At 35.4% G+C, this 50,265-nt stretch carries 60 protein-coding genes; 27 read left to right on the top strand and 33 right to left on the bottom strand.

The genetic code is table 11. The features are described from left to right. The 18 genes from A5882_RS19930 to A5882_RS18435 form a co-directional block, all read left to right on the top strand. On the top strand, positions 1 to 859 hold an 859-nt coding region (locus A5882_RS19930; protein ID WP_176462060.1), incomplete at its 5' end, for a hypothetical protein. Positions 860 to 947: 88 nt separating this feature from the next. After that, positions 948 to 6,287 carry a hypothetical protein gene (locus tag A5882_RS18515; RefSeq protein ID WP_086373414.1) on the top strand — a complete coding sequence of 1,780 codons (5,340 nt, stop codon included), beginning with the start codon at positions 948 to 950 and terminating at the stop codon, positions 6,285 to 6,287. An 18-nt stretch (positions 6,288 to 6,305) separates the two neighbouring features. After that, complete coding sequence (locus A5882_RS18510; protein WP_086373413.1) at positions 6,306 to 8,561, top strand: DUF859 family phage minor structural protein; 2,256 nt, start codon at positions 6,306 to 6,308, stop codon at positions 8,559 to 8,561. 3 nt (positions 8,562 to 8,564) lie between these two features. Then, positions 8,565 to 8,969, top strand: a complete 405-nt coding sequence (locus A5882_RS18505; protein WP_086373412.1) for a hypothetical protein — start codon at positions 8,565 to 8,567, stop codon at positions 8,967 to 8,969. A gap of 2 nt (positions 8,970 to 8,971) precedes the next feature. Then, entirely contained in the window at positions 8,972 to 9,238 is a 267-nt protein-coding gene (locus tag A5882_RS18500; protein ID WP_086373411.1) for a hypothetical protein, read from the top strand. Next, on the top strand, positions 9,210 to 9,446 hold the full coding sequence (locus A5882_RS18495; protein WP_086373410.1) for a hypothetical protein: 237 nt from the start codon (positions 9,210 to 9,212) through the stop codon (positions 9,444 to 9,446). The genes A5882_RS18500 and A5882_RS18495 overlap by 29 nt, the downstream gene beginning before the upstream one ends. 46 nt (positions 9,447 to 9,492) lie before the next feature. Next, positions 9,493 to 9,744: a hypothetical protein gene (locus tag A5882_RS18490; RefSeq protein WP_086373409.1), complete on the top strand. Its 252-nt coding sequence runs from the start codon at positions 9,493 to 9,495 to the stop codon at positions 9,742 to 9,744. Between the two features lie 425 nt (positions 9,745 to 10,169). Continuing rightward, complete coding sequence (locus A5882_RS18485; RefSeq protein ID WP_086373408.1) at positions 10,170 to 10,943, top strand: hypothetical protein; 774 nt, start codon at positions 10,170 to 10,172, stop codon at positions 10,941 to 10,943. Next, positions 10,943 to 11,914, top strand: a complete 972-nt coding sequence (locus A5882_RS18480) for a hypothetical protein (protein ID WP_086373407.1) — start codon at positions 10,943 to 10,945, stop codon at positions 11,912 to 11,914. Before A5882_RS18485 ends, A5882_RS18480 begins: the two co-directional genes overlap by 1 nt. Continuing rightward, the gene (locus A5882_RS18475) at positions 11,914 to 13,200 is read left to right on the top strand and encodes a hypothetical protein (protein ID WP_086373406.1); all 1,287 of its coding nucleotides are present in this window, start codon (positions 11,914 to 11,916) and stop codon (positions 13,198 to 13,200) included. Before A5882_RS18480 ends, A5882_RS18475 begins: the two co-directional genes overlap by 1 nt. Positions 13,201 to 13,210: 10 nt before the next feature. Beyond that, entirely contained in the window at positions 13,211 to 15,007 is a 1,797-nt protein-coding gene (locus A5882_RS18470; RefSeq protein ID WP_086373405.1) for a hypothetical protein, read from the top strand. After that, positions 15,004 to 17,103, top strand: a complete 2,100-nt coding sequence (locus A5882_RS18465; protein ID WP_086373404.1) for a hypothetical protein — start codon at positions 15,004 to 15,006, stop codon at positions 17,101 to 17,103. The genes A5882_RS18470 and A5882_RS18465 overlap by 4 nt, the downstream gene beginning before the upstream one ends. After that, the gene (locus tag A5882_RS18460) at positions 17,103 to 17,912 is read left to right on the top strand and encodes a hypothetical protein (protein WP_086373403.1); all 810 of its coding nucleotides are present in this window, start codon (positions 17,103 to 17,105) and stop codon (positions 17,910 to 17,912) included. Before A5882_RS18465 ends, A5882_RS18460 begins: the two co-directional genes overlap by 1 nt. A gap of 3 nt (positions 17,913 to 17,915) precedes the next feature. After that, entirely contained in the window at positions 17,916 to 19,166 is a 1,251-nt protein-coding gene (locus A5882_RS18455) for a hypothetical protein (protein WP_086373402.1), read from the top strand. A 17-nt stretch (positions 19,167 to 19,183) separates the two neighbouring features. Continuing rightward, positions 19,184 to 19,657: a hypothetical protein gene (locus A5882_RS18450; protein WP_086373401.1), complete on the top strand. Its 474-nt coding sequence runs from the start codon at positions 19,184 to 19,186 to the stop codon at positions 19,655 to 19,657. Next, complete coding sequence (locus A5882_RS18445) at positions 19,641 to 20,168, top strand: hypothetical protein (RefSeq protein WP_086373400.1); 528 nt, start codon at positions 19,641 to 19,643, stop codon at positions 20,166 to 20,168. Before A5882_RS18450 ends, A5882_RS18445 begins: the two co-directional genes overlap by 17 nt. A gap of 28 nt (positions 20,169 to 20,196) precedes the next feature. Then, entirely contained in the window at positions 20,197 to 21,249 is a 1,053-nt protein-coding gene (locus tag A5882_RS18440) for an N-acetylmuramoyl-L-alanine amidase (protein WP_086373399.1), read from the top strand. A gap of 20 nt (positions 21,250 to 21,269) precedes the next feature. Then, positions 21,270 to 21,614: a hypothetical protein gene (locus tag A5882_RS18435; protein WP_086373398.1), complete on the top strand. Its 345-nt coding sequence runs from the start codon at positions 21,270 to 21,272 to the stop codon at positions 21,612 to 21,614. Positions 21,615 to 21,655: 41 nt separating this feature from the next. Here A5882_RS18435 and A5882_RS18430 read toward each other — a convergent pair whose 3' ends face one another. The 12 genes from A5882_RS18430 to A5882_RS18375 all read right to left on the bottom strand — a co-directional run bounded on the left by A5882_RS18430 (position 21,656) and on the right by A5882_RS18375 (position 29,878). Continuing rightward, positions 21,656 to 22,030, bottom strand: coding sequence for a hypothetical protein (locus A5882_RS18430; protein WP_086373397.1), 375 nt, complete (start codon positions 22,028 to 22,030; stop codon positions 21,656 to 21,658). A 10-nt stretch (positions 22,031 to 22,040) separates the two neighbouring features. Further along, complete coding sequence (locus A5882_RS18425; RefSeq protein ID WP_086373396.1) at positions 22,041 to 22,847, bottom strand: hypothetical protein; 807 nt, start codon at positions 22,845 to 22,847, stop codon at positions 22,041 to 22,043. 44 nt (positions 22,848 to 22,891) lie between these two features. Further along, positions 22,892 to 23,542, bottom strand: coding sequence for a hypothetical protein (locus A5882_RS18420; RefSeq protein ID WP_086373395.1), 651 nt, complete (start codon positions 23,540 to 23,542; stop codon positions 22,892 to 22,894). 52 nt (positions 23,543 to 23,594) lie between these two features. Then, positions 23,595 to 24,365 (bottom strand): N-6 DNA methylase, encoded by a 771-nt coding sequence (locus A5882_RS18415; RefSeq protein ID WP_176462059.1) that lies wholly within the window; start codon positions 24,363 to 24,365, stop codon positions 23,595 to 23,597. A 44-nt stretch (positions 24,366 to 24,409) separates the two neighbouring features. Next, the gene (locus A5882_RS18410) at positions 24,410 to 24,679 is read right to left on the bottom strand and encodes a hypothetical protein (RefSeq protein WP_086373393.1); all 270 of its coding nucleotides are present in this window, start codon (positions 24,677 to 24,679) and stop codon (positions 24,410 to 24,412) included. Beyond that, positions 24,676 to 24,945: a hypothetical protein gene (locus A5882_RS18405; RefSeq protein ID WP_086373392.1), complete on the bottom strand. Its 270-nt coding sequence runs from the start codon at positions 24,943 to 24,945 to the stop codon at positions 24,676 to 24,678. The genes A5882_RS18410 and A5882_RS18405 overlap by 4 nt, the downstream gene beginning before the upstream one ends. 69 nt (positions 24,946 to 25,014) lie before the next feature. Next, positions 25,015 to 25,215 carry a hypothetical protein gene (locus tag A5882_RS18400; protein ID WP_086373391.1) on the bottom strand — a complete coding sequence of 67 codons (201 nt, stop codon included), beginning with the start codon at positions 25,213 to 25,215 and terminating at the stop codon, positions 25,015 to 25,017. 4 nt (positions 25,216 to 25,219) lie between these two features. Next, positions 25,220 to 25,663 (bottom strand): hypothetical protein, encoded by a 444-nt coding sequence (locus tag A5882_RS18395; RefSeq protein WP_086373390.1) that lies wholly within the window; start codon positions 25,661 to 25,663, stop codon positions 25,220 to 25,222. A gap of 58 nt (positions 25,664 to 25,721) precedes the next feature. Further along, positions 25,722 to 26,903, bottom strand: a complete 1,182-nt coding sequence (locus A5882_RS18390; RefSeq protein ID WP_086373389.1) for a DnaB-like helicase C-terminal domain-containing protein — start codon at positions 26,901 to 26,903, stop codon at positions 25,722 to 25,724. A 72-nt stretch (positions 26,904 to 26,975) separates the two neighbouring features. Next, positions 26,976 to 28,073 carry a primase C-terminal domain-containing protein gene (locus A5882_RS18385; RefSeq protein WP_086373388.1) on the bottom strand — a complete coding sequence of 366 codons (1,098 nt, stop codon included), beginning with the start codon at positions 28,071 to 28,073 and terminating at the stop codon, positions 26,976 to 26,978. Then, entirely contained in the window at positions 28,036 to 28,782 is a 747-nt protein-coding gene (locus A5882_RS18380; RefSeq protein ID WP_086373387.1) for a hypothetical protein, read from the bottom strand. Before A5882_RS18380 ends, A5882_RS18385 begins: the two co-directional genes overlap by 38 nt. Positions 28,783 to 28,801: 19 nt before the next feature. Further along, entirely contained in the window at positions 28,802 to 29,878 is a 1,077-nt protein-coding gene (locus A5882_RS18375) for a Rad52/Rad22 family DNA repair protein (protein ID WP_086373386.1), read from the bottom strand. Between the two features lie 451 nt (positions 29,879 to 30,329). Between A5882_RS18375 and A5882_RS18370 the strand changes: the two genes are divergently transcribed. The 7 genes from A5882_RS18370 (at position 30,330) to A5882_RS18345 (ending at position 34,485) form a co-directional block, all read left to right on the top strand. Then, on the top strand, positions 30,330 to 31,151 hold the full coding sequence (locus A5882_RS18370; protein WP_086373385.1) for a PD-(D/E)XK nuclease family protein: 822 nt from the start codon (positions 30,330 to 30,332) through the stop codon (positions 31,149 to 31,151). Between the two features lie 13 nt (positions 31,152 to 31,164). Continuing rightward, positions 31,165 to 31,362, top strand: coding sequence for a hypothetical protein (locus A5882_RS18365; protein ID WP_086373384.1), 198 nt, complete (start codon positions 31,165 to 31,167; stop codon positions 31,360 to 31,362). Between the two features lie 102 nt (positions 31,363 to 31,464). Then, on the top strand, positions 31,465 to 31,623 hold the full coding sequence (locus tag A5882_RS19925) for a hypothetical protein (protein ID WP_176462058.1): 159 nt from the start codon (positions 31,465 to 31,467) through the stop codon (positions 31,621 to 31,623). A 12-nt stretch (positions 31,624 to 31,635) separates the two neighbouring features. Then, positions 31,636 to 32,205, top strand: a complete 570-nt coding sequence (locus A5882_RS18360; RefSeq protein WP_086373383.1) for a hypothetical protein — start codon at positions 31,636 to 31,638, stop codon at positions 32,203 to 32,205. Then, entirely contained in the window at positions 32,205 to 32,945 is a 741-nt protein-coding gene (locus tag A5882_RS18355; RefSeq protein WP_086373382.1) for a hypothetical protein, read from the top strand. The genes A5882_RS18360 and A5882_RS18355 overlap by 1 nt, the downstream gene beginning before the upstream one ends. A gap of 110 nt (positions 32,946 to 33,055) precedes the next feature. Beyond that, a complete protein-coding gene (locus tag A5882_RS18350) occupies positions 33,056 to 33,661 on the top strand; it encodes a crossover junction endodeoxyribonuclease RuvC (RefSeq protein WP_176462057.1) in 606 nt (201 codons plus the stop codon). Between the two features lie 20 nt (positions 33,662 to 33,681). Then, positions 33,682 to 34,485, top strand: a complete 804-nt coding sequence (locus A5882_RS18345; protein ID WP_086373380.1) for a sigma-70 family RNA polymerase sigma factor — start codon at positions 33,682 to 33,684, stop codon at positions 34,483 to 34,485. Between the two features lie 46 nt (positions 34,486 to 34,531). On the opposite strand, the gene A5882_RS18340 is transcribed toward A5882_RS18345, so the two are convergent. Further along, positions 34,532 to 35,566 carry a Dna2/Cas4 domain-containing protein gene (locus A5882_RS18340; RefSeq protein WP_086373379.1) on the bottom strand — a complete coding sequence of 345 codons (1,035 nt, stop codon included), beginning with the start codon at positions 35,564 to 35,566 and terminating at the stop codon, positions 34,532 to 34,534. A gap of 36 nt (positions 35,567 to 35,602) precedes the next feature. Between A5882_RS18340 and A5882_RS18335 the strand changes: the two genes are divergently transcribed. Then, positions 35,603 to 36,004, top strand: a complete 402-nt coding sequence (locus A5882_RS18335) for a hypothetical protein (protein ID WP_086373378.1) — start codon at positions 35,603 to 35,605, stop codon at positions 36,002 to 36,004. A gap of 267 nt (positions 36,005 to 36,271) precedes the next feature. Here the strand turns inward: A5882_RS18335 and A5882_RS20030 are convergent, their stop codons facing one another. The 8 genes from A5882_RS20030 to A5882_RS18300 all read right to left on the bottom strand — a co-directional run bounded on the left by A5882_RS20030 (position 36,272) and on the right by A5882_RS18300 (position 42,360). Continuing rightward, a complete protein-coding gene (locus tag A5882_RS20030; protein WP_217808285.1) occupies positions 36,272 to 36,415 on the bottom strand; it encodes a hypothetical protein in 144 nt (47 codons plus the stop codon). Next, positions 36,415 to 38,178, bottom strand: a complete 1,764-nt coding sequence (locus A5882_RS18330) for a DEAD/DEAH box helicase (protein WP_086373377.1) — start codon at positions 38,176 to 38,178, stop codon at positions 36,415 to 36,417. The genes A5882_RS20030 and A5882_RS18330 overlap by 1 nt, the downstream gene beginning before the upstream one ends. A gap of 20 nt (positions 38,179 to 38,198) precedes the next feature. Continuing rightward, complete coding sequence (locus A5882_RS18325; RefSeq protein WP_086373376.1) at positions 38,199 to 38,585, bottom strand: hypothetical protein; 387 nt, start codon at positions 38,583 to 38,585, stop codon at positions 38,199 to 38,201. A 117-nt stretch (positions 38,586 to 38,702) separates the two neighbouring features. After that, a complete protein-coding gene (locus A5882_RS18320) occupies positions 38,703 to 39,254 on the bottom strand; it encodes a hypothetical protein (protein WP_086373375.1) in 552 nt (183 codons plus the stop codon). A gap of 74 nt (positions 39,255 to 39,328) precedes the next feature. Further along, positions 39,329 to 39,580, bottom strand: a complete 252-nt coding sequence (locus tag A5882_RS18315; RefSeq protein ID WP_086373374.1) for a hypothetical protein — start codon at positions 39,578 to 39,580, stop codon at positions 39,329 to 39,331. 54 nt (positions 39,581 to 39,634) lie between these two features. Further along, positions 39,635 to 41,137, bottom strand: coding sequence for a hypothetical protein (locus A5882_RS18310; RefSeq protein ID WP_086373373.1), 1,503 nt, complete (start codon positions 41,135 to 41,137; stop codon positions 39,635 to 39,637). A 63-nt stretch (positions 41,138 to 41,200) separates the two neighbouring features. Further along, positions 41,201 to 41,500 (bottom strand): hypothetical protein, encoded by a 300-nt coding sequence (locus A5882_RS18305; RefSeq protein WP_086373372.1) that lies wholly within the window; start codon positions 41,498 to 41,500, stop codon positions 41,201 to 41,203. A 473-nt stretch (positions 41,501 to 41,973) separates the two neighbouring features. Continuing rightward, positions 41,974 to 42,360: a hypothetical protein gene (locus A5882_RS18300; protein ID WP_086373371.1), complete on the bottom strand. Its 387-nt coding sequence runs from the start codon at positions 42,358 to 42,360 to the stop codon at positions 41,974 to 41,976. Positions 42,361 to 42,611: 251 nt separating this feature from the next. Between A5882_RS18300 and A5882_RS18295 the strand changes: the two genes are divergently transcribed. Beyond that, positions 42,612 to 42,857 (top strand): hypothetical protein, encoded by a 246-nt coding sequence (locus A5882_RS18295; protein WP_086373370.1) that lies wholly within the window; start codon positions 42,612 to 42,614, stop codon positions 42,855 to 42,857. On the opposite strand, the gene A5882_RS18290 is transcribed toward A5882_RS18295, so the two are convergent. The 12 genes from A5882_RS18290 to A5882_RS18220 form a co-directional block, all read right to left on the bottom strand. Beyond that, complete coding sequence (locus A5882_RS18290; RefSeq protein ID WP_139843260.1) at positions 42,848 to 43,261, bottom strand: hypothetical protein; 414 nt, start codon at positions 43,259 to 43,261, stop codon at positions 42,848 to 42,850. The two genes, A5882_RS18295 and A5882_RS18290, sit on opposite strands and share 10 nt — an antisense overlap. Positions 43,262 to 43,300: 39 nt before the next feature. Next, positions 43,301 to 43,495, bottom strand: a complete 195-nt coding sequence (locus A5882_RS18285; protein WP_086373368.1) for a hypothetical protein — start codon at positions 43,493 to 43,495, stop codon at positions 43,301 to 43,303. 31 nt (positions 43,496 to 43,526) lie between these two features. Beyond that, complete coding sequence (locus A5882_RS19920) at positions 43,527 to 43,703, bottom strand: hypothetical protein (protein ID WP_176462056.1); 177 nt, start codon at positions 43,701 to 43,703, stop codon at positions 43,527 to 43,529. A 57-nt stretch (positions 43,704 to 43,760) separates the two neighbouring features. Next, complete coding sequence (locus A5882_RS18275) at positions 43,761 to 44,552, bottom strand: hypothetical protein (RefSeq protein ID WP_086373366.1); 792 nt, start codon at positions 44,550 to 44,552, stop codon at positions 43,761 to 43,763. 189 nt (positions 44,553 to 44,741) lie between these two features. Then, complete coding sequence (locus tag A5882_RS18270; RefSeq protein WP_086373365.1) at positions 44,742 to 45,236, bottom strand: hypothetical protein; 495 nt, start codon at positions 45,234 to 45,236, stop codon at positions 44,742 to 44,744. A gap of 20 nt (positions 45,237 to 45,256) precedes the next feature. Beyond that, positions 45,257 to 45,652 carry a hypothetical protein gene (locus A5882_RS18265; RefSeq protein WP_086373364.1) on the bottom strand — a complete coding sequence of 132 codons (396 nt, stop codon included), beginning with the start codon at positions 45,650 to 45,652 and terminating at the stop codon, positions 45,257 to 45,259. After that, complete coding sequence (locus tag A5882_RS18260) at positions 45,652 to 46,311, bottom strand: deoxynucleoside kinase (protein WP_086373363.1); 660 nt, start codon at positions 46,309 to 46,311, stop codon at positions 45,652 to 45,654. The genes A5882_RS18265 and A5882_RS18260 overlap by 1 nt, the downstream gene beginning before the upstream one ends. Next, entirely contained in the window at positions 46,308 to 46,508 is a 201-nt protein-coding gene (locus A5882_RS18255) for a hypothetical protein (RefSeq protein WP_086373362.1), read from the bottom strand. The genes A5882_RS18260 and A5882_RS18255 overlap by 4 nt, the downstream gene beginning before the upstream one ends. Then, on the bottom strand, positions 46,498 to 47,067 hold the full coding sequence (locus A5882_RS18250; RefSeq protein ID WP_369596973.1) for a dUTP diphosphatase: 570 nt from the start codon (positions 47,065 to 47,067) through the stop codon (positions 46,498 to 46,500). The genes A5882_RS18255 and A5882_RS18250 overlap by 11 nt, the downstream gene beginning before the upstream one ends. 61 nt (positions 47,068 to 47,128) lie before the next feature. Further along, positions 47,129 to 47,638 (bottom strand): hypothetical protein, encoded by a 510-nt coding sequence (locus A5882_RS18245; RefSeq protein WP_086373361.1) that lies wholly within the window; start codon positions 47,636 to 47,638, stop codon positions 47,129 to 47,131. Between the two features lie 1,517 nt (positions 47,639 to 49,155). Next, on the bottom strand, positions 49,156 to 49,719 hold the full coding sequence (locus tag A5882_RS18225) for a hypothetical protein (protein ID WP_086373357.1): 564 nt from the start codon (positions 49,717 to 49,719) through the stop codon (positions 49,156 to 49,158). A gap of 55 nt (positions 49,720 to 49,774) precedes the next feature. Continuing rightward, positions 49,775 to 49,993, bottom strand: a complete 219-nt coding sequence (locus A5882_RS18220; protein WP_086373356.1) for a hypothetical protein — start codon at positions 49,991 to 49,993, stop codon at positions 49,775 to 49,777. Positions 49,994 to 50,265: the final 272 nt, after the last annotated feature.

The following is a 50,265-nucleotide window of genomic DNA, read 5'->3' as shown; positions in this document are numbered from 1 at the left end:
CAATGAAACTACAATGATTAACGGTAGTAATGTTACTACAGGCCGAATTGATGCAAAGTATATCAAGATAGGTTCCGGAACCAAGTTTGGCGAAGGAGAAATTATAACTTTGTCTGATGAAGGTATATTAGTTGCTGCTAAAACTGGCGAAGTAACAATTGATGGAGATGGTATCTCTATCAAAGGTGGAGCCTTTAATTTACTTAATGAGGGGAAAGTCAAAATTACAGGTACTGATGGTTTATCTGTATGGTCCCCTAGAAATACAATTATGGTCAATCCTACTCTAGGTATTTTAATCAGAAGAAATATTGATAATGAAACAATCTTTAATACGGATTTAGAGGGGAACGTCTTTGTAAAAGGTCGTATTGAAGTTACTGAATCTAATTCTATTTATAATAAGACTGAAACAGATAGTAAAATTGACGAAGTTAATAAGTCTCTTGAGGAAGCGCAAAGAAGTTTGACTACTCTCGCTGAAAAAACGAGTGTAAGTATTGGTATGAAAATGGGGTATTCAACCTTCAACACCGTAAACTCTAACTGTATATATTTCTGTGGGCTTCAAATTAACGGAGAAACTTATATAGAAGAACTTCATGATATAAACGGAAGGTTAAGAAGTTGGGACTCAAGTGTTAGTATTGAGGTGCCTAAACAAAAACTTGATTTAACAAATTCTCCTAAAGTAAAAGGATACATAGTATACGATAATACAAAAGAGAAAATTTATTTTATCTATTTAAATGATTCAGAAAAATGGATTGCTCACAATTTAGGACAACCGAATGACAAGCTAGAGTTTATCTTTAATGAGTCCACGTTTGTTATAGGAGATTTAGATTTAAGGACATAGTAATCTGTGTCCTTTTTTCGTTTTTCTAATTGACTAACACTATCAGAATGCTTAAGTTTCTGGCAGAAAGTTAGAAAGCGGGTGTGCCATGAAAGCCAAAATATATGGCATTTCAAAAACTGTTGTAGATATTCTTAACGAAGAAAGAATCGATATCGTCCTATCAACTGAAAATGGTCGCACTGTTATTGATGGCGGAAGAATTCTGACAAATAGTGTGACAGCCGGGGCGATTGCAGCAAATTCAATTCTCGCCAGACACATTGTTTCGGATTCTATAACAGGAGACAAGATTCTAGCAGGAGAAATTACTGTAGACCACCTAAAAGCTGGAACAATATTGCTTCCCGATACAGAATATGGCGGAGTCATAATTTCAACGAGAGGTTTAACATTAGATTCCCTGACAAACACGATAGTAATAAATTCTCATGAGGGAATGCGGATTACCAACAAAAAGTCTGCAATAGACATCCTTAGTATTAACCCTGAGACAGGAGATATCAGCCTAAATGTATCTTCATTAAATATTCAGACAGTTCCAGTAGCAACTACTTCTGATGTTACTAACCTAGAAATTAAAGTAGAATCCAAAGTTAATGCAGATGAAATTATAGCATCATTCAACTTATCTAAGGAAACAGCAAAATTATCTGCAGCTAGAATAGATTTGAACGGACATGTTACTTTTTCTTCTTTTGATGATGCCACGGTTAACAGTTTGAATGAAACAGCAGAGAAAGCTTCCAGTGCAAACTCAACAGTGTCTGAATGGAAGACTACAGGAAAAACAACAATCGATGGTGGGAAAATAGAAGCAGACTCTATAACTGGGAATAAAATTAAGGCAAGGTCCATCACAGCTGAACACTTAATAGCTACAGCTATTCTTTTACCAGATACCAGTTATGGAGGAGTCAAGATTACTACAACTGGTTTAGTTGCAGAATCGACTGTATCTAAGATTTATTTAGACTCTACAAACGGGTTTAAAATTACGAATAAGAAAAATAATACAGACGTGTTCTCTGTTAACCCTTCGACTGGTGATATTTCAATGAATGTTTCAAGTATGACTATTGGAGCATCGAAAACACAAGTAGCGACTAGAGATGATGTCAATAATGCGATTACGACAAACACATCTTATACCGATTCAAAATTTAAAATAGCTAATGACAGTATTAGTCTACAAGTAAAAGAAAGTGTAGATTCATCTTTAGGGAAAATAGCTATAAGTGGTCGAAATATTTGGGCTACCTCAAAAACAGTAAGTGGGTATGTTGAGACAACAACTGGAGCGGTAGTATCTAGTACCGCTCAACATAGAATTATTCCAGAACTTTTTGAAATCAAAGCAGATACCAAACTAATTTATCAGGTTTGGAATGCAAATAGAATCGTAAACTCAGTGAATTCCAATAGAGTGGCGTTTTTTAATTCAAATCAGCAATTTATTTCTAATGTTGTACTTCCATTTTTGGATGGTTCAAATTACCAAGTTAAAATAATTGATATTCCAGCAACGGCGGCCTATGTCCGACTAGGTGCCATTGTAGCTGCTACCCCAACCCAAGACCCTGGAATAAAGATTAAGTATGAATTTGCAACCATGCCTACCGATTGGTCGCAAGCACCAGAAGATGTAGACAAAGCTATTGAAAATTCAACTATTACGGCAAAATCTTATACCGATTCACAATTAACAATTAAAGCAGATGAAATTACAGCAGGAGTGTCTAGTCTAAGAGAAACTTCAACAGCATTAGGGATTAACTACTTCTTAAATTCTGACATTGAAAGAACTTCAAAAAGCGAGTTTTTAAATAACCCTTCTTGGGATATGGCTCCATTGATAGATAAGCATGGAATGGACAAGTACTATACAGTATCTTTTGAATTAAAATCTCAGATTGCTGGACCAATTAATGTCTATTCTCAAAACGGGAGTGCAACAAAGTACCAAATTGGTTCAAAGACTATTAGTGCTACGACCGAATATGTAAGATATTCTTATAGTTTCAGACCAATGCCAGGCTCAACTACAGACCCGAAAGCTCTGTTAGCATTTTATGGGACATATGACTCAGGCCGAATTCCTTCTGTAAAAAATATAAAGTTTGAATTAGGTAATGCAGCAACTATCTACACAAAAGCACCAGAGGATAATGATGCAAAAATAAGCGATGCCATTCTAACTGCAAAATCGTATTCTGATTCACAGTTAAGGTTGAAAGCAGATGAAATAAATTTAGGAGTCAGGGGACTAACTACTTCGGTAGCGAATGTCCAAACAGATATAGCTAGAATAGTTAACATGTTTCAAGACCCTACCTTCTCAAAACAGTCACCAAAACCTGTTGCGGAAGCCGGGATAACAGTAACATACGATTCAGGTGGAATGGTCCTAAACAATACTGGAACTGTAAAATCAAGAGCCTATTGGATTCTCTCTCCATACTCTTTAGCTGCTAATAAAACATATACTGTTAAAGCTAATGTAAACAGTGGCGGTAGCGGAACGATTGAGATGGGAACGCAAGGTGGCGAAAACATCTCAAGTGAAACAGTTAATCAGAATCCATTCTGGATGGATGGAACCATTCGTGTAAAAACTAATACAGCTTTTTGTATTTATGTTGAACCTGGAAAAGCGGTAAGACTAAGAGAGTTATATATCTATGAAGGTACAGGCGTAGCTAATAGTGACATAGCTAATGCGATTACAACAGCGAATACATATTCCGATGCCCAGCTAAAAATAAAATCCGATGAGATTAATCTTAATGTTTCTAGAAAAGTAGAGCAGTCTGCAATTGACGCTTCAATTTTATTGGACAAGACAATAAAAGATACAAGAAGTGTAAATCAAAGCCCTCAGTGGTACCAAACTACTTATCCAAAACAAAAAGTCGAGGAATTTAAGACATTAGCTATTCTAGGATTGAATACTTTGACAACTGGAAGTTATTGTAAACTTGAAACTGATGTTCCATGGAACGATGCTTCTGGAGGAAAGATAAATCAGACAGCTTTTTGTGACATAGCTAATTACCAACGATTTTCTACGAGTACTACAACATGGAGTGCATGGGTAAAAATTGCAGACCAAGCAGATATCACGACAGCTTTAAGCACTGCTAAGTCTTATACAGATGCTCAATTAAGTATAAAAGCAGATGAAATAAGTCTTGGAGTCGTATCTTCCATCAACAATTTATCAACGAGTAATCGAAATCTGCTCGGTAATACTGGTGATTTTTCTGCAGGACTTCAAGCTGCAGGGATATTGACGGATGAAGTCTTTTTAAATGGTAATGCTGTATTCAAAAATGCGGCGCATAATTCGGCTTACAAAGACCCTTATGCGAGAAGACTAACAGTGATTACGGACAAACCAAAGTATGTTTTAAGTTTCTACGCAAAATCATCAGTTAATGGACAGGCGATGGCTTGTTACTTTTATAGTCCAAATACTACAAGCTTTGCAGAAACCTCACAAGGTAAAACATCTACGAATGCTGATGGAACAATACAATTTAACCTAACTACAACATGGCAAAGATATTGGGTGAGGTGGACTCAATCTCAACCAGCTACTCCTAAAACAGTAATTATAGGAAGAACATTTGCATCTGCATCTACAGCTTCGGGAGATGTGTTTATCAGCTCGCCTATGTTAGTCGAAGGAACGATACCAACCGAATGGGCGGCGGCTCCAGAAGATAGTAAATTGAATGTTGCTTATTCCAATAGTTCGGATGGAAGTGTTGATTTTACAAGAACTATTCCAAACGATAACTTATTGACCGGTACCGCATTTACTTCAGCAAAAGATTGGATAGCGATGTGGAATGCTGGTGGGGGAACATTTACATCTACAGCTGACGGAAAGAAAATTGCAGCGATTGGAGCACCACAAACCGGTATCGGTCAAAAATTAGGATTCGAACCTTCTGCAGGAGAAGTATATACAATCAGCTTCCAATTTCGTGGTACTGGTTCAGCCACACCATATTTTATTATGAGTGGTGGAGCCAACCTCACATTCGGAACAGTGAATGCAACTTCAACTACAACTTGGCAAACCTATACTCAAAGACTGACATTCCCGTCTCGAAGCGAAACAGTTAATTATTTTGGGATATTAACAAATAATACCCAATGGATTGAGGTTAAAAAACGGTCAATTAAGCTAGAACGTTCTACTACTCCTTCGATTTATACCCCATCACCTTCTGAAGACCAACCAACTGGAAAAATGAAATATATCGGGTACTCACCAATTAATAGTAACAATTATGCTGACTACAATTGGAATCCAAATCCCTCAGGTATCGTACAAAAAGCGTACTCAGATAGTGAAGACGGCACCCTCCATTTCACTAAAGTCTATCCAAATGAAAATATCCTTACAGGTACGAGTGAAATTTATCAATCATATAGTCTAACTAACTGGGGAGATTATGTTGACCCTAAAACAAATGGGCGAGCTTTATCTGTTACTCCTGGAGATACATATACTGGTACTGTTTACCTCAAAGCATCTGATGCGGATGTCAGGATTTTGTGTAGAACATTTGTAAATGCAGACGGGACAGGCACGTATACCGACCACTTCGGGAATACTATTCCTGCTAATACAGAGGGTTATTCTACAGTATCATTTACGGTTCCAGCGAGCCGTCAATCTCTAAATGTCATTGCAGTTCGAAGCAATTCAGCTACGACTCCAACTAATACAGTTCAATACAAAGAATTGAAGTTGGAAGAAGGTTTATCTAGAACAATTTATACCCCTTCTCCTGTAGATGACCCAGTCCAAGCAGAAATGCAATTTGTAGGAACTTCGTTAGTAGGTGGAAATAATCCAACTGATTACAACTGGGTTCCAAATGCAGCACCTCTGGCTCAATTTAACGAGACACTAATGAAATTAACTCCAGAAGGAATTTTTGCTTCTGTTTCTCAGTCCACACAGTTCTCAGATTGGAAAGAAACCATAGAATCTAAACCCGATAAAGAATCAGTAGATGCATTGACTGACAAAATTAGTGGTTTAGAAGAAGCTTCAGACATTATCAATACCAAAATTTCAGAAGTTACTCTTGATGCCGGCAATTTCCAGATTGATATTACTGATAAACTTTCTGATGCGACTGGAGTAATCGCTGATGTAACTAAGTATATGACGTTTGATAATAACTTTTTGACCATTGGCGAAAAACAAAATAAATTCAAAATCAATATTACCAATACAGATATGAAATTCTTACAAGATAACGTCGCAATAGCAACTATTACCGGGAATTTACTACAAATTGATACAGCGGAAATTTCTTCTTCTATCAAAGTAGGAAATCATAAAATCGAGAAATTCAAAGGTGAAGAGTTAATCACGGTAGTAAGATATGACGGCAATGCTTAAAGGAAGGAATTAATATTAATGGCACTTTCAGGAAGTAGTTCAACAACCTTCACGAATAATAGTGCTTTTACAATTGAGTTATCGTGGACAGCCACACAAAATGTAGCGAACAATACATCGAGTGTGACTGCCACCCTCAAATTGAAAGCCAATAAATATTATAGTGAAGCAAGCGGGTGGTATAACAAAACCGCCGTTATCAATATAAATGGAACAAGTGAATCAAAATCAGTTAATGTCAATATCTCTCCGGGAGATGCACCTAAAACATTATTCACCAAAACTGTAACGGTGGGGCACAATGCTGATGGTACTAAATCATTCAATATAACTGCATCGGTTGACTATACAGGTATTCAGTGGCATGGAGGAAAGCTAGGAAAGGTAACAACAAGTGGGTCTTATTCGTTAAACACTATTCCTAGAGCGACGACCCCAGCCGTCTCTCCCTCAACTTGTAATATGGATAGTGCATTTACTATCAGTTTACCTAGAGCTTCAAGTGCCTTTACTCATACCGTCACAATGCTTTTTGGTAACAAAAATGTGACCATATCTACAGCTGCTACAACCTCAGTTACCTATACCCCTAAATCATCAGACTTTGCTTCGCAAATCCCTAAAGCAATGACCGGAAGAGGAACAATAACAGTAGTAACAAAGAATGGTAGTACAACAATAGGTACCAAACAAATTCCGATTAGTTTAATGATTCCCTCATCTATAAAGCCATCTATAGGTAGTATTTCTGTAGCTGACCTTAACGCTACTGTAAATACAGTATTAGGAGCTTCAGTGTATCTCCAATACTTGAGCCAAATAAAGTTCACTGTAAATTCACCAACAGCCAGTTTAGGTAGTACGGTATCTCAAACATCTTTAAACTTTAATGGACAATCTTGGAATACATCTACAGCCACGGCATCAAATATTAGCAAAACCGGGTCCTTGACGTGTACTGCTACTGTAATAGACGGGAGGGGATTAATTGCTACGAAATCTGTCGCTGTGACAATTACAGCCTATAGTTCACCAGATATAACTACAGCAACAATTTTACGAGATGAAGATGGGTTCGGGTCCCAGTTGATAGTAAGTAGAGCAGGTAAATTTTCTTCATTTTCTGGAAAAAACACATTATCAATCGAGTTCCAGTATAAGACTTCAAAGAGTGATACAGCCTGGACCACTTATGCAGGACTGACCAAGACGGCTTATAGTAACACAGCTGGCACGTTTAGCTTTCTTAATGAGAAAACTGTGAACTCCGTTTATTCGTTTTCAAAACTGACTTCCTATCCATGGCAAATAGTAGTTAGAGATTCCCTAAATCAAACTACCATTTCAGGAGGAATGATAACAACTTCAGAAGTGGCAATGTCTTGGGGAAAGAATGGTGTAGGAATAGGTAAAATATGGGAGCAAGGTTCTCTAGACCTCGCTAACGATATTTATATTGGTGGGTATGCGAGAATTTTAGCGAGTGAAGCTTCAGGTTCTAGTGGAAACACGGATATAGAGGCTGCACCAGGCAAAAATATCTCATTAGGTGCTCGAAGCACTGGGTTTGTAAATTTTTATAGACCTACAGTTTTCAAAGGAGAAGCAGATTTTCAAGGGAATGCAATTATCGTGCCACGTATAAGGGTCCATCCAACATGGACAACATGGCAATTAAATGAAAAACTCGAAAATGGTTTACATCGAATAATGTTGAATCAAAATCCCAGTATTGTTTTTGAACATAACAACACAAAAACGGCGAACTTTGGTATAGGAACTGATAATAGCCCCCGTATTTGGGCTGGACGTGGACTCTACGACCGGACGTATTCTGATGCTGTAAATATGTTTGTAACTAGCCAAGGAACAATAGGGCGTTCCACCTCAGCTTCTAAGTATAAACTGTCGATAGCGGACATTGTAGATGCAGACCAACTCTCATCTAATTTACTCACTGTTAAACCAAAATCTTGGTTTGATAAACGACAAATTGAAGAACTTGCCGATGAGATGACAGAAGGTGTGACTAAATCTGAGGATTCATTAGTTGCTAAAAAGTATTTTGGTTTAATAGCAGAGGACCTACAGGATGCAGGGCTTCATGATTATCTCTCTTACAATGATGAAACTGGAGAAATTGAAGGTATAGCCTACGACCGATTATGGACACTTCTCATACCAAGTATTAGAAAACATGAAGAACATTTAGCAGAACAAAAATCAATAAATTTAGACTTGCAAAGACAAATCAAGGAACTACAGGGGGAATAATCAATGAATGAAATCCTTATTAATACTAACTCTCGTCTTGATGACGGTACTTATAAAATTACCTTTACAGTTACTTATCCAGATAAAACGTATGTAAAAGGAGAAATTAATTGTACAGAAGCTCAGGTAGCAACGATGAGAATTATTGACATGAAAAAAGCTATTATAGAAAAGACGAAATTTAACTTTACAAATGAAATTCAAGAGCTTGTAATTAATTCGAACTCAAGACAACCAGCTGGTAATTACAAAATTTCATTCATATCAAAGTTTGAAGATAAGACTCATATTGATGGGCATGTATTTATCAGTGAAAGTGACTTTTCGTCTATGACTTTGATTGATATGAAAGCCATAATCAAAAAGAATGTTCTTGAGAATTTCTATAAAGGAATCGAGGAGAGCTAATATTGGACAAACAGATAAATTCTGAGAAGGCATTTCAAGCATACAATGCTGAAATTGGTTCTTTAGCAAATCAGATTGTTTTGTTAAAAGCACAAGAGCTTCAATATCAAGAAGAAATTGAGAATTGGTCAAGCCAAGTACAACATATGTCTCAAGAAAACAATGATTTACAAATACAAGTTTCAGATTTACAAAGACAAATTCACGAACTAACTATTGCACGAGAAGGAGAAGTAGTCTATGAAAACGAGCAAATTCACGGTCAATAATCTACAGTTTAACTATTCAGGAGATAGTGACGAAGTATCTAACATTAATGTCTTTTTCAATTGTCGGATTTTAGATAATCAAATTGAAACCGGGCATTTCGATGGACAAGTGCTTTTGACTCCAGAAGAAGTTAAGAGCTTTGCTGTTGGCGATTTAGCAAAAGCCGTAATAGAAAACATTTCTAGAAACGTTCTTACAGCTGCATAGCCTACAGTTCAATTTTCGGGGAAGAATCCCCTTTGGAGGAAAATAAATGAACGTAAAATTAATCTTACATTCCACTGACTTTAACTATGATTTAAACACTGATGAACTTATTAGTGTTGCTGCCGGGTTCCAATGTGATATTCGATATGATGGATTAAATCTCAGTGTTATGTCTGGAACTATTCAGCTAACAAAAGAAGAATCTGAAACATATAATCCGTTAAATTTGAAACAGTTGGTAGCAGATAAAATTATCAAATCGTTAGAGCCAATTGCTAAACCAGTAGTTGATAAATAGGTCGCAAATTATCTTCGGCCAGATGAAAGCAATTGACATAACCTATTAGACTGGTTAATTTTTCAAAGAGGCTTCTCTCCGGAGAGCCTCTATTTATTTGCCCAGGAGGGGATACTTATTCCTAGATACAGTCGATTTCAATACGGTATAAAACAATACGGAAAATATGAATCTAAATCTGGCGAAATAAAAAGAGCGATGCTCTTATCTGGAAGAATTGGAGTACGAAGTGGAGACAAGCTAGTTTACATTTACTCACATTCGCCAGTTACATTGAATAAGAAGATAAACAAACTAAGACTAAGTGATAATTGTGGCTCGTATATTTATATGAATTCAATCTCCATTAAGGGAGACTTAGACAAAGTAAGAGTCAGAACCAATATTTTTGACGATAAAATAATTTCTGTGAAAGGGTGGGATTAATGGCCTATTTTGATGACTATTTGAGAACTTTACCTTCAGTTGATGCAAGAGAAATCATGAAAGTAATCAACGAAAATCAGGAAACGATGATAATTCAAAATCTAACTGAAGAAGAGTTCAAACGTTTAATTGACAATGTAGCAAAAAAAGAATCTCCGCAATCTAAAGCAGTAAAACTGAGTGAAAAAATTACTGCAGAACAATTTAATGAGTTTTATTCAAATGTTCAAATAGATTTAATCCATTTGTTTCTGGAGCAAAATCAACTAGAAGGTTTATCTCAAAATTACGAACGAATTTTTGAAGGTAATCTCGAAGATATAAAAAATCATTTGGATAAGCTAAAACAAAAAGTTGCTCAGTTAGATATGCAAAAGGAAGGGGAAGAGGGGCTGGTAGTAAGCTCATACAATTTCGACCCTAACCAAGAAGCAAAATATATAGAAACGGATGTTGCACAAGTATCTTCACAGTTATGGGCAGACAGAGATGGGATGATTCTTACTCCTGCTTCAGTATCAAGAACTTTTCACCATTATTATGCAAGATTATCGGAAACAGTTCGGACAAATTTACTAGAAGATGAAGAGGGGAATAGAACAGCTACAGTAAAAATCTTGTATCAGTCTCCATATACAATTCAAAATAATACTGATAGTTATGAGATTGAAAACATTATTGATGGAAATAATCAAAGTTTTTGGTATTCAGTGGCATTGAAACCAAACAATTCTGTAGATGATGTATCAATAAATCCCGAGGTGATTAATTAATGGCGACAGATAAATTTAACTATATTGAAAAAGCATATTCCATTTCTAAAGCCGACTATTTCGAACCTTGGAAAATCGAGTATTCTCATCCTTTAGATGTAAATAAAAAGGTAACTGTTTATCTTGAAAACATTTATTACGCTGCAGGCAGTACATTTAAGGATTACCCAGTTATTACTGCAGGGAAAGAATTAGCGTACATACTCGACGATATATTTATTCGTTTAGTAGACCATTATCCTTATCAATGGCCATTAGAAGGACAAAAAATTGACCCAAACGGCTATGATTTTAAGACCGACTTTAATTCCTCTGGAATAACTACGGGGATTGAAATCGTACAGTCAGCACAAACTATCGTTTGGGAAAAGTGTAATATTTCAAACCCTTCCCCTGTATACGAAACGGATTTAACTAAAGAAGAGAAAGTAAGTGGCTCGTTTCTCACTAAGTTCTCTATTCTCTTAGGAAAAGCTGGGCCGATTTCTTCTATCGCACTTAATTTGCATACGACTAAACCTATGCAGCTGCTTTCCCTGGTTTACGAGTCAGATACTACGACCTATCAAAATGCGAAAAAGATTAACCTTGACCACGTTAATGTATATCAAGATAGCTATTCTATGGCTATTAAATTAGCCGTTCCCATTTTTGCACGTCGACTTACTTTTGTTTTAGCTCAAAATAATGCCATACAAAATTCCTATCAGACTATAAATTACTTATCAGAAGCTGTGTTATACGGTGTGAACCTTGATTCAGAAAAGGAGGAAGATACAACTATTTCTCAACAATGGGGAACAGCTGAAAAGGTTAATTCGTTACTTGTTGATAAACAAAATTTTAGTCAGACTATAACATCAACCTACAACCCAAATGTTCAATCTAAACAAACAACAGCCTATTCAGGTTCAGTCGCAGATGTTGTTGCAATTCATAACGGACAAGTAGCTACTAAGGAGGTATTTTAATGGCAACTAAATCTGTACAAGATTTATTTAAATCAACAAATACGAATTCTGGGAAGCTTACAGCTGACAAACCTGCTAATTCTCAGTCTACTTTATCAGATGTTGCAGTAAATGGTGGGGCGTTACTATTTAATACTGATACATCAACAGTTAATCCTTCAATTCAAACACCTGGCAAAGCAGCAGATGTGTCTAGCATGTCTACGGGTAACGGAGAAAATGTAACAGCAACCAATATGTTTGAGTATATGATGGGGATTAAAGAAGTAGCATTAGAGTATCAAAATTTTGCTGAAAGACAGGCTCTAGTAACTAAACCAATAGAGGTAGTAGGCAATGTTAAAGAAATAGAACTAGTAACGAATGAGAATCATCCTGTGTTTGATAGTGTAGGAGGCGTTGCTTCAACTAGACAAACATCTATCGAATATTACATTTCTTATAAAGATAACCCGAGTCAAGGCGATTGGATTTCAATTCTACCTCAAGGACAGATTAATGTTGTTGGAGAAAGATTATTTTTTAATGGAATTCAAGCTATTCTGAGATTTCCAAGCGAGGTACAAACTATTAAGTTGTACAAAAATGGGATAGCTTTATCAAAAGATGAATTCGTTATTATTAATTCCTCCACTGTCTCTCTAAAAAATATGTCTCCTCATCATATTTATACAGCGGATTATAAACCTGACGTTACTAAGCGTAATCCATGGACCATTGCTCTTGACGACTTCAAATCAGACGTAAGAAGAGCAAAAGAGACTTTTGAAGGTACTGCTTATAACAAGACAATTCAACTGTCATACTATCCATATATTGACTACGAGATGATTAACAGTATGGAGGATTACAATCCAAACACTAGTGAATACCAGCCGATTTCTGTAAAACTAATTGATGGGAGTATAGCAGGTCCTAGAAATACACGTCTACAAACTGTTTTCCCATTTTCTGAAACAGAAAAAACTTACACCTATAATAAGACCTTATACAAAGATAAAAGCTGGTCAGAAATGAAAGATTACTCACTGGACCCAGATGACCTTTACACAGCTTTTGATTACTATCAATGGAAGAATAAGGTTGTATTTACTGAAACTTTTAACGCAGCTCAGATAGCAGAAAACCATCAACACACTCATGGAAATGCGACAATTGAAATCGAATATGATTACTTAGCTACTAACTTTAGAATGAAAGCAATATTAAGACGGAATTCTTCATCGGAGATAGCTGCAACACCAGAGTTACTAAATTACTCTATAAAATTTAAGACCGTGAAATAGGGGTGGGAGTATGGCAGAAGCAAAATTTAATCTTCGCTCTACAATACACGATAACCAGTTAGCTTATATAGTTGAGAAAGCAAAGAAAGACTTACAAACTAGTGTAGATGAAGAAGATTTAAGACTACTAATAGAAGAGTACTATCAAGATTACATAAAGAATATTGGTTCTCCCTTATATAAGCGAAAGCTTGTAGATAGACACCAAGTTCCATTCGTCGAAGATTTTATTGAAACAATGGATACAATATCGGCTGATGTAAATATTATGTATAAAGAACATGATAATACTAGTAAATTCATTACAGATACTTACAACTATATGCATTCGGAGAAGAAGAGATTACTTTCTGAGATTAGTGGACTGAATAGTCTTGTGGGCGATTTGAATCTAATTTCAAATGAACAAAATATTACGAATTTGTACTTCAAAGAAAGTTTTGAGAATCCAAAGAGCCAGGATTCTGATTTTCAACTAGATGGTATATCATCTGCTCAAGTATCTTCTACAGAAGGAGTCCTGACATTAGCTAGAAGCAAGACAGAGAACATATCTGAAAATGCAAGGATTGCTTCTTTGGAAGGAAATGGGGAGGCGGGGACAGGCCACATCGCTAGACGTATTCAAATTACCGATGAGAACGGCTCTAAGAGCAGCCAATACATATTTCTTAATAGTAACGCTACCGTAAGCAATGATGCGCCAGACGTGCTCTTAGACAATCGTAGCGACACTATATTTGAATACCAAATGGTTAATGTTCCTACTGACTTTATAAATCAGAATAAAAGATATGATTTTGAGTGGATTAAAGGAAACAAAATGGGAACCAGACTACGACTCAAAGTTGTTGTGGAACTAGACAAAGTGCAAACTATAAACTGGATTAACGTAAATCCATACTATCCTGCAAATTCTACTAACAGAGTTAACGTCTACTCAATAAGAACTTCAAAAGATGGATTTGAGTATGAGGGACTTTTTGAAAAAGATAATTTTGTTATCGATAAAGACTTGAATGAAACACCAGAAACTTACAAGGTTGAAGACCTTTTTGATAATTCAAATAACGCCGCTGACGCAAAATTCACAGGTCAGGGAGTATGGGGATTTAAAGCCAGAGAAGCACGCTTCGTTGAATTTGTTTTTGACCAAACAGAAAGTTATACGGAGACTATTGGCCAAGAGGTATATAAGGTCCGTACAAAGAATCAAGAATATTGGACACAAATTCCTAAGGTTGAAGAATTAAAAGATGAACCAACAGGAGAGTATTCTCGTTCACTAAATGGTGAGTCTGTCGTTTACAAAAAGGAGATTGTTGCCACAGACCAAGGTTGGAGACATGTAATCGCCTTGCGAGATATCAATATAATGAGTTACCGTTTTGAACCCAAATCCTCATTTGTTTCTCAAAAGTACGAGATTGATGGTGAGATTGCTAAAGTGATGCTTTATGCCAATGAAAAAATCCCTTCAGAGTATATGAAAATAATTTCTGAATCGAATGATTGGATTAAGTATGAAGTTTCCTTTGATGATGTAAATTGGCACCGAATTAGTCCGATGCATCAGGAACCGGTTGACGATAAGTTCCCTCCTAAGATATATGAACTAAATGCGAATGAAGTTGATTTAGCAAGTTCATTTCAAATACATAAGAAGCTATTAAAAACGGAAGAAAAACCAAATAGCGTAAGATTCAGAGTTTCGCTTAGCAGGCCTGATGGTATTGATTATGAAACGACAACTCCAATACTAGAAGATGTTGCGCTACGTATTGTTAAGAAGGAGGATGTTCTATGAGTATTCACAATAAAAGATTGAATCAAATCACAGAGGGAATACTCCAAGATTCCTTACAAAGAGGTATTTTACCAGACTCTAAGGAGTTTATCTGGAGATTGAATATGGCGATGAGGGACCAAAAACTCAGTCAGCCAAAATACAAATTTAAACCTTATCGAACAACAGAAATTATTTCCTCAGGACGTATAAACAAAGATAATAACTCAATACATGATGATTTAAGTATTTTGTACGACAACATTATTGATGTTCACAAACTATTAAACAAATACCAAAGTAATTTTGAAGTTGAAAAAGAAAAATTGGCTACAGAAATTTCGTCGATAGAAAACGAACTTAAACAAAAAATTATGTCATATAACTCTAGTGGGTATCTTGCCTATGCTTACGACACTTTTGATGAATTATCCAAAGTAGACAAAAAGGTTTCTTCAGATATATTCGTTGATACAAAAGAAAAACAAGTTCGTTTAGTGGAGGAAAAAAACACCTCTTCAAGAATCTATCCTGATGCCAAAACACAATTTTCAATCGCTGAATCTATTCTTGACAAGAAGGATGCAGTTCTAACAGGAAGTTTACAAGATGTTTTAAAGGATAATTCAGATACGGTTTGGCAGAAACAATACATACTGAAAGAGAACCGCTCACTAACTGGACTTGTAGAAATTCAATTCGATAAATCTTATACAGTTAATAAAATAGACATTGATTTCATGAGTATAAAGCGATTTTTCGCAAAAGTAGAATTTACAAATGATGGATATTCTTGGTATGAGATTCCTTATAACCAAGAGAAAGTGGAAGTGAAAGACAGTTACTCAGTTCAATTTCCTTCTATGAATATGAAAGCCGTCAGAATAATCATGGATAAAATTGAATCTGATGAGATTCTTCCTGCAACAGATAGTTATAATTTCATGTATTTATTTGGTTTGAAAAAAGTTCAATTTTACAATAAGCAATATCCGAGTAAAGGGTTATTTCAAAGTGAACCATTGTCTTTAAAAAATGCTTCAGAAAACTATCGCATTGACAAGGTCAGATTAAGTGTAAATGAAGTTGTTCCAACAGGGACTTCAATAAGATATGAAGTAGCCTTACCTCAAGAGGATGATAACTATGACTGGCATCCATTAGACCCAATAGAAAGAATTAATCCAACTGAACCACAGACATTACAGTTTTCTAATATTAAAAGAAATGAGAGTTTAAAAATGTTCTTCCCTTCTGAATACTCAATTGTTCAGTCCGAAGCGGAAGGGTTAGTTACTAATGGCATACCTATTTATAGGCTTTCTACCAATACTGGAAATAAAGTAACTCAATACATTCCAGATAAAGCAATCATCGATGGTAGTTTAAAGCTATATACAGGACGTGATTCATGGGAGATATCATCGTTTCCAAGCAAAGATGTTGATAGCATTCCATCAATAGAAGACTGGAAGAAAGTACATGATGGAACTAAACTTAGATACTCTCTAATGAACAACTCAAAGTCTGGCGATGTTTTAAAAGGTTGGACTGACGAACAAACTGGTAAATATTTGTGTAAAGCCGGTTTTTACAACGAGAGTAACGACATAATTATCTCAACAGCTCCCATCTCTTCCGACCCATTTGCACTTTTTGTTAATGGAGATATCATCTTTGAAGGTTCTCCAGGAGAGAAAAAAACTGTAAACATTGCTTTTAAAACTGGCTGGAATGAAATAGCAATTTTTATCAATGGTAAGAATGCAACTTCAGCAGCAGGTATGAATTTTTCGTTAGGATTCAATCCTCAATCTTTAGCTACCTATTCGTATTCTTCCTCTAAACCCCTCCAAGAAATTCCTCTTTTCGACTTAAAATATAATACAAAACAAAATGACCATTCAGTATTTAGTACAAGAAAAACCTCGGAAGGAATTGAGATATTAACCAACTTCGCACTTCCTGGGCTTCCATTTGACCTTTATTATGATTACGCAGATGAACTGGCTTTAGATAAGGAACCAGCAATGCTAATAAGAGCTTATTTAGAACGAGAGAATGGCGAAAATATTCCCTCACCTGTTATAAAATCATATCGATTGGAGTTCAGCTAATGCCAAAAAATACCTCATTCACTAATAATAAACTACTAAGAAAGCATCGTCCGACAACTGAAAAAATCCATGCACCTTATAGAGGCGTTACTTCTAGAGAGGATTTCATAAACATTACTATGGGTATGAGCCATGACCTTTATTATGTGCAAAGGATTGGTGGTGAGAAGGAAGGAGAGAGGGGACAGGTTCAAAATGAGGAAGATAATTTTGACCTTGTTCTTTTTGGGGAAGGAACCAAAGCTACTACAAATATTGGTACCGCAGGCCACTACTGCAGCTTATCAGGCTTTGCTGGTATTTCCCAAAATATTTTAGATAGCGTATGGACAACGTCTAATGGAGTGGTTAAAACATCTGTAGACGGTGGAATTCAGGTGTCGTCAGACGGAAATCTGGACCCCGCTTTTATTTCTCAATCGGTGACTGTAAAGCCAGGAGATATTCTGTATATAAGATTAAAACTGAAGAAAATAAAAGGCAATTGTGATGCAGTCAAATTTGGAGTAGACGATATCAATCGGACAGGACCAGATTTAAAAACTGTAGTTTTTCCTTCTTCCGACTTCGTTTACGTAGACCACAAGATTTATTGTACTGAAAACCAAAAAATAAATTTGAGGATTTATCCTCATTATCAGCCCAAGAATTTGGAAGCAACAACAATTCAAATTCAAGAAGTCCTAATTAAGAATCTAGAGGAAACTTCAGTATCTTTACCAGGGCTAAATGTTGGAATTAAATCAAAAATAGATAGCTTAGAAGAATCAACCACTTTCTTAAAGTCATCTATTAAAGGAGGTAAGTAACTTTTGCAATTAGAAAGTACCAGAACGAGAAACCTTCATAAGGGTCCTAGCTCATCTAAAGAGTTCAATTCCAAAGTTACAAGTATACAAAAAGATATAGCTTCTTTGTTTGATGTGTTGAATTCAAATGAAATGAAGATAGAAACCAATATGGATATCGTTTTGAGAGAACATCACTTCTTTCAGAAAAAGCTATATGAACTCGAAATGAAAGTAAAAGAACTTCAAGACCGATACAATCTTGAGGGTTACAAGGCAAATGAAATGAGAGTTCTTCGTTCATTTTATGATACAAAGGGAATAAAGTTGAACGCCTCCATGCAACAGGCTTATATTGATTCTAATTATGGTATCGCTACGACATTTCCTACGAATATCACTTCAAAACTCAGCTACCAAACAGATTCAGGAGAAGTCTTCTTACCTCAAGGCTTGGAAGTCTATGCTAGAGAAACCAATGATACTGCTTCGCTTAACGGTGAAACTAAAGAGAGAGTTTATCAAGACGTATCTAGTGAAGGACTAGCTTCAATAGTAGATAGAAAAAAAGAAACTTATTGGATTAGAAACAGCACATTCAAGAAAGAGGAATGTGTAACAAAGGTTTTCGGAGAAATACATATCAAAGTACCAATACAGGGATTAAATAATCTCTATTCAAATGTCCTCACAATCACACCATATCCATTAGGCTCTATGACCATAGAAGATGTCTTCTATCGGGGATACGGAGACCAGTGGGCAAGACTTCAAAACTTTCCAACCAAACTAGTTAATGATATAGAAACACCTATTCCAATAGAAAATGCGGAGAATCTATTCTTTTCCTTTGAAAAAACAGAGATTACCGAACTACGTATCTTGTTTAGTCAACCCTATTGGTTTGAAAACAACAATGAGAGAGTATTTGCTTATGGTTTTCAGGGAATAGACCTTCAGTATCATCTTTATTCAGAAAAAGATACTCAATTTGTTTCAGAGTTATCAACTTCAAACCCCTCACAAAACTTCCAAATCATTCAGATGCCAGAAGCAATCCCAGCAGATGTATCTGAAACAGATTTAACTGACCTCGTAGAACACCATCTATATTATGATGAATCACTTTCAACAGAATTCGAATTTGGTTCAAACATAGTAGCTCCTTTAAATAAAGTTTATATCAAAACAATTCTAAGGAAACTCGGAGATAAAACTCCAGTAATCAAACAAATGGTTTTCCCTTACACCTTTAAAACAAACGACATTACTTAGAAAGGGGGAGGACCTTCTTGTATACGCTATTTGTAACCACTCCTGATTGGAAGGACGAACTATTAGCCCTTCTTACAGGATTGGTGGTATTCGTCTATGGACCGCCTCATGCTTGTCTCAATATTTTCATTGGTATTTTGTTGCTCGAGCTAGCAATGAATTACAACCTACACAAAAAATCTCCTCTAAAAACAACTTCTGAATTCATCCAATACACCATTTCAAAACTTGCTAGATACAGCGTTCTGATTTTCATCGGAAATGGATTCGACATCTTTCTGAATAATGCTCCAAGTACAAGAAATTATATGTTGTTTGCACTTTTTGTGATAGAGACAACTCAGATTTTTAGTCTAATTGCAGCAATGGGGCATTCTAAAGAAATTAATCTTATAAAGCTGATTTATTCCACAGTAATTAAGAAAAATCCTTTAGGCGAAATCTTAAAAGAAATCGGCGAAAAGGAGGATACAGATGAAAAAAACAAATAAAGGAAGCATCTTTTTTGTGGTCTTCCTATCATCAATAATCTTTTTAATTCAGGGTCTAGAAGTTATGTTTCTACCTTCAAATTCAAGTGATATGTTGGGACTTTCGGCACTACCAATCATTATAGGTATCTTTGCTGGAGGTCCGACTATCGGTATCCCTTTGTCAGTGATATGGACTGCTTCAGTAGTTTTCGTCACGCCGGGGATTCATACTCAGACATTTGTTTTATTAGGCGCAAGTCGTTTAATAATGGCGATGACTATTTGGTGGGCATATAGCTTCTTCAAAATCACCAAAGCCTCAAACTATAAATCAATCTTTTATTCCATATTATCGGGAGTCATTGCAAAGAGATTGTACTTCTATTTCTACTACAAACTTACAAACCACACAGAGCTCATTAATTTTCCTTCAGAGCTACTAACAATTTTATTTCAAACACTTTTTTACGGATTCTGCGTCCATGTAGTAATACAAGCGACGATTGAATATAGCCGGTCTATCCGGTGAAAATACATTTTTTTAAGGAGGACGACTCATGTCAGCAGTCAAAATTACATCTTCTCATGCAGGTCACGGAGGTACCGACCCAGGTGCCGTTTGGGGCAAGTATGGGGAACATATTATTGCTTCACAAATCAACAAAAAATGGCTAAGTATCACTGGCGGTGTTGATTGTTCTGTAGAGAATTCAACATCTATCAACGATAACTTGGCGAAGATTTCTGCCAAGGTGAATGCTGTATCGAAGTCAGGTAGCAATATCAATATCAGCCATCACTTGAATGCATCTGGTGGTGTCGGAACTGGGACCGAAGTTTGGTATTGGGAAGGCGATGCTGTTTCTAAGGCTTATGCAGCTGCGATTTCTAAAGCAATTGCAAATGCTTTAGGTATTCCTGACCGTGGTGCTAAAGCTACTAATAATTTTTATGTTCATCGCAATACAACTGGTCGCATGTTGTTAATTGAATGGTGCTTTATTGACCGTAAAGGTGACGTAGAATCATTGCTTAAGAACATGGACAAAGCAGTGGTTGCAGCAACTGCAGCTCTTGGCTATAATGCTAAAGCTCCTGCTCCAACAAAAGAACCTACACCTGTAAAAAAACCAGAGGCAAACAGCACTCCTGCAAAAGATTTTTCCAAACAGTACTTCACTGTAAACCCTAAAAAAGTTCGCTTGAAAACAGCCCAAGGGTTGAGAAAGTTAACTGACGTAGAGTTTACTGGTAATTCTACTTACGGTGGCAGTTATAAAGCAGGAACTGTATTCGCAATTACTGGTCTTAAGTATACAAAGGCAGGATGTCCTAGATTAATCACACAGTCAGGACATTTGCTTACTGCGAATAAAGCTGATGTTGAAGAGATTACAGTTGCTCCAGCCAAGAAAACTGGAAGTTACAAAATCAAGAGTGCCATCGGTGCCAACATTCGAAGCGCAGCTTCAAAAAATGCTCCAATCGTTGGTAGTTATCCTCAGGGTGCAACCTTTAATTATGACCAAACAGTAGTAGCTGACGGTTATACGTGGTACTCGTACATAGGTTCTCAAAGTAAAAAACGTGTATATGTCGCAGCTGTCTAATTCGAAAGGGGTATTTAAATATGGATTATGAAGTAATTGCAACAGCAGTAGTTTTTGCAGGGCTTATTGCTCTACTCGGTTTACGTTTTGTCAAAGGTAAAAAGGCAGGGGAGACTACTGGTAATACTGCAATTGATATTTTAACAATTGCGGCTCCTTTAATTGACCAAGCCATTGAGAGCGTGAATGCTGCAAAAGAAGATGGTGTTGTTACAGAAGAAGAAATGATTAAACTTGTTTCTAATCAGTTACATACACTAATGTTAGAAGCTCCATTGACTGATGGAGAAAAAGCTTTAATTACTCCAGCTTTGGTAGAATTTGCTACAAAACAGCTAATGAAGCCACTGTTGAACAAGAAATAGAAAAAAGAGAGAGCAGCCTTAATGGTTACTCTCTCTTTTATTTATTCTATTGATTGTATTACATAAACGGAAGGAGGTGTACTCTCCAAAGCTTTCCTAAAAGGGACAAATTCATATACTTCACCTTCGTAATAATATAAATCTCCAAATACGGGAGGTTTACTTGCTGTAGGGAAGGTACCATTGATTAGTGCTTCTGAATATTTGATAGAAGAAAAGTCCCACATTCCTTCGGTATCAAGGTTTACTTCTCTTGGAGTGCAAAAATCCGCATCAAGAGAAAACTCGTTATGATATAGTATCAATGCTTCTATCAGTGTGGGTGAGGCCACCCAATCACATTCATTTATTTGGAAGACTTTCATGTCCTCAAGTAATATAATATTTTTTCGGTCTGTAGAATGGACAATCTTCATTGATATGCTCCTAAATTTTAAAGAAAATTTTATTGAAAAAATTAAATAATAATAATCGATTGGACGGGTCAAAAGACATGTATTGTGGTTCGGTTGAAAATACTTCTGCATTTTTGTTGAATTCTTCTGATGGAGAATAATGATTAAACCATATCTCAAAAGCTCTAGCAAATACTTCTGTTGGTGTGGAATAATACTTCATTCTTGAAGGAGACAATGTCGAACCGTAGGTATTTAGAAGCACTTCTTTGTAGTTCTTAATAATTGGCCTGAAATCTTCTGACAACGAAATTGTGCCTTGCCCATAGTTGTAATCTAGATAATGCCCATATTCATGAATTAAACTAGTAGTATCTCTAACATCAACACAGATACAATTATGATAACTAAAATATATCCCAGAGGCGTTATGTTGACCCAGTTTTCTAAAACGAAGAACTGGGGGATTCGTAGTTCTAGGAAGATGTTTATAAACATCAATCCATTTTTCTTCGAGGTGTTTAAAAGTTGGACCATCTATAGAATTGTCGAGCTCAAGAAAAGTAAATCCGTTTTTGATAAAGCTATTATTATTCATAAGCGCTTGCTTCTCTTTGGAAATATTTCGTTTGGTCATAAATGCCTTTGCGTACTCGCCTTCTGATTCATTTTCATGCTCTTGGTTAAGTCGAAAATTTATTTCGTTCTCGTAAAGAGTTGTTAAGAAGATTCCAAGTGCTTGTTGGAACGGCAAATCAGTATAGTTGTGATATAACTTAGGATTTGAATCCATTTCCAAATAGAGTGCTAACTGTGTTGAGAAATTTGATGGGGCCATCGAATTAAATAGGTCATTTCTAGTTGCTGCTTTATATCTGTCTCTTATACACATCTAGATGTGTATAAGAGACAGTCTAAATAGAGTGCTAACTGTGTTGAGAAATTTGATGGGGCCATCGAATTAAATAGGTCATTTCTAGTTGCTGCTTGATATATTCTATATATAGCTGAAATTCTTTTTAAAGAAAGTATTCGTATAGTATTAATTTGTCTAATCAAACCATTTAAATTTGTTTTGATTGAAGTTTTAGATATATCAGAATGATAGTTTTCAGCTTTTTTGGGTAATATCTCACCATCAAAGAATGCAAAAGCATTTAAAACCTTCAAAAGAGGTCCGTTGGTTAAATTAAGTTGCTTGTACTCTTCAGTTAAAACAATACAACTAGATTTCAGATTATCTTTTTGATTCAATATAATCTGTTTGTCCTTTATCGGTAAACTGTACAAAGATTCTCTCCAGCTGAAATGTTCCCCATCAATTAACCCAACAGGTAACTGACCAGTACTGAGATTAAAAATTTGCATCGCATGTATCAACTCTTTGGAATCTAGTGTTTCAACATCTTTTTCAATAAATCGGATGAACTTTGCAATGATTATGGTATAGTTATCCTTCCCATAAACGATGTTAATTTTCCTTCGATTCTTTTTATTAAATCTTAACTCTTCAGACATAATTGAGTAAGCCATATTTTGCACTCCTTTTTGACTTTTTACAATCTAATCTAGGAGAATAAAAAAATCAACCCGTATAATTAAGGAAGCCAGATAGAAACTTCTTTAATTCTTCGAATTGATGTTCGTTTTCCTTTTCTATTTGTTTCTTTTTCCCATCGATAACGGAGTAGGGTAGTATCCACATTTCATTTTCTGAAAAAGCAGCTCCCTTTAATGTGTCGGAATGTATGACTGAACCTTCAAAACCCATCAAAGATAGCTGAACATATGTGCATTGAACCATGAACAAATCGATGTCGCTGCAAAAAACTTGTGTAATTGGTTGATAATTAATACCTTTTTTCAAGTAAGATTTTCCAATGCTAATTGCTAAACCACCAGTTCCACAAGCCGGGTCGTTGATGGTCTTAACCTCGCCCTCAGAATCGGATGCTATACTTATTTCATTCATTAAATCTGCAACGTTTCCAGGAGTCATAAACTGCCCAAGCCTTGAACTAAATCCGGATAGATTATTGATTAATTCTCCTAAGTAATCATAAGGACAATCCGAAAAAGATTTAATCAATTCGTTAAGGAAATCCTTATACAAGTTAGATATATTTTTAGGAGTAGCTTCTAAAATACTATTTAAACGCAGCAGTCTATTTCTTGTAACTTGTTCAAAACCGGGCAATTTTGTTTCATAATGAGGTGTAATGGTTGAACTAAAAAACAATGCAGAGACCTCTACTGCTTCTCTTAAAATATCTATCTCTCTTTTATGCGTAATTGAAGAAATGTCTTTGATAATCTGTAATAGAGCTTTTGTATTTTTTTCAATATTCTTTTCCATTGTATTCCTCCCAAAATAAAAAAGGAAGGGCATAACGCCCCTCCTTAAAATGGTAATAAATCTCTATTAATTAATTCTTCTCTGGCCATTTCTTTGTTAAAAAATCCTAGCAACAAACCACTTTGGTACCCGGATTCTAAAGCATCAAATAAATGTTCCGCAATTTTATAGGCCATTCGTTTATCAGCCTCTTCAAAATACATTAACGATTTATCGTCAAATGTGATGTAACATCCTCCGCCTTCTTTATTTTCATCGATTACCTTTATGCGGTCTGGAGCTAGCTTTGATATATTCGGAATATCATTATTCATTCTGTAATCTCCTTGATTTTCTCTTTCAAATAATTCTTTTTTTCTCTTTGATATAAATACTCTTTTTTGTTCAAGCTATTATCCCACGGCATGGAGTCGGATACAATAACATTTTTGAGTGTATTATTTTTACCTCCACCTTTGGGCATCTTTCTTTTTTTATATCTCAAATCCCTTAATGGCTCGTTTAAAAAAGCGTTCATTACTGACTGTGTAGCAGCGTAAGTTATCGTTCGGATAATCATCGGTAATATATTGTATGGCAAAGTTATTCAGCTCCTCACTAAAATAGCCCCCAGAATAAACTGAAGGCTAGAGTATTTTAATGCCAAATACTATTTGACGATTTCCTCAAAACAATAGCAAAGGACTTCATCCCAAATTAGGCCAGAAGACAAACCATTTTTAATTTTACTGATGTTTTTCCTAATTAGGGACTCGACTAACTCGGGTTCCATGTCAGGGTGTTTATCTTGTCCGGTGGCTATTGCATCTGCAATAGTTAATTGGAAGATAATTTCGTTTCCGTTTTCCATTTTTTCACTTCCCTAAAATTATATAGTAATATCGACCATTAACATAAACTCTAATTACTTCGGAATAATCAGGATTCATATACGAATAAAAAGCTGAAGTAAAATTATCGAAATAAGATTCTTCATTATTGAAAAATAGCTCTCGTATTCTTTTCTTCGCATCCTGATATAATCCAATTGGCTTTGTACTAATACCAAAGAGAGTAAGTTTGTTGCCAATAGATTTTCTTATTGCTCCCACTGTTGTTGCCTTAGAAACATCGACACCATACTCATCTTTAAATTGATTATGGGAGTAGGTAGGGGCTTGACTGAAATGGTCTAAAAGAATTTCTTTCCAACCATGTGTTTTCCTTGGATTGATGTATGTCTTTCCATCATGCGTGATTATAGTAGCTTCACGTATACTTTTTGAAAGGCCCTCGATTGTTAAATTATGTCCATTCATTAAATATCTCCTTCTCAAATCTTATATGACTACTCAATTTAAAAGGGATTGTTAGGCTCTAACTCGCAATTAATTGTATATATTTTCTGGCTTCCTCTTTTGGTAATTCGTCAAAAGAAGAAATCTCAGGAGTAAAACGAAAAAGAACACGACCTTTAAAGCTTGAAAACTTATTTTTTGCGATTTGGGTTTCGAAAATCGGCATTTTCACAATTTCGCCTTGTTCTTCAACTTCCCAATAAACTTGTGCCTGTTCGCCTTTAACTCCGACATCGTTATGGCATAATAATATGGCTTTTGCTTCATATACTGCCTTACCTGAAGATTTGATATCATCAAGTTGTGGGCGTTTAAATACGTTTATTTTTCTAAACTCAGCAGAGCAAATAATGGGAGAATCAAAGCGAGTTGCGAGATTTGTTAGTTCTCCAGCAATATGGTCAATGCGAGCATTCTCTTCTGTATATCCCTTTTTATCGACGGAGATATCATGAAAGTTATCAATAATAGCCACTAATGTGTATTCCTCTGGGAAGTGTGTTTCTAACATATCTTTGTATTCCATCATTGTTTTTTCAATATGCTCAATGGACTGTCCTTCGTTAGCGTCTATCATAGCAAAGTGGGCGACGGAATCTTTGAGTGCTTGTATTCCTTGAGCTCTTTTATCCATCAGTTCGCCGATATGGCTATATTTCTTAGGGAAACGAACAGCATTAATTTTGATACGTTGGTCAATTGCGATGACACGAGGAATCAATTCATTACAACTATCATCTAGAGAAAAATATAAAACGAAGGCTTTTTTAGGATGATTTTCGTCGATAAAGCTATTAGCTTTAGCTACTTTCCAACCAATTTCCGCCAACATACCAGATTTACCGACGTTTGAACCGCCAGCAAATAATGTAACGCCGGTATTTAATCCTTCAAAGGCTTCGTTGTATTGAGGAAATCCCCAATCTAAGCCGCCCATTTCTCCTCGAGCCCAGCTATAGGCATCAACGGCTTCAATAATTTTTTCCATTTTTTTGAACAATGCTGGTTCCCCAATGTCTTCGTTAATTATTGGTGTAGGCGCACTAACGGAAGAGTTCAATTCAAAATAAGGCACTCCCATAGGGTCTACTTCAGCAGTTTGTGTAAAATCAAAACTGTTATCGGCAAAGCTATCTTCAACCAACAGGTCAGAAAGGGTGGTAGACTGATTACCGAAAAAGGTATCATTTGCTGTATTCATCTAGTTTTTCCCCCTTGCATAAAACTTTTGTTAAGAAAATCTGTGTGCTCATGTTTTCTCCTTCTTTAAAACTTATTTTTCCGGTTCATAATTGTCACTCAAAGTTGGAATAAGTTCCTTTATTTTTTCTACTCCGTAATTCCATCCTCTTCGTACAATACTATTTACTGTAGCTTTGATTTCACTTTTACGAATAGGGTCTGGTCCAGATAGAGCAGGGGCAGCCCATTTAGTAATTTCCTCAATTATTTGGTCAACAGAATATCCCTGATTATTGAAGAACGATGCAAGAACAGCCATGGAGTTGTTCCTATAGCCAGATACAGGGCCCAAGTCTAACAGTTCTTGAATATGTGACGGGGTGTAGTCAAGAGGTTTTCTAACACCGGAGTAAACAATAGACTTTGCAGCAACTACTTCTTTAAACTTCTCTAGATAAATTTTCTCAGCTTGTTTTACTAGGTAGGGCTTTGGATATTTAAACTTGAAGTTATTTGTTGCCTGCTCTCTGATTTCTTCCTCGGTAAAGTCTCTGAGCTGCTCATAAGTTAAAGGTATCTTATGGAGCCCAGTACCTTCGTGTATGCTGTTTTCCATTCTTAAGACACGTCTTCTTTCATAAACAGACATATCAAGACTTCCGTAAGCACAAAATTCTCTTAAATCCTTGGCCATCATTCGAAATACTTCATCAAGATTGTAGTCAGGTTTGAATCCAAAATATTGCCAAGGAATAATTACGTGGAATCCCTTTTTCCCAGAAAAGTAGATACGAAAAGCTTCAATAGGAAGGTTATATCTGTAGTTTTGGCTCATTAGATAGATAGCTTGTAGAGCATCTTTACGTGCGAGTTCAATATTTTCCTCATTATCAAAATCCATATAAAAGTTGCCCATTACTTGAGATTCGTAAACCGTTTCGTTATCTGTAACTTGGCGTTGATAAGCAAAAGCGGAACGATAAATCCCAGAGTTTTCGTAAAACTTTCTAAATTCGAAACTATCGTTTTCTTGTAGAAAATAGTTTCTAGTGAACCAAGTTTTTCCTCCCGGTGTTGCCTGCTTGTGTCCATATTCATAGACGACAAAGTCGCTTAAAGGAGCTGGTTGGTTCTTATCATTTTCATTTGTATCAGTGACAGTAGCGGCCACTTCTAGGGATGATTCCATAAATATCAGACTCCTTTAGCATTTGTATTCTTTGATAATAAAGACGCTTGGCTTCTTCTATATAAGTGTCTTCTTCTAAAAACCTAGGGGCTTTCGGGAAATAATTGCGGCCATTATCATTTGGTGTGCATGCAGCTTCAATCATATAGAGGAGCATATCTAGACCGTAAATAGGAAGCATAGAATGGAATTGAGTTCTGAATCCTTTTAGATTCGGATGTGAATTATTTGTTTTGACAATGAACCATTGTATTAAATCGGTCATAGTAAATCTAGGTTTTAACTCTAGATAAAAGGGTTCACTCTCAACTTCTACTATTTCGTGGTTCTCCTTCATGACATATCTAGTCTTTGCTCCGGAGACTTGTAAGAGGGGGTGGTAATAGAACTTTCCAAAGTAAAGTAAATCTTCCTCTGGGTCAAAATCAGGTACCCCATGTTTAAATGGGATACGCAATTCTGTAAGAACGTCTGAAGGCGAGTAGACAAGTTTTTGTATATCAGGTAAACTCATTGCTTTTTTAAAAGCAGAAAGTAAATCATCAACTTTCGTATCTCCAGACAATAGAAAGGTGACATCTTTTCGTAATGCCAATAAATAATCATCAGTGACATCAAACCTGCCATCTTTCTTCTTTTCGATTTTTTTTATGTCTTGTAGAAACATTTCGCTGACATAAAATACATCATTGGTATCAACTTTAGACATGGGGTATTCCTCCTGGTTTTTATCCTAAAATTTTCATTATTTCCACAATGACTAACTCAACATTCTCACTAGATAAATCACTGTAGCCAGCAAATTCGTTGTTCAGAGCCATTTGAATATATGGAACTAAATCGTTAATTGTTACTAGTCCTGCTTCTTTCATTACTTCTTTTAATGCCATGTACTCATCGTTAGTAATTTTTAGATTTGCAGGAGCGGGATGCGGCTGTGGCTGCTGTTCTGTGGTTCCTTGCTCTGAAGGTGCATGATTAGGAGTCTGATTGTTTACGGGCTCCTGAGAAGCATTTTGCAGCTGTTCAGGGGTATTGATTGGCTCATTTACATTAGGTTGTGGAGCAGTCGACCATGATTCAGTCAAGTTTCCTTGCTGTGGCTGAATTTGTTGTTGATTCGGCTGTTGTTGTGTTGAATTACTCTGTGAAGCAACGTTCTGTTGTGGGCTTTGTTGTCTTTCTTGAGCAGCATTGCGAGCTTTTTGCTTGGCTATATTCGCTGACTGCTCTCTAGAATCCATGATTGAAGCGATGATGTGTTTATCATATTCTGGTCCAAAGGTGTCATGGGCAGTAAAGGAGAACCCGGCATATGCAGGTTTGTATTTATTAGACACATCCAAACCAACTCCAAACATAGATGCACATTTTTTTAAAGCGTCAGTAGAAGCACTCTTAAAAGTAGATTGCTGAAGGTCTGTACTACCATTAATTGATGCAGAACCCCATTGTTCCCTAACCCCCAATCCAGGTATAGTCAATCGGCCCAAGCTTTGTACATGAGCATTTTGCTGAATTGGTTCGCCACCGTCTCTTTGTTTTAATGCTTGTCCAGGGATGATTTCAGTTCGGATAATTTGAAAGCTCCAGCTATAGGCAAAATATTTGTTTAGCATATAAATAATCGCATCACCTGAAAGGTACGGATAGTCGGGTTCTCTAGAGTTTGATTTTTTAAAATCAACAATTTCTTGCGGTGTTCCAGCTTGAATCTGACTAATTGCATGGAAAAACGAATAATTTTTTTCCTGATTAAATACATCTAGAGCAATAGTGCTCTCATTGGTTTGTTCATCTAACATTTTTTTTCTTCCTTTCAATCTTTCATTTTTATCCGAGACTAGGGAGTATCCCCTCTGCTCTCATGTATTGATTAATTTTCTTCAATCAATAAGTAAAGACCTAAAATATAAATTTAGCGGGTTGACTTTTCTGTAAAAAATCCTTGTTATATGCGTATAGAAAAAAAGTGCATACTGACACAAGAAAGGATGTGTGCCCATTTGATTTCAGTATATTAATCAAATGATTCCACAATGAACGATGATTATTTCAATGAAGACAATGAAATGGAAAACCTATGGTTAATTTGTCTGAATTGTGAATATGAAATGTCTATGGATGATTGCTTTTTTGATTACAGTGAAGACAATTTGTCAGACGAAGCTGTCGAGTGTCCTGTCTGTAAATCAAAACAAATGAGAATGGAACGCTCTTTCGAAGCGTAAATGTACAAAAGGGAGATAGATATGAATGTCAGGCGTTGCAAATGATTTAACATTTTCAGTCGATGAAATCTTTGTGTATATGGACTGCCCAATGAAACACCATTTACAGTATCAAGCAAAGTTAAAGGGCTCAAATAAACTCGTGATGTCATCGAAACCTGAAATATATAACGAGTGCATTCAAAAAACAATCTTTTACTTTTATACCCTTTTACAAAAAGGGAGTACGCCAACTTTAAAACAATTGTATTCAAAATATCTTTCGTTATGGAACGAAGCTAACGGAACGGAAGAAAAAGACATTTTCAATCGTGACCCTAAAGAAGCGGCACAAAGAGCAAAGGCGGAAAAAGAGCAATACGTCCACAGAGGATATGAGACTCTTCAAAAGTTTTATGCTTCTAATGCAGGCATCGAACAAGCAATACTAGCGGTTAATCATCCTTATGAAATCATTATTGATGGGGTATGTATAAAGGGTACTTTTGGATTAATTCGAGAAGTCCTTTCTCCAGATAAAGAGCGACGCTTAGTCGAAATCGTAGATTTTAATATGTCGAAGAAAAAACCAAATGAATTCTTCTTAAATCACGACTTATATTCCACATTCATGCACTATGCTTTTGTAAAAACATTCAAAGAATATCCGGACCAATTTACAGCACATTACGTAAATCAGTCCTTACAAATACCTTTGGTTAGAACGTCTAAGGAGTATAAACGAATGCTCAGAGTTGTTGAGTCATTTGTTAAAGGAATCCAAACGATAAAGCCTTATCCTAGACAAAGTTTTATGTGTCAAACATGTCCATTCTTATCAGAATGCGACAATATTAATTTTGAATAAAAGGAGAAATCACATGTCAGAAACTAAAGAAAAAATCGCAGTAGAATCGGGTATCGTTTTAAGAATGGACGAAGGCGGTCTTCCAATGATTAGTTTAATTGGAGAAGTGCCATTGACTCACCTTACATCTTACGCCAGATTGCTGAGTATGACAGAACAGCAGGCTTGGGAAAATGCTTTAGCACCCAAACCATTAGTCGAGCAACCTTAATGAGAAGCTCAAAATTTAAACCAACTGAGTTCGGAGACATTTCTTGGATTAAGGAGGTTCCGAGGAACAAACTTATTGAGTCAAAGGAAACGGGTGATATAAATGCTTAAAATTAAAACCAAAAAAGGTATCCTGGTCGGGGAAATAAACGATTACGGTGACGTAACTTGGATTAAGGAAACCAAAGAAACAGCACATAATAGTAAACAAGAATCAGTTTCGGATAACTCGAAAGAGGATATTGTCGTAACTGCTGAATAAAGGAGAATACATATGTTATCAGAGGTAGAGGTTAATAAATCAGAAGTGTCACTATCACGAGAAATGGAAAATGCAGTATTAGATGAACAGGCAATTCCTATGTTTATTTCGGAGCAAACAGTTCAAAACTTAACCATTCGGACGATTTTAATTCCGGCAAATGGAGTAGATATCATTTTAGCTACAAACGAACTATCAGATGAGTTTAAAAAAGAAATAGTGAATCAACTAGTTGACTCGAATCCACAGCGTTATCATGCCTTATCCGAAAAAGAGGCCCATCATCAAATTTACTTACGTTTGCTTCAAGAAACAGTGGCATATTATCTTCGTGATAATGGCTATGTTGAAGGTTGTAAGCAGTATAGTTCAGGTATTAAAGAGGATGGTTCAGTAAGTTTCGAAGCTTATTACTTCGAAGAAACTGAAGAATCAGCCAAAATCAACAAACAAATTTCTGAACATATTAAAAAACAACAAAAAAAGAAACGACCAGTAGAGTCGATGGATGACCTTAAAAAGCTTAAACGACGAAGAGCACGTCTTAAAAAAGCAATGGCTCAAGCGCAGGAGGAAGCATGATGGATATAAAAACAAGTGATTTAGCTGACTTTGCAGCTCGTCTAAAACAATCGGTAGCAGCCACTGAAATTGAGCAATCGAAAACAATTGATTTTAACCAATCTATCGAATCTGTTGTAAAAAGTGATGAAAGCAAGCTTGGAGATATCAAAGAGAATTACTTTACTGAGCTTTCTTTGAAAGGTATCGAAGATAATGAATATGGTGAAGTTGTAGAGAATATTGTTAACTTATTTCATAAAAATGCGAATGATGAATACACCGAAGATGAAGAGCTTGCTCCAGAAGATTATTCTGAAGAAGATGAGTTATTCAATTTGGAAGTAGTTGATGAAACTGAGGAAGAAGATTCGCTAGTCATCACTATTGATGAGGCATCTGGAAAGATGACTTATAATGAAACTCCTAAGAAAAATCAGCTCGCTGGAGAACATTTAATTAGCTCGGGGTATTTAGAAGATAAACTAATTAGAGAAATTCTCAACATTCGAATGAGTGAGTTAACAACTGCGCAAGAAGAGCTCTCTGAATCAATTGCAGAATCATCCAAAGTATTCTTAGGAGCTGAAGAAAGTATTGTTTCGACTCTGAATAAAGTGATTGCAGATGAACGTAGTAGTATCTATCAAGCAAGAAAAAAAGAAGTAATAAACGTAGCAGAATTAGACGAAAAACTTCAAACATTTGTCAAAGGAAAGTTATCAAAAGTAGCATATACCCTTTGCGAATTAATTGATTAAAAGCCTGAATATTCTAGTCTCAGAGAAACCTATTCTCTGGGGCTTTTTTTGAAACTAAATGAAAATGATTTGCTCTCTTTACTCTAACTTTTCTAATGGTTATTTTCTCAATGAAAGAGGTGAAGCTTATTTTATTTCTAGGAATTGACCCATCAACCACGAACACAGGTTTAGCTGTAGTTGATGAAAATAAAACAGTATATTATGTTGGTGATTTAAAGGGCAAGGCAGATAGCCCCGACTTCTTCTATGATTTATATGCCCAAATTGAAACCATACTGATGAATTTTGACATCACTGCAATAGCTGTTGAAGACCAATTTATGTCAAATAATGCAGATACACTAAAGAAACTGGCTCGTGTATCTGGTATCGTATTGACCTTAGCTGGAAAGTTCAACTTGCCTTGTTATCTACAAATTCCTGCTGCATGGAGAAAATACTGGGTAAAAGAATCAGGCATATTACCTTATGACCCAAAAGATTCTTACAAAAAGAAAAATGCTTATTCTAAGTTTGAATGTTTCTATGTCCTTCAGTTGTATTTTCAAGACTATCTTTCTAACTTTAAAAAACATAATGATATTGCTGATGCCCTCGGAATCGCCTGGTCATGTAGTCAAATATTTTTAGAAGGTGGATTACATACCAAAGAAAAGAAGAAAAGGGCAAAGAAAAAAACAAACAAGAAAAAGGCAACTAAAGAAAAAAGTTGATTTAAGAAGGGTGATGACTCATGTGTCAGACAATCGACAGTTTGGTCCTGCAGGCAAAAAACGGAGATAGCGAAGCATTAGAAAAGGTACTTGTAGAATACGGCTATAGATACGATAAACGGTTAGGAAAATTCTTAGGGAATTTTTACTCGTTATTGGTTTATGGAAAATTGGATTTAAAAGATAAGCCTACCCGTAGACTGTTCCAATTATTTGCTACAGACAACGAAGTGATTGAACGCTTGAAATATAATCTAATGAATGAGAGCATTTACGATAGCATCTATGCTTTTACAGATTACCTGCAACATGAAATGATGAATAAACTAGACAGGCGCCAAATCAAAGACGATTTAGTTCTGATGTTCATTGAGAAAGTACATAGTTATAAGAAGAAATCAGTAAAAGTTAATTTTGATACTTATATATCTAATTCATTTCATCACGACGTGTTCACTTACATTCAGAAAACATTATTTTCAGAAGATATTTTATGGGTTGAAAATGACCGTCTTACAGATTTAATAGAAAACATTGCTATTGAAGATGACTTTACAGTTTTTGAAGACCAATACTATAAAGATATGCTGAATGATGATACATTAACAATCAGATGGACGAATGGTCACTGTCATGAAGCATTTAAAGCATTGTCTGTATTTGATAGGAACATCTTGAAGTTGCATTATTGGGACAAGCTCAGTGATGGTACAATAGCAGATATGATGTGCTTACATATAAATACCATATACACTAGAAGACGAAAATCTGTAGATTTAGTTCAAGCAGAGTTAGCGTATCTCTTAAAAGAAAGTTATGTATAGTAAAAAAGAAGTCTCATTATAGAGGCTTCTTTTTTATTGTTATATTCTAATTGTCATGTTCCTCAGGTAGGGTGAATAAATCTTCGAATCGAAAAGGCTGACTATTAGGATAGCAGTGTTCTCTATAATCACAGTAACGACAATGAATATCGTTTGGAGTATATTCCCTTTGGGCGAGTTCATGCTTCCTAGCTAGGTCCAATACAATTTGTATTTCTTTAAGGACTTCTGCAATTTTGTCATCATCCTTTTCTATTATATATTCTTTAGTATCTTGTGTGTTTTTGTTTTCGTAATAGATTATTCCTTTTTCTATACCCGTTAAAAAGAAATAAAGTTGAAGTTGCATTTCATGTTCTTTCTTGGGTTTAGATTTTCCTAACGAATGAAAAGACTTGTCCTTGATAGATTTAAATTCAATTAAGAGAACCCGCTCTTGAGGACCAACGTATACTGTCTCTCCTTTTGAATTATTTAAGACAATTTTCTCTTCTTCGGTACTAGTTTCTCCTTGAATCGGATGTTCCAACGGGTCCAAGAAGTTCCATACAACTGCATCTGTTCTACCCGATATACAGAGGTCATCATTCTTTATTGAAAGCTCAGGAGCTACTAGAATACCCATATCATTACAAACTTTTTCCATTCGGTCATGGAAGCTTGTCCCGTTTTCAAGGACGCTTAGATTAGTACCGGTTTTTGGTGTTGCACGGTAATGAAGCATTTGGTATGTAATCATCCGTTTACATCTACCAAGTGAAGAAGGGAAGAAGCGTATATCCTCTTTTGACTCTCGTAATTCTTGCCTCTTCATATACTCTTGTTTCATATACTCTATCGACATGCCACCAAGACTTTTATTATGAAATAAGTCAAAACCGTCAACCCAATCGAATTTAGTATAAATTTTTCCGATATCTTCGTTAACTTTATAGGCTGATAAATCAATGTCATATTTTTCTTCTTCGACCTTTTTTGTGGCCCGGATAGCCCTTAGTTGCTCTCGACGACTCGGAGTAGGGGTTGATTTATTTTCTTCCAAGGGGTTAGTATCAAAAAAAGATAGTTGTTCGATATCCATAGTATCACCTCATTTATTTAGAAAGGATTTGATTGGGTGGTTATTAAGAAAAAAAATTGGTACGATGATGAAGATACGATTTTAAATCAGGTCAGCAAAGACATCGAGCTCTACCAAAATGTCTTAAAAGATGCAAAGGAATGGACAATAATAGGCGAGGGTGGGTACAGGGAAGCATTAAACTTCCTAGACCAAGGCCGTAACTGTCCATATTGTGCAGGTATTTTGAAATTCTTTGAATATACCAAAGCTGGTAATGATGTTGTTTATTGTGTTGATTGCAAACGCAGAATGTATCCTGCAGATTTCAATTATGTTTCTGACACGGTTGATAAATTATATAAAGCAATCCCAGACGATTTGGTCATGTATTGGGACGATTTTCTGAGAAGAGATAGACAACGTCAGCGATTAGAAGGAACGGTGACACAAGAATAGTTTTTAGTGCGGTTAGGGTATAAAATCTGAATGGTCTTGAGTCCTTTTCATTGATAAATTTAATTAGTGGTTTGTTTTCTGCCGCTGTCCTGACACCACTTAACATAAATTCCCATCCTTCTGTTTTTCCATGCAGTATTTCTTTAGCCTTGTCTTCAAGAATAGACTTCTTGATAGACGAGGCTTCTTTGTTCAATTTGTGGAAATAATAAAAACCAAGGATTACCCATAAAGAAACAGTTACTGTTATTACAATCAAGAGTGGAGTCATTCTTCATCTTCCTTTTCATATATACTCTTATTAAACTTTTCTCTTTTACCCGACATCACGATTGCTACAACAATCCAGTAAAAGACGAAAAAAAGCAGGAGGGAGCAAACAAGTTGGATTATTTCTAAATTAGTAATCATCACGCAATCTCCTCAAGCTGTTTAATCATAATGCGAATTTCTTCTTCAGTTTTTTCAATCAATCCGGAATTTAAATCACGTTTAGTTTCTAATGTTTTGAGAATTTTCTCATCAATAGTATCTTTAGTAACCATATCAATCATTGTTACCTGCTCATATGTTGAGCCTATGCGATGGATACGACCATATCTTTGTTCAATCACAGCTGGATTCCAAGGTAAATCATAGTTAATAAGGACATCTGCGAACTGTAGATTGATGCCATAATTAGCAGCATCAGAGCATAACATAATTTGCCGGTCGTCGTATTCTCTAAATCTTTTTATTTGTGCTTGTCTTTGCTTGGCATCGATGTGACCTGCAATAACATATGGTTCTTGGTCAAACTGAGTATAAAATCGGTCATATATAATCTTCAGCATTGTTGTATAAGTAGAAAACATAACTACTTTATGCCCGTTCTCAATAAGTGGTTTAAGTGTTTCAAAAAGTTCTTCCATTTTAGGAGAAGTTTTGCATTTTTTCAAAAGCGGAAGATACTTTTTGGCCATTTTAGATTTACCTTGAAGCAGTAAATGTGGGTGGTCAGAAACAGCTATTTGCATATACCTAAAGCCTGACAGCAACTCTTCTTCAGGAGTCTTGAAATTAGGGTCTGACTGCGCCTTAGCCGAAGTCTCGTATATTTCCTTTATGGTTTTCTGTATAGCCGCTTTATCAGTCTCAATAGCTGTATAGACGGCTTTTTGAGGTGCGTTCATTTCACTATAAGAAGTCGAATGAACGATAGTTGGTAATTCATCTGCAACATCTTTTTTCAATCGACGAAGTATGAATGGTGCCATTTTTTCACGAATCTCATCAAGATTCTTATAACCTAAATCGACGAAGCGTTTGCCAAATTTTTCACCAACCACTACATGTTTTTCTCTAAATTTTGTGATTCCTCCAAACACATCAGGAGCTATCCAACTCATCAAAGCAAATGCTTCTTCTGGTTTATTTTGCATAGGGGTTCCAGTCAAAGCAAAACGGTATTCTGGTTGTAATCTAGCTACTGCTTGAAAAGTTTTCGAGGTTCTGTTTTTCATACGATGAGCCTCGTCGAGAATAATACAGTCAAAAGGAAGAGATTCAAAAGCTTCAATATCATTACGGACTAACTCATAGTTAGCTAGTAGAAAGTTAGTTGAATCTTTGCTCCATACCTCAAGAATCTTTTCTCTTTTTGTTTTATTACCATCGAGCACGACTGCTGACATATCAGTAAATTTTTCTACTTCTTCGGCCCATTGGTATTTCACCGCAGAAGGACAAATAACTATAATCTTATTTAAAATATTCTCATTCTTTAAGTAGTAAGCAGCGCCCAAAGCTTGTAGGGTTTTCCCGAGTCCCATTTCGTCGCCAATAATACCAACTTTATTAGACACTAAATAGCTGATACCAACTTTCTGAAAAGCGAAAGGTGTCAACTTCATTGTGTCTATATGTTTGTTAACTATAGGGAACTCTAGGTTGATGGGTTCTTCAATGCCCCGTATCGAGTTTTCGGTTTCAACCATGGTGGTTACAAAGGAAAAATTTTCCATCCATTCATTAAAGAGTGAAAGGGGGATATAGTAGGTAAAGTCGTCTTCCTGATGATGCTGATGAGTTTCGAGAAAATTCATGAACTTGGCATATGATTGTGATGAGTTTTTTCCGTTTAGAGTAATTCTCAAGGCATTTAATGATTTGAAACTTTTTAATGCGTAAGCCAAAGTTGTCAGCTCCTTTGTATCTAAATTTTGTTTCTTGCTATTTTTCGTTTGCCAAACACGCCATTAACGTAATCATTCAAAGATAATTCACATTCTGATAGTGTTAATACAGGATTAATTACCATAAGAATATCTTTATCTTTACCGTAGGAAAGAGTGATATCTAAAGTTCCGTGGGCTTCATTTGGGAAAGAAAACATTTTTAAATCCTTATAAGTCAAACTAAAGTCCAATTCAGGCTGATTTTCATTTTGAAGCACACTTACTCTTTTTCTAATATCTGATTTTGAGAATACAGCAATGTCGATAGGGTCAACATCATCTCTAGAGAATGTTAAAATCAAGTAATCCTCTGTTATCTTCAAATCATAGGAATTGGTGAATCTGTCTTGATAGGCTTTTACCAATCTAATGCATCTCCATTCTTTTTTGATGTTAAGGATGATTTATCTTCAGCTTCATACTTAATATCAACTAGTAGGATTGTAAAGCCCCAAAAAAAATAGCCCTAGCAAGCGCTAGAGCTACCATGTTATAAGTATGTTCCTGGATTGGTTTTCAGAGATTCTAATATAAAAGTTCTGTTCAATTAATAGATTTAAGACTGTGTTGATTTCTTCAGTAGAATATTGACTGAAGATGGGGTCGTTTGAAAGAATCAAATACTGTAATCTGCCAGCAGATGCCTCCGTTTGGCACCTACTAAAAAGTTGGTGATATAACTCTTCTATTTTGCTCTCAAAAGAAGAGGGTGTAGTAGTTTCTTCCAAGTAATAAGGAATAAGATTCTTTATAGTTTCTCGCCTTAAAAAGGTACCATCTTGCCCCCATTCCTCATTAATTTTCACTTCGAAGTAACTACCTAGTTCATTATCATGAAGATATTTAGTTTCAAGGCCGATACTTTTCATGATAAAAATCAAAGATGTATGAAGTACTCCATAGTTCATCACTTTACCTTTATGTGCCTCGTCGATTATGAAATCAAGTTCAGCTAAATCTTCTGAATCCAATTCTTTGAGTAGTTGAGTGATATTATCCCAACCACCAAGTGTATCTGTATTTACTTCAGACATAGCCTCTCATCCTTCTATCTACTTTGCTTTATGTATTATATATGCAAAACTAGAAATAAATAAAGAAGTTTTACTTATTTTACGTTTAAATTTTGCGCTTCAAACGTAAATATCTTATCCAGGTTCTCAGTTAGCTGATGAGAAAAATCAATAATCGAGTTAGTCACACCAGACTCTTTAGCCACTTCTTCTAATTTGGGGAAGTCTACAATCTTGGCATAAAGTTCAGTAAGTCGATGTATTCTGCTTAACGTTTCTTTAATATTATCCTCTGTAAGCAAATTTAGTTCGAAAGTGATGTCATTTTTTAGTTCTTCAGAAATCAAAATAAATCCCTCCTTTGTTGTTTAGTTAATTACAAGCATAAGGAGGGATTTTGTCTAGTACACAGTTATGTTTTCCTGAAAGTCAAAAAAAGGTTTAATAATTTTCTTTGATTCGTCTAACCGGAGGAATGACACATCTAAATCACTAATTCTTAACCTATCTATTGCATCGGCATCTTTTAAAATATTGAGAAGCTTTATGGCACGTTGGTGTTCTGAACTGTCTAATTCTTTTTCAATAAACGAATATGCTTCATAGTCATCTAAATCATGGATTCTTACTATAGTAAATAATAGATGTGCATCCATTCCAGTTAGTTGATATTCTTTTGCTAGGCTTGATGTTTGAAAACCCAAATCAAACCAGCTGGAAAGCTCATCAGCAACTTCTGCCCACTCTTCGGGATATAGTCCGTCTTCATAACTAGCACCAATACATAGGGCCTCTACCCAATTTTTTGCACTTTCATACCCATGATTTGGTGCATCAAAATCAGTTCTACGATTGAAATCATGGACAGCAGCGGCCAAAAGACTGATTAATATTTCTTGTGTATCTAGTTCCAATGCATGACTCAATAACGTTGAACTAAACATCACATTAGTAAGATGTTTGTTTGAATGGTACATGTTAGTGCTATTCATTCTTTCTATTCCTAAATGAGTCGGAATATTTGCAGAAGAATCAATAATATTAGTCCTAATAAATGAGAACAATTCTGATAAGTTGCGATGGCTAAGTGCATCTTGTACAAAGGCAGTATCGTATTGCTTATTCTCTTTTATATCATGGACTGAATCGGGGCTTATCCATACTTCAGCCTCTCCCCGGCCATTATAAAAGTGAATGATATCTTTGCTATATACAGTGGCTTCATACCAGGATGCATCCGGAGAATGTAAAAAGAATTTTAATACTTCATTCCCACTGACTGTCCAGCTGTATGTAGCAGGTAGCGGAGTAGATTCGCTACCCACACCTCTATAAATAGTAATTTTTTCTGGAAGGGTTTCATAACCGAAGTAATTACATAGCTCTTTATAAAACTCTTCTTTTTTACCTACAGGCTGGTTGTCAATCATTCGTTTCCACATTTCTGCAGTAATAAAAGGTGCAATATAATCAACGTTTGTGTAAAACTCTTCCATAACTTCAAAGACCTTTTCATCAGGAATCTGCGAATATACTGCTTCTAAGGCAAATTTTAATAAGCTTGGATTAGCTAGTTCAACAGTAAATAAATAATTCAGGTAATCACCTTCGCTTATCTTATTATCTAAAGTTTCAATGAACTTATCAATTTTAGCTTTGGAAATCATACCAGGTAAAACAATAGGGGGGAATGAGAAAACCCGATAACCATTTATATAAATTACGTTAGGGTAATTCTTTCTCGCAACAAATAAATATTCCTCTTCAATTCCTTCAAGAATTAACTCATCTATTAAATCAATTATAGAATTATCGATGTTCGATTTATCGTCTAAATGAAATGGAGTGATATCATCCTCCGTAAATATATCAGAAAATAGCTTTTTTATTGTACCCATCTCCATAAGGTTTCTCCTTTCAGTAAACAAGTATCATTATACAACAAAACAAGCCAAATCTAATGTTGATTATGGCTTGTCTTTTGTAGGTTTTATAAAAATATCTGTTGTATAGAGGTGACTTGAATGATATTCAGCAAATGGAACCTCTTTTGAAAAATTTAAAGTGGTTTTTCCATCTGAAGAGACAAAATAACCATCAGAATTAAAAGTAGCCAATGATTTTTCAAAATCCAGAATATCATTTTTCATGTTCTCTGACTTTAAATCATCTAACAGTAGGGCATAAAGCACTTCTAATTCTAAGTCAAAGTTTTCGACTTTAACTACATCAACATTCCCGTCTACTACAGATGCTCTTACAATCATAGTTTTCCCTCCTGAAATCAAAAGAAAGCCTATCCGGCTTTCTAAGTTTTATTTTAATGAACCAATTACTTTGATAGTTCCAGAGCCTACACCTAAACTATAGGCAGTAGATTCGTCAGAAACACATATATCGAAGTGACTTCCTTGAATAGCACCACCTCTATCAAGGACTATCCCTTGAAGTATTTGCCCGTTATAGTTGATTTCGAGTAAGGTGTAAAAAGGGTATGCAGGAGGAGCAGCTACCACAACATAACCATCGTAGTAACGGTACCCACCAGTAATTGTTGTTGTCCACAAATCAAGTCCTGTAGCAGTTACAGTGCCGCCTTGTAATGCATTGTTAGCTGGGAAATAATGTGTAAAAGAAGCGTTTGTAGATATGCCAGAAGTAGTGGAGGCAGGGGTGGAGGCAGCAACAGAAGAATTTCCTGAAGAAGAAGCATTTTGCTTCGCTAATTCTTTGTTGCGTTTTACTTTTTTAGTTCAGTAATCTCCGAATCCTTTTGTGATAATAATTCTTTAGTATTTGCTAGTTGCTCTTCGATAGTTTGCAATGTACTCTCGATTTTTTTATTTGAATCTTCTATCTGTTTCTTTTGATTTTCTATTTTCTTGATACTAGAATCTTTTTCATCAATCTGCTTAGAAAGGTAATCGATTTTTTTATTGATGGCTGTAATTTCGCTATCTTTTAATACTATAGCTTTAGATGCTACTTCTAGTTTTGTTTCTGCTCGAGCAGTCTCCGCAAGTGCAGCGTGATAATTTTGTAACAAAAAGATTCCGCTAGTAGCTACGACTACCAACACCAGAGTGACTGCTACGTATTTCTTGAATAGGGATTTAAGTTTCAACATATTTAATATGCCTCCTTGTTTGATTTACAAAGAGATAATAAGTTCTAACAATAGAAAAGTCTGTAACAAAGTTACGAAAATATAACAACAAAGATTACAAATATTACGTTAAAGATGGGTTGACAGCATAATAAAAAAAACGTTAATAATAAATCTATTCCTTGTCATTTAGAGGGCTATAGTGCGTATTAAATCGTTCTAAAATAACCTTAGATACTAATAGTATCAATACTTACTACGAGGTGTAGGTTATGAGTGAGACGAATATTAATCAGGAGAAAACTCCTCCAGTTTACAAAAACTTTTCAAGAGGGTACAAAACAAAAGGAAAAAGCTATAAGGATAGATACGTTGAAGGACAGTGTCCTGAATGTGGATATACAACAATTTATAGAGATGAATGGGCACAAACAATTTCCTTTAAGTGTATGAAACGTTCATGTCGACACAATTGGTTTGAAGCGAAAGTATTTCCGAAAAAAGAGACTCAGGAATAATAATTTTCAATTTTTTGCCCTATTTCTTCTTTGTACATACGATTTTCTTTTAATGATTTATCTGACATACAAGCTGTATCATTGGTTAAGTATTTTCTTAATTGCATGGTACAGCTTTTTAGATTGCTTACTGAATCTTGTAGCTCCTTGCTATCTTGGTAAATTGCGAAATGACCCATGGCCAGTTCGATATCTAAAATATATTTTTCTATGGTTCTAAGCTCAAGGTCTGAGTAAAGCTTATGTTTATTTGAATGCTTGTAATTTGTTTTTTCTGAAGACAGAAGGGGTAAACTAGGTTTTTTATATAAAGGGTTCTTCCTAGATACAGTTCTTTTTGCAATTCTATTAGTAAAAGAAGATGTATGGCTAATAGAAGCTCTCACTGACATCATCCTTTCCATAAAAAAAGCCCATTGATTTATCAATGGACATTTTATCTATTAACTAAATTCTTTTTCTGCTGCAAATTGGCCGCATTTAGAACACTTATATTGAATACGTTCTTCAATCACTTCAACTGAATTTGGTACTTCTGATACAACACTCTTTTTGCTTAAACAAAATACTGCATGTTTTTCAAAAAGGTGACTCTTACATTCAGAGCATCTATAATAATCATCATTAGGCATTAACATTATGATTCCTTCTTTCTTTTATCAACAGATATTAAAACATCATTACAGATAAAATGGCTATTTCTGCTACACCTTCCATGCGAAGGGAGTCATCATATCTAGATTTAATATAATTAATACGCTTATCTAAATTGTTCAGTCCATTTTCATCTCTAAAATCTTCTAGCGTATCTTCAATTAGTTGTGTGCTACCTTCAGGTTGAGTCACATACATAGCTAATTCGTAACTTTACCTTTTTTTTAACTACATACTCATAGGTTTCAATCAAAAGTTGTTTTCTTGTTTTTTCCTTCCACCTTGTTTCAGCCTTTCTATCTCTTTTAGTAGCACTTCTTTTTCTTCTTCGAGTTTGCGTAAATCCTGAATCATAGAGATTTCTTGCTCATAAGGTTTTACAAGGTAAATCCGGTCATCATTTTTGTATGCAAATGGAAGATACCAGAAATCTTTTTGTTCTTGCAAAGCTTCTGATTCTTGTTTAACCAACCAATCTTTGGGAATAGAAATTGTCTTCTCCCCACGTCCATTTACCGTCCCTCGCTCTTTAACTTCCATAAGAGCATGTTCCAATTTGATATCGCCCTTGGCGAACCACATAGCTCCTGAATTAACCTGACGTTTAGCCTCATTATTTTTGGAAAAGCCATATGTAGAGCTATTTTGTTTCAATTTGGTTTTCTTCACGTAAGGATTAAAGGAAAGGGGAGCGGGTGACTCTTTTTTAGAAGTTTCTGCTGCAATTTCATCATCCTCTAAACCAAAAGAAGGTTTTGCTACTTTTTTCTTCTTCTTTTTATTAAAGGAGGAATTCCATTGGTCTTGCACCTTTTTCTCCAAATCCATCCCCATCTTCCTATGAACTTTATGGATATCGTCGTTAACACGATTTTTCTTATTCTCTTGTTTTGCATAATTTTTGCGTTGTTTTTCCTCTGATTTATTCTTATAAAGTGAGCAACCTTTGCAAAATTGGCATAGAGAATTATTTTCACATTTAATGAAAATATCTTGAGTACAGATTTTTGGAGGTGGGGGAGGAGGTAGGATTTCTTTCATATAGCAACTCTCCTTGTATTTAAAAAGTTGAAAAAAATAGTTGCAAATTCATTGCATTTGAATTTACCGATGTAGTACAATAAGGTTGTTATCCGGAAGTACCATAAATGCTTCCAGTATATTTTGTTTTTTGGTCGAAACAAAAATATTATAGTATTCTGAAAAGACTTGTCCAAAGGGTAGGTCTTTTTAGTTTCTCGTAAATGAAGCGTCAATTTTCATATATCCTGATAGAGTAATCATACGGTCTTGTTTATTCTCGAGAATAGATAGACAATGTTTTAAATGATTATAGCGATAATACACTTCACGCCAAGATTCATACATATCTACTGTTTCGTTAGTATTTGGCACAGGATAATTTTCGAGGTAAACAGTAGCATTCTTTTTTCTATCAATTTCGTTTCTACCTTCAGTCTTAGAACGTTCGCATTGTCTTATGATACTGTCGATACGTTCTTTTTCACTTTCCAGTTCAATAAAATCAAGATGAACTAATGTGTACAGTTCATCCAAGCGAGAAAGCATGTATCCTGCGTCAGAAGGAGTCATACCCTGATTAAGGATGCATTGTCTGATTTCTGAAATTGTTCGAATGCGGTATTCCTCAAAAGCAGCCCTTGAGCAATTTACGAGAGAACGTATTTGTGTTTTTGTTTGGGATTCGGAAACATTGACTTGCATTCCGCACCTTCCTTTTCTTTTTATATCAAGACCAATGGTGGGCGTAGCCCCTCAGCGATATCTAGGATAATATTCATATCAACCCGTTGATGCCAAAACTTAGATATTGTATTACATAGTGGGGCCAAGGATTGAAAAGATAAATCCTTCGGCTCCAACTCGCCACTTTCTATATGTTCATCCATTCCTAGCAGAAATACTGGTCCTTTTAGAAAAGGCAAATAATCAGGGGTTAAATCAATAACTGACATTAGATTTTGTCTATTTGACTCAATATCAAAACATATACCAACGTCATCCGTTAGTGCACAAAAAAATAGTTGATGAGGATTTAATCGATTAGCTGTTAAAAAGTCATCATATTTCATCCAGCAGCACTGGCCTAATTCATCTAAAAGTAATCCTCGACTTTTCATCATGCGACTCCTTCATCATTTGATTTTTGCATACTACGTTGAATTTCGCAGATAACATCAGAAGCAAAAGTTTCCACTGTTTCAAGACTTTCTTCAGCAGGAATCCTATACCAACTAGGGTCTTTAGCAAATCTATTTTCGTAGAAGTTTTGTACTTCTGTTAATAGTTCTAAATCAGATTCGTAACGGTCATTGTCCCCGTGCTTACCTTTTCTATTCATTGATATTTCTGGGGAAACAGCTAAATAAATTGTAAAATCAGGCATTCTGAAGTGTTTCTGAACGCTTTTAACGATATCCTTTGGAACAGTATCAATTGTTCCATTCTTCGCTGATAGATTAGTGTAAGCCTCTACGTAGGCTTCTTGAGAACCGGTGTATCTATCTAAAATAAGAAAGTCAAAACCTTCCAGTTCCAAATCCTTGATTGTTCTTTGTTCAGCCATCTTGTTTGATAGCATAACAAGCTCGATTGTTGCCTGGTCAGCATCAAATTCTCCATAAAGCCATTCTTTTATGAGTTTTCCTGTAGGGGATTTGTAATTATGAAATTCTCCCAAAGCAACTTTAAAACCTTGATTGCATAGTGAATCAAAAAGATAATTACTAATTGAATGTTTACCTGACTTATCTAATCCTTCTAGAGCTATGATTTTCATTCTTTTTCCTCCTTTAAAATCTCAAATCTTATAGATTGAGAAACAGGGATAGAAGTTTCTCTATCCCCATCCTTAATAATGATAGTGTCTCCATAAAAGAGCGGGCGAGAGGGTGGTAAAAATGTTTTAACCACTAAAATAGCAGTTAGTAAAGCCCATACTATGACTATAAATTTTTTTCCTTGATTATTTCCCACTCGAACCAAATCCTCCGGTTCTTGTTCCTGAAGCATCATCATTATCAGTTGTTAAGTAGTGTGAAAATATTCCTTGGCCAATTCGGTCTCCTTTTTTTATTTCGTATGGAGCGTCATTTCCGTTAATAAATGCAAACATAATATGTCCATCATTGTCCGGATTATTGTAGTAGTCGCTATCAATAACTCCAATCCCATTAGGTAGATATAATTTATTTTTGATACCTTGAGAAGAACGATTAGCTAAAATAAGAAATTCATTTCCATTCATATAAGATTTAATCCCAGTTGGAACAAAGTGTGATTTTCCGTCATTGGGAATAAGTACTGTTTCAGCTGCTTCAAAATCATATCCTGCTGAACTTGCAGTAGCTCTTTTAGGGATATTGATGTCTTTATCTTCCCATCCTCTTGCAATTTCGAACCCTCGACTAATCATTGTGTTGTTCAGGGTAATGGTGGAAACCTCCTCATTTTGATAAACTCGGGTAAAAGTTTTTCCTAGTCTTCCTTGTGCAGTAATCGCCATTGAATTGTTCTTGGTTGCTTCAGTTGTCATAAAAGAATCCTCCATCTATTAAATAAAATTTTAAATAAAATCATAAATAAAAATAGCTAAATCAAAAAGTGATTATTTCCATCCATTTTGGTTCCATCATGTGAAAGAGAGACAATGGTATAGCATATCCAATCGATTCATATGTTGACATTCCATTGCCCGAATAGTTTTTAACAGACTTCTTATATCCTTTAAAGTCAAACCAATCTAGACAAGATTCGACAAAGTCTCGAAACTTATTCAAGTCAAATATGTACAGTTTAGACATGTTTGGATAATAATAATAGAGCGTATCAGCCTTCGTCTTATACATACATCCATCGGAATTTGCTGAAGATAATACTTCATAATAAATGTTTCCCGACGTATATGAATCAGTCTTTACCTCAATATAATTTTTAGTACCATTTTCAGACTCCGAAATAAAATCTATATCTATTTTTTGATAAAATTCATTGTCTCGGACGTCCCATAACTTACACACGTTAGTCTGCTTCTGAAGATACATCCAAATAAAATCTTCGCCTTTTTTACCGAATTCTAAACTCTTTTTGAATTCATAGATTGCCATTGCCCAGCTCCTTTCTTCTTCGATAGGATAGTCTCGACTAATAGCAGTGTCTAGTCCCAAAATATAGGAATATACAAAAAAAAGACGGCTCGATGGCCGCCTTAATACTGTAATGTTACCTCAGTAATAGAGTAGTGCTCAGCAGAAGCATAGTAGGGCTCGTTGAATCTAGCAACCAGTATATTAACAGGGATTAGCATAATGACGATGGCCAAACTTTGGAAAAATCCTTTAACAAAGTAGGTACGCATTTTAATCCTAGATGAATATCCGGCGGCTAAGACCGAAAAAAGCCCTTTAGAACCGCATAATACTAAAATTAGTAATATCAGTTCAAGTAGAACGGGGAAAAGGGTATACATCATTTCATCTCCTTGCTTAACGGTTTAGTGGCTAATAGGTGAGGCACGTCCTTTCAATTAGGAATGGTTATTTATCTCACGCATACATTAACGATAAATCACGTCCAAAACAAGGGGCAATTTTACCCTAGAAAAAAGTTACAGTAACTATTTAATATCTTAAATTTAAAACACGCAGCTAGGGGAATGCTAGATGAATGCAGATAGGAAGTCTAAGACCATCAATATAGCTATAGCAATTTGATAGCTTCGAATAGATTTAATAACTTTCCATAGATACCGAGGATTATCTATATTGATTCTAGGAAAGAAGTACCAAGTAAAGAATAATGCTACTAACTCAACGTACAATAATATACCTACGACAATTAAAGTACCTGAAGTTATTTCTGGTTGAAAACTAAATAGTGTACTCAAGTATACTCCAAGATATAAACAAAGGGCAAATAATCCCAGGTAAATGTTAATATTGAGAACACATTGTTGTTTCCTACCATCTGAAAGGTTAAATATTCCTTTTGTCAAAGTCGTTCGTTGAATCTTTGAAAATATTAGCTCTTTTCTTATTCTAGAGATATGACGGTCCAATAACTCAGCCCAAAGGAAAAGAGAAATTAGTAGCAATGAGTTTATAATAGGGGTCATTTGAACACTCCTTTTAACAGCCATTCACTGTTGACCGCAACTAAAATGCTGGTTTCGAGTAATAGCAAATATATATTAAACTCATAAACAACGGATAATCTTCTCATATTACGTTGGGAGGCGGTAATGATAGTTTCTCTGTCTGTTAGCATAAAAAATATATACAGGCACAAACTGAGTCCCAAATATGAAAGAAGTAAGATTAAATCAAGTATTTCAGATGGATTTAAAAACAGCATGCGAGTACAATACATCATGCCTAAAAGGCAAGGTGATAATAAAAGCACAAATTTAATAGTCTGTATTCGAGGACTGTTTGTTTGGAAAAGAGTGTAATGTTTACCATATGAATCGTACCCAAATACTTTATTTCCATATGATTGCTTAAAGTCTTTCCTCATTTCATTAAACTTGTGTTTTTGAATTAGGGTCCAGAAAAGTACAACTATAGGTAAAAATATAAATATTAAATTCAATAAAAAATTAAATAAAATCATTAATACAATCCTCCTAAACCACTGGCTTAACAAGGTCCAGTGTTGAATTATGGATTTTCTTGTTTAATGGTCTTATTTTTCGGTATGATTTGACAACTTTCTCTATACTTTCTTCAGAAAGTATTATTCGAACATTACCATATCCACCATTGATGTCTAGAGTGAATTTATCATCATCATTCTTAGAAATATTTATCTTACTTTCATCGTCTATACGAAGGGTATTTTGATTCCGACTAATAGGGCGTCCAGATATTGATGAAGAATATATATTGGGGTTATTAACAATATAACCAGGTGCAGTACTCTCAAATCTGATTTCTTCAGCGGTCATCGTAAGTGATGAATTTCCTAACTCATTAACAATCTCAGGGGCCGATGGCATCCAATAATCTTGAGAAAACGGACTTTCTGTAAGGAAATCAAAATTAAGCCTTTCTAAACCGGCCGTTAGGTCAGAAATTGATGTAACATCTTCAGTAGCTGGAGTCCAATACGTGCTCCTAGTCTCTGGTTGTTCTCTGGTCGCATACTGAGAACGAAGTAGCCTGTCTCTTATTTCATTATCTAGTATCATATTCATTCCTCCTTATGAACAATATATATATTCGTTCAATAGGGGAGTCAATCCCTTAGTTAATAGAAAATGAAGACGGAGGGGTATCTAATTTTGCATCGATAATCTTAATTGAACCAGGGACCAGCACTGCAACTTGTCTCATGGCGTCATTAACATCAATTGCTTTAACATACATTCCAAATTTCTCATCATCCTCGTTAGAGTAGGTAACTAGATAAGAGTGACCTTCAAAAACAGGAAAGCGTATTGGTTTTAAAATTTCTTTATCCATGTTAGTTCCAACTTTCTATAATAGAGTAGTATAAATAGGCAAGTAGAGTAGAGTAGACCAGAATGATATAAAATAGCTGTCTCTTATACACATCTAGATGTGTATAAGAGACAGGTATAATAACACCGCTTATATATCAATAGTTTTCTCAGCTAGTTTATGAGCTGTCTCTTATACACATCTAGATGTGTATAAGAGACAGTAATAACACCGCTTATATATCAATAGTTTTCTCAGCTAGTTTATGAGATTAAAATAGTTCTGCCCTAAAT

The sequence above is a fragment of the Enterococcus sp. 4E1_DIV0656 genome (assembly GCF_002140695.1).
GTDB lineage: Bacteria > Bacillota > Bacilli > Lactobacillales > Enterococcaceae > Enterococcus_D > Enterococcus_D entomosocium.
This window is presented reverse-complemented; position numbering and strand designations above follow the sequence as displayed.

Coding starts and splice junctions, on each gene's coding strand:
- A5882_RS18495 (WP_086373410.1), top strand. CDS start 9,210: ATGAAAACGAGCAAATTCACGGTCAATAATCTACAGTTTAACTATTCA.
- A5882_RS18345 (WP_086373380.1), top strand. CDS start 33,682: ATGTGTCAGACAATCGACAGTTTGGTCCTGCAGGCAAAAAACGGAGAT.
- A5882_RS18265 (WP_086373364.1), bottom strand. CDS start 45,652: ATGAAAAGTCGAGGATTACTTTTAGATGAATTAGGCCAGTGCTGCTGG.
- A5882_RS18290 (WP_139843260.1), bottom strand. CDS start 43,261: ATGGAAAGGATGATGTCAGTGAGAGCTTCTATTAGCCATACATCTTCT.
- A5882_RS18260 (WP_086373363.1), bottom strand. CDS start 46,311: ATGAAAATCATAGCTCTAGAAGGATTAGATAAGTCAGGTAAACATTCA.
- A5882_RS18395 (WP_086373390.1), bottom strand. CDS start 25,663: ATGAATGGACATAATTTAACAATCGAGGGCCTTTCAAAAAGTATACGT.
- A5882_RS18370 (WP_086373385.1), top strand. CDS start 30,330: ATGTCAGGCGTTGCAAATGATTTAACATTTTCAGTCGATGAAATCTTT.
- A5882_RS18390 (WP_086373389.1), bottom strand. CDS start 26,903: ATGAATACAGCAAATGATACCTTTTTCGGTAATCAGTCTACCACCCTT.
- A5882_RS18285 (WP_086373368.1), bottom strand. CDS start 43,495: ATGTTAATGCCTAATGATGATTATTATAGATGCTCTGAATGTAAGAGT.
- A5882_RS18300 (WP_086373371.1), bottom strand. CDS start 42,360: ATGTTGAAACTTAAATCCCTATTCAAGAAATACGTAGCAGTCACTCTG.
- A5882_RS18440 (WP_086373399.1), top strand. CDS start 20,197: ATGTCAGCAGTCAAAATTACATCTTCTCATGCAGGTCACGGAGGTACC.
- A5882_RS18320 (WP_086373375.1), bottom strand. CDS start 39,254: ATGTCTGAAGTAAATACAGATACACTTGGTGGTTGGGATAATATCACT.
- A5882_RS18250 (WP_369596973.1), bottom strand. CDS start 47,067: ATGACAACTGAAGCAACCAAGAACAATTCAATGGCGATTACTGCACAA.
- A5882_RS18485 (WP_086373408.1), top strand. CDS start 10,170: ATGGCCTATTTTGATGACTATTTGAGAACTTTACCTTCAGTTGATGCA.
- A5882_RS18295 (WP_086373370.1), top strand. CDS start 42,612: ATGAGTGAGACGAATATTAATCAGGAGAAAACTCCTCCAGTTTACAAA.
- A5882_RS18435 (WP_086373398.1), top strand. CDS start 21,270: ATGGATTATGAAGTAATTGCAACAGCAGTAGTTTTTGCAGGGCTTATT.
- A5882_RS18400 (WP_086373391.1), bottom strand. CDS start 25,215: ATGGAAAACGGAAACGAAATTATCTTCCAATTAACTATTGCAGATGCA.
- A5882_RS18380 (WP_086373387.1), bottom strand. CDS start 28,782: ATGTCTAAAGTTGATACCAATGATGTATTTTATGTCAGCGAAATGTTT.
- A5882_RS18305 (WP_086373372.1), bottom strand. CDS start 41,500: ATGATTGTAAGAGCATCTGTAGTAGACGGGAATGTTGATGTAGTTAAA.
- A5882_RS18410 (WP_086373393.1), bottom strand. CDS start 24,679: ATGAATAATGATATTCCGAATATATCAAAGCTAGCTCCAGACCGCATA.
- A5882_RS18355 (WP_086373382.1), top strand. CDS start 32,205: ATGGATATAAAAACAAGTGATTTAGCTGACTTTGCAGCTCGTCTAAAA.
- A5882_RS18270 (WP_086373365.1), bottom strand. CDS start 45,236: ATGCAAGTCAATGTTTCCGAATCCCAAACAAAAACACAAATACGTTCT.
- A5882_RS18375 (WP_086373386.1), bottom strand. CDS start 29,878: ATGTTAGATGAACAAACCAATGAGAGCACTATTGCTCTAGATGTATTT.
- A5882_RS18505 (WP_086373412.1), top strand. CDS start 8,565: ATGAATGAAATCCTTATTAATACTAACTCTCGTCTTGATGACGGTACT.
- A5882_RS18220 (WP_086373356.1), bottom strand. CDS start 49,993: ATGGATAAAGAAATTTTAAAACCAATACGCTTTCCTGTTTTTGAAGGT.
- A5882_RS19925 (WP_176462058.1), top strand. CDS start 31,465: ATGCTTAAAATTAAAACCAAAAAAGGTATCCTGGTCGGGGAAATAAAC.
- A5882_RS18275 (WP_086373366.1), bottom strand. CDS start 44,552: ATGAAAGAAATCCTACCTCCTCCCCCACCTCCAAAAATCTGTACTCAA.
- A5882_RS18470 (WP_086373405.1), top strand. CDS start 13,211: ATGGCAGAAGCAAAATTTAATCTTCGCTCTACAATACACGATAACCAG.
- A5882_RS18430 (WP_086373397.1), bottom strand. CDS start 22,030: ATGAAGATTGTCCATTCTACAGACCGAAAAAATATTATATTACTTGAG.
- A5882_RS18460 (WP_086373403.1), top strand. CDS start 17,103: ATGCCAAAAAATACCTCATTCACTAATAATAAACTACTAAGAAAGCAT.
- A5882_RS18515 (WP_086373414.1), top strand. CDS start 948: ATGAAAGCCAAAATATATGGCATTTCAAAAACTGTTGTAGATATTCTT.
- A5882_RS18415 (WP_176462059.1), bottom strand. CDS start 24,365: ATGGAAAAGAATATTGAAAAAAATACAAAAGCTCTATTACAGATTATC.
- A5882_RS18425 (WP_086373396.1), bottom strand. CDS start 22,847: ATGGCCCCATCAAATTTCTCAACACAGTTAGCACTCTATTTGGAAATG.
- A5882_RS18385 (WP_086373388.1), bottom strand. CDS start 28,073: ATGGAATCATCCCTAGAAGTGGCCGCTACTGTCACTGATACAAATGAA.
- A5882_RS18445 (WP_086373400.1), top strand. CDS start 19,641: ATGAAAAAAACAAATAAAGGAAGCATCTTTTTTGTGGTCTTCCTATCA.
- A5882_RS18225 (WP_086373357.1), bottom strand. CDS start 49,719: ATGATACTAGATAATGAAATAAGAGACAGGCTACTTCGTTCTCAGTAT.
- A5882_RS18490 (WP_086373409.1), top strand. CDS start 9,493: ATGAACGTAAAATTAATCTTACATTCCACTGACTTTAACTATGATTTA.
- A5882_RS18480 (WP_086373407.1), top strand. CDS start 10,943: ATGGCGACAGATAAATTTAACTATATTGAAAAAGCATATTCCATTTCT.
- A5882_RS18245 (WP_086373361.1), bottom strand. CDS start 47,638: ATGGCAATCTATGAATTCAAAAAGAGTTTAGAATTCGGTAAAAAAGGC.
- A5882_RS18340 (WP_086373379.1), bottom strand. CDS start 35,566: ATGGATATCGAACAACTATCTTTTTTTGATACTAACCCCTTGGAAGAA.
- A5882_RS18365 (WP_086373384.1), top strand. CDS start 31,165: ATGTCAGAAACTAAAGAAAAAATCGCAGTAGAATCGGGTATCGTTTTA.
- A5882_RS18360 (WP_086373383.1), top strand. CDS start 31,636: ATGTTATCAGAGGTAGAGGTTAATAAATCAGAAGTGTCACTATCACGA.
- A5882_RS18310 (WP_086373373.1), bottom strand. CDS start 41,137: ATGGAGATGGGTACAATAAAAAAGCTATTTTCTGATATATTTACGGAG.
- A5882_RS18465 (WP_086373404.1), top strand. CDS start 15,004: ATGAGTATTCACAATAAAAGATTGAATCAAATCACAGAGGGAATACTC.
- A5882_RS18475 (WP_086373406.1), top strand. CDS start 11,914: ATGGCAACTAAATCTGTACAAGATTTATTTAAATCAACAAATACGAAT.
- A5882_RS18510 (WP_086373413.1), top strand. CDS start 6,306: ATGGCACTTTCAGGAAGTAGTTCAACAACCTTCACGAATAATAGTGCT.
- A5882_RS18350 (WP_176462057.1), top strand. CDS start 33,056: ATGAAAGAGGTGAAGCTTATTTTATTTCTAGGAATTGACCCATCAACC.
- A5882_RS20030 (WP_217808285.1), bottom strand. CDS start 36,415: ATGATTACTAATTTAGAAATAATCCAACTTGTTTGCTCCCTCCTGCTT.
- A5882_RS18420 (WP_086373395.1), bottom strand. CDS start 23,542: ATGGCTTACTCAATTATGTCTGAAGAGTTAAGATTTAATAAAAAGAAT.